This is a genomic window from Oleiphilus sp. HI0043 (assembly GCF_001634935.1).
Genome location: NZ_LWEY01001611.1, coordinates 1 through 56,235, shown reverse-complemented (window position 1 = coordinate 56,235; position 56,235 = coordinate 1). Strand labels below are relative to the sequence as shown.

At 43.9% G+C, this 56,235-nt stretch carries 51 protein-coding genes and 5 tRNA genes; 43 read left to right on the top strand and 13 right to left on the bottom strand.

Annotated features, from left to right (window positions below; genetic code table 11):
• A partial coding sequence (locus tag A3729_RS24315; protein WP_197476026.1) for an ATP-binding protein occupies positions 1-350 on the top strand: 350 nt, incomplete at its 5' end.
• 80 nt (positions 351-430) lie between these two features.
• On the opposite strand, the gene A3729_RS24310 is transcribed toward A3729_RS24315, so the two are convergent.
• Both A3729_RS24310 and A3729_RS24305 read right to left on the bottom strand, forming a co-directional pair.
• Positions 431-1,303: a 7TM-DISM domain-containing protein gene (locus A3729_RS24310; protein WP_068507463.1), complete on the bottom strand. Its 873-nt coding sequence runs from the start codon at positions 1,301-1,303 to the stop codon at positions 431-433.
• Positions 1,304-1,663: 360 nt separating this feature from the next.
• Positions 1,664-2,446, bottom strand: a complete 783-nt coding sequence (locus A3729_RS24305) for a hypothetical protein (protein ID WP_068507461.1) — start codon at positions 2,444-2,446, stop codon at positions 1,664-1,666.
• Positions 2,447-2,702: 256 nt separating this feature from the next.
• Between A3729_RS24305 and A3729_RS24300 the strand changes: the two genes are divergently transcribed.
• Positions 2,703-4,877 (top strand): malate synthase G, encoded by a 2,175-nt coding sequence (locus tag A3729_RS24300; protein ID WP_068507465.1) that lies wholly within the window; start codon positions 2,703-2,705, stop codon positions 4,875-4,877.
• A 77-nt stretch (positions 4,878-4,954) separates the two neighbouring features.
• Here the strand turns inward: A3729_RS24300 and A3729_RS24295 are convergent, their stop codons facing one another.
• The gene (locus tag A3729_RS24295; protein ID WP_068507459.1) at positions 4,955-5,923 is read right to left on the bottom strand and encodes a GNAT family N-acetyltransferase; all 969 of its coding nucleotides are present in this window, start codon (positions 5,921-5,923) and stop codon (positions 4,955-4,957) included.
• Between the two features lie 123 nt (positions 5,924-6,046).
• On the opposite strand from A3729_RS24295, the gene A3729_RS24290 reads away from it, so the two are divergent.
• Positions 6,047-7,168 (top strand): cupin domain-containing protein, encoded by a 1,122-nt coding sequence (locus A3729_RS24290; RefSeq protein WP_068507457.1) that lies wholly within the window; start codon positions 6,047-6,049, stop codon positions 7,166-7,168.
• A 112-nt stretch (positions 7,169-7,280) separates the two neighbouring features.
• On the opposite strand, the gene A3729_RS24285 is transcribed toward A3729_RS24290, so the two are convergent.
• Positions 7,281-8,075, bottom strand: a complete 795-nt coding sequence (locus A3729_RS24285; RefSeq protein WP_082880538.1) for an AraC family transcriptional regulator — start codon at positions 8,073-8,075, stop codon at positions 7,281-7,283.
• 106 nt (positions 8,076-8,181) lie between these two features.
• Here A3729_RS24285 and A3729_RS24275 point away from each other — a divergent pair, with 106 nt between their 5' ends.
• The 5 genes from A3729_RS24275 (at position 8,182) to A3729_RS24255 (ending at position 14,235) form a co-directional block, all read left to right on the top strand.
• On the top strand, positions 8,182-9,366 hold the full coding sequence (locus A3729_RS24275) for a hypothetical protein (RefSeq protein ID WP_068507451.1): 1,185 nt from the start codon (positions 8,182-8,184) through the stop codon (positions 9,364-9,366).
• A 3-nt stretch (positions 9,367-9,369) separates the two neighbouring features.
• Entirely contained in the window at positions 9,370-11,214 is a 1,845-nt protein-coding gene (locus tag A3729_RS24270; RefSeq protein ID WP_068507450.1) for a cache domain-containing protein, read from the top strand.
• 112 nt (positions 11,215-11,326) lie between these two features.
• A complete protein-coding gene (locus A3729_RS24265) occupies positions 11,327-12,079 on the top strand; it encodes an SGNH/GDSL hydrolase family protein (protein ID WP_068507449.1) in 753 nt (250 codons plus the stop codon).
• A 286-nt stretch (positions 12,080-12,365) separates the two neighbouring features.
• Complete coding sequence (locus tag A3729_RS24260) at positions 12,366-13,052, top strand: SGNH/GDSL hydrolase family protein (protein ID WP_156495221.1); 687 nt, start codon at positions 12,366-12,368, stop codon at positions 13,050-13,052.
• A 79-nt stretch (positions 13,053-13,131) separates the two neighbouring features.
• Positions 13,132-14,235, top strand: a complete 1,104-nt coding sequence (locus A3729_RS24255; protein ID WP_068507446.1) for a hypothetical protein — start codon at positions 13,132-13,134, stop codon at positions 14,233-14,235.
• A 79-nt stretch (positions 14,236-14,314) separates the two neighbouring features.
• On the opposite strand, the gene purB is transcribed toward A3729_RS24255, so the two are convergent.
• The 5 genes from purB to mnmA all read right to left on the bottom strand — a co-directional run bounded on the left by purB (position 14,315) and on the right by mnmA (position 20,244).
• Positions 14,315-15,700: an adenylosuccinate lyase gene (purB, locus tag A3729_RS24250; RefSeq protein ID WP_068507443.1), complete on the bottom strand. Its 1,386-nt coding sequence runs from the start codon at positions 15,698-15,700 to the stop codon at positions 14,315-14,317.
• A gap of 98 nt (positions 15,701-15,798) precedes the next feature.
• Complete coding sequence (locus tag A3729_RS24245; protein ID WP_068511605.1) at positions 15,799-16,530, bottom strand: START domain-containing protein; 732 nt, start codon at positions 16,528-16,530, stop codon at positions 15,799-15,801.
• 85 nt (positions 16,531-16,615) lie between these two features.
• Positions 16,616-18,238, bottom strand: a complete 1,623-nt coding sequence (locus A3729_RS24240) for a methyl-accepting chemotaxis protein (protein ID WP_068511607.1) — start codon at positions 18,236-18,238, stop codon at positions 16,616-16,618.
• Between the two features lie 173 nt (positions 18,239-18,411).
• Positions 18,412-19,041: a high frequency lysogenization protein HflD gene (hflD, locus tag A3729_RS24235; RefSeq protein ID WP_068511610.1), complete on the bottom strand. Its 630-nt coding sequence runs from the start codon at positions 19,039-19,041 to the stop codon at positions 18,412-18,414.
• 78 nt (positions 19,042-19,119) lie between these two features.
• Positions 19,120-20,244 (bottom strand): tRNA 2-thiouridine(34) synthase MnmA, encoded by a 1,125-nt coding sequence (mnmA, locus tag A3729_RS24230; protein WP_068511612.1) that lies wholly within the window; start codon positions 20,242-20,244, stop codon positions 19,120-19,122.
• 207 nt (positions 20,245-20,451) lie between these two features.
• Here mnmA and A3729_RS24225 point away from each other — a divergent pair, with 207 nt between their 5' ends.
• Both A3729_RS24225 and A3729_RS24220 read left to right on the top strand, forming a co-directional pair.
• Entirely contained in the window at positions 20,452-20,697 is a 246-nt protein-coding gene (locus tag A3729_RS24225; protein ID WP_068511616.1) for a hypothetical protein, read from the top strand.
• Positions 20,698-20,727: 30 nt separating this feature from the next.
• Entirely contained in the window at positions 20,728-21,033 is a 306-nt protein-coding gene (locus tag A3729_RS24220; protein ID WP_068511619.1) for a hypothetical protein, read from the top strand.
• A gap of 40 nt (positions 21,034-21,073) precedes the next feature.
• Here the strand turns inward: A3729_RS24220 and A3729_RS24215 are convergent, their stop codons facing one another.
• Positions 21,074-22,207 (bottom strand): 5-(carboxyamino)imidazole ribonucleotide synthase, encoded by a 1,134-nt coding sequence (locus tag A3729_RS24215; RefSeq protein WP_068634377.1) that lies wholly within the window; start codon positions 22,205-22,207, stop codon positions 21,074-21,076.
• 3 nt (positions 22,208-22,210) lie between these two features.
• Positions 22,211-22,699 (bottom strand): 5-(carboxyamino)imidazole ribonucleotide mutase, encoded by a 489-nt coding sequence (gene purE / locus A3729_RS24210; RefSeq protein ID WP_068506833.1) that lies wholly within the window; start codon positions 22,697-22,699, stop codon positions 22,211-22,213.
• Positions 22,700-22,952: 253 nt separating this feature from the next.
• On the opposite strand from purE, the gene A3729_RS24205 reads away from it, so the two are divergent.
• The 32 genes from A3729_RS24205 to A3729_RS24050 all read left to right on the top strand — a co-directional run bounded on the left by A3729_RS24205 (position 22,953) and on the right by A3729_RS24050 (position 55,000).
• Positions 22,953-23,879, top strand: coding sequence for a hypothetical protein (locus A3729_RS24205; protein WP_068506828.1), 927 nt, complete (start codon positions 22,953-22,955; stop codon positions 23,877-23,879).
• A 160-nt stretch (positions 23,880-24,039) separates the two neighbouring features.
• The gene (locus tag A3729_RS24200) at positions 24,040-25,320 is read left to right on the top strand and encodes a DUF2846 domain-containing protein (RefSeq protein ID WP_156494988.1); all 1,281 of its coding nucleotides are present in this window, start codon (positions 24,040-24,042) and stop codon (positions 25,318-25,320) included.
• 197 nt (positions 25,321-25,517) lie between these two features.
• A tRNA-Val gene (locus A3729_RS24195) sits at positions 25,518-25,593 on the top strand.
• A gap of 41 nt (positions 25,594-25,634) precedes the next feature.
• Positions 25,635-25,711, top strand: a tRNA-Asp gene (locus tag A3729_RS24190).
• A 99-nt stretch (positions 25,712-25,810) separates the two neighbouring features.
• Positions 25,811-25,886, top strand: a tRNA-Val gene (locus tag A3729_RS24185).
• 52 nt (positions 25,887-25,938) lie between these two features.
• Positions 25,939-26,015: transfer RNA gene (locus tag A3729_RS24180), tRNA-Asp, on the top strand.
• Positions 26,016-26,516: 501 nt separating this feature from the next.
• Entirely contained in the window at positions 26,517-27,818 is a 1,302-nt protein-coding gene (locus A3729_RS24175; protein WP_068506822.1) for a hypothetical protein, read from the top strand.
• The gene (locus A3729_RS24170; protein ID WP_068506820.1) at positions 27,808-28,767 is read left to right on the top strand and encodes a 1-aminocyclopropane-1-carboxylate deaminase/D-cysteine desulfhydrase; all 960 of its coding nucleotides are present in this window, start codon (positions 27,808-27,810) and stop codon (positions 28,765-28,767) included. Before A3729_RS24175 ends, A3729_RS24170 begins: the two co-directional genes overlap by 11 nt.
• Before the next feature lie 187 nt (positions 28,768-28,954).
• Positions 28,955-29,839 (top strand): NAD(+) kinase, encoded by an 885-nt coding sequence (locus A3729_RS24165; protein WP_068506818.1) that lies wholly within the window; start codon positions 28,955-28,957, stop codon positions 29,837-29,839.
• A 3-nt stretch (positions 29,840-29,842) separates the two neighbouring features.
• Positions 29,843-30,814, top strand: coding sequence for a metallophosphoesterase (locus A3729_RS24160; protein ID WP_068506816.1), 972 nt, complete (start codon positions 29,843-29,845; stop codon positions 30,812-30,814).
• Positions 30,811-31,734, top strand: coding sequence for a rhomboid family intramembrane serine protease (locus tag A3729_RS24155; protein WP_068506814.1), 924 nt, complete (start codon positions 30,811-30,813; stop codon positions 31,732-31,734). The genes A3729_RS24160 and A3729_RS24155 overlap by 4 nt, the downstream gene beginning before the upstream one ends.
• A 309-nt stretch (positions 31,735-32,043) precedes the next feature.
• Positions 32,044-32,310, top strand: a complete 267-nt coding sequence (locus A3729_RS24150; RefSeq protein ID WP_068506813.1) for a YeaC family protein — start codon at positions 32,044-32,046, stop codon at positions 32,308-32,310.
• 15 nt (positions 32,311-32,325) lie between these two features.
• Entirely contained in the window at positions 32,326-33,153 is an 828-nt protein-coding gene (locus tag A3729_RS24145; RefSeq protein ID WP_068506812.1) for a DUF2797 domain-containing protein, read from the top strand.
• Positions 33,154-33,175: 22 nt separating this feature from the next.
• Positions 33,176-35,824: an aminopeptidase N gene (gene pepN, locus A3729_RS24140; protein ID WP_068510513.1), complete on the top strand. Its 2,649-nt coding sequence runs from the start codon at positions 33,176-33,178 to the stop codon at positions 35,822-35,824.
• 405 nt (positions 35,825-36,229) lie between these two features.
• On the top strand, positions 36,230-37,612 hold the full coding sequence (locus A3729_RS24135) for a DUF1329 domain-containing protein (protein ID WP_068634380.1): 1,383 nt from the start codon (positions 36,230-36,232) through the stop codon (positions 37,610-37,612).
• Between the two features lie 186 nt (positions 37,613-37,798).
• The gene (locus A3729_RS24130) at positions 37,799-38,944 is read left to right on the top strand and encodes a YCF48-related protein (RefSeq protein ID WP_068507666.1); all 1,146 of its coding nucleotides are present in this window, start codon (positions 37,799-37,801) and stop codon (positions 38,942-38,944) included.
• Positions 38,945-39,007: 63 nt separating this feature from the next.
• Complete coding sequence (locus tag A3729_RS24125) at positions 39,008-41,407, top strand: RND family transporter (RefSeq protein ID WP_068507663.1); 2,400 nt, start codon at positions 39,008-39,010, stop codon at positions 41,405-41,407.
• Between the two features lie 230 nt (positions 41,408-41,637).
• Positions 41,638-43,569, top strand: a complete 1,932-nt coding sequence (gene thrS / locus A3729_RS24120; protein ID WP_068507661.1) for a threonine--tRNA ligase — start codon at positions 41,638-41,640, stop codon at positions 43,567-43,569.
• A 56-nt stretch (positions 43,570-43,625) separates the two neighbouring features.
• Entirely contained in the window at positions 43,626-44,162 is a 537-nt protein-coding gene (gene infC / locus A3729_RS24115; RefSeq protein WP_156499823.1) for a translation initiation factor IF-3, read from the top strand.
• Between the two features lie 46 nt (positions 44,163-44,208).
• Positions 44,209-44,400, top strand: coding sequence for a 50S ribosomal protein L35 (gene rpmI, locus A3729_RS24110; RefSeq protein ID WP_068507660.1), 192 nt, complete (start codon positions 44,209-44,211; stop codon positions 44,398-44,400).
• A 39-nt stretch (positions 44,401-44,439) separates the two neighbouring features.
• Positions 44,440-44,799: a 50S ribosomal protein L20 gene (rplT, locus tag A3729_RS24105; RefSeq protein ID WP_068507658.1), complete on the top strand. Its 360-nt coding sequence runs from the start codon at positions 44,440-44,442 to the stop codon at positions 44,797-44,799.
• A gap of 103 nt (positions 44,800-44,902) precedes the next feature.
• The gene (gene pheS / locus A3729_RS24100; RefSeq protein ID WP_068507656.1) at positions 44,903-45,901 is read left to right on the top strand and encodes a phenylalanine--tRNA ligase subunit alpha; all 999 of its coding nucleotides are present in this window, start codon (positions 44,903-44,905) and stop codon (positions 45,899-45,901) included.
• Positions 45,902-45,922: 21 nt separating this feature from the next.
• Complete coding sequence (pheT, locus tag A3729_RS24095; RefSeq protein WP_068507653.1) at positions 45,923-48,295, top strand: phenylalanine--tRNA ligase subunit beta; 2,373 nt, start codon at positions 45,923-45,925, stop codon at positions 48,293-48,295.
• Between the two features lie 3 nt (positions 48,296-48,298).
• Positions 48,299-48,604 carry an integration host factor subunit alpha gene (gene ihfA, locus A3729_RS24090; RefSeq protein ID WP_068507652.1) on the top strand — a complete coding sequence of 102 codons (306 nt, stop codon included), beginning with the start codon at positions 48,299-48,301 and terminating at the stop codon, positions 48,602-48,604.
• Positions 48,582-48,938, top strand: coding sequence for a MerR family transcriptional regulator (locus A3729_RS24085; protein WP_068507650.1), 357 nt, complete (start codon positions 48,582-48,584; stop codon positions 48,936-48,938). Before ihfA ends, A3729_RS24085 begins: the two co-directional genes overlap by 23 nt.
• Before the next feature lie 183 nt (positions 48,939-49,121).
• Positions 49,122-49,198, top strand: a tRNA-Pro gene (locus A3729_RS24080).
• A gap of 186 nt (positions 49,199-49,384) precedes the next feature.
• A complete protein-coding gene (locus tag A3729_RS24075) occupies positions 49,385-50,725 on the top strand; it encodes a bifunctional 2-polyprenyl-6-hydroxyphenol methylase/3-demethylubiquinol 3-O-methyltransferase UbiG (RefSeq protein WP_068554763.1) in 1,341 nt (446 codons plus the stop codon).
• A gap of 597 nt (positions 50,726-51,322) precedes the next feature.
• Positions 51,323-51,604, top strand: coding sequence for a hypothetical protein (locus tag A3729_RS24070; RefSeq protein WP_068507647.1), 282 nt, complete (start codon positions 51,323-51,325; stop codon positions 51,602-51,604).
• A 78-nt stretch (positions 51,605-51,682) separates the two neighbouring features.
• A complete protein-coding gene (locus A3729_RS24065) occupies positions 51,683-52,123 on the top strand; it encodes an NfeD family protein (protein WP_068506810.1) in 441 nt (146 codons plus the stop codon).
• A gap of 24 nt (positions 52,124-52,147) precedes the next feature.
• The gene (locus A3729_RS24060) at positions 52,148-53,029 is read left to right on the top strand and encodes an SPFH domain-containing protein (RefSeq protein ID WP_068507645.1); all 882 of its coding nucleotides are present in this window, start codon (positions 52,148-52,150) and stop codon (positions 53,027-53,029) included.
• 31 nt (positions 53,030-53,060) lie between these two features.
• Positions 53,061-53,393, top strand: a complete 333-nt coding sequence (locus A3729_RS24055; protein ID WP_068507643.1) for a YnfA family protein — start codon at positions 53,061-53,063, stop codon at positions 53,391-53,393.
• 152 nt (positions 53,394-53,545) lie between these two features.
• The gene (locus A3729_RS24050) at positions 53,546-55,000 is read left to right on the top strand and encodes a triacylglycerol lipase (protein ID WP_068507642.1); all 1,455 of its coding nucleotides are present in this window, start codon (positions 53,546-53,548) and stop codon (positions 54,998-55,000) included.
• A gap of 123 nt (positions 55,001-55,123) precedes the next feature.
• On the opposite strand, the gene A3729_RS24045 is transcribed toward A3729_RS24050, so the two are convergent.
• Together A3729_RS24045 and A3729_RS24040 are read right to left on the bottom strand one after the other, a co-directional pair.
• Positions 55,124-55,669 (bottom strand): nitrous oxide reductase accessory protein NosL, encoded by a 546-nt coding sequence (locus A3729_RS24045; protein WP_068634376.1) that lies wholly within the window; start codon positions 55,667-55,669, stop codon positions 55,124-55,126.
• Positions 55,670-55,723: 54 nt separating this feature from the next.
• Positions 55,724-55,909 (bottom strand): hypothetical protein, encoded by a 186-nt coding sequence (locus A3729_RS24040; protein WP_156495076.1) that lies wholly within the window; start codon positions 55,907-55,909, stop codon positions 55,724-55,726.
• A 116-nt stretch (positions 55,910-56,025) separates the two neighbouring features.
• Here A3729_RS24040 and A3729_RS24035 point away from each other — a divergent pair.
• Positions 56,026-56,235: transposase (locus tag A3729_RS24035; protein WP_156498110.1), on the top strand; the 210-nt coding region annotated here is incomplete at its 3' end.

Sequence of the window (56,235 nt, the reverse complement as noted above, 5' to 3'; positions counted from 1 at the left end):
TCTTATCGACCATTGAACTTGTGAATCAACTTGAACAAGAAAAACTCGAAGGTAAAGCGGGACGCATTGCGAACAGGTTAAGCCATACAGACTTGGTTATCTTAGATGAACTTGGTTACTTGCCCTTTAGTCAAACGGGAGGCGCATTACTATTCCACTTGCTAGGCAAACTATATGAGAAAACAAGTGTGATTATCACGACTAACTTAAGCTTTTCAGAGTGGAGCCAAGTCTTCGGTGACGCAAAGATGACAACCGCATTACTTGATCGACTAACGCATCACTGTCACATCATTGAAACAGGTAACGAAAGTTACCGCTACAAAGAATCTACTAATAAACGAATTTAAAACTGGAAATAAAAGAAAAGTTCAGGCCATAATCTGGCCTCTCAGGCGGGTCAAAATTAAGTGCAAAAGCAGGGTCAGTTTTACATGCAAATTAACAGGCGGGCTGCCGTATTGCCTTTATACCAGGAGTAGAGGCCGATGCTTAAACATATGACTTGTGAAAGCATGGTTACGATTGTGCTGATGCTAATGATGTATTCGTATTCGATAATAAAGCAGAGTAAGCTTGTGGCAAAAGCTAGCGCCGCCAAGACTTTAATTGACAGGTCAAGCTTGAGAGACAGCACTCTTAAGTTGATGTAGGCGCGACAATATAAGAAGCCGAATGCAACGCTCATATTCATGAAGAAGGGGATGCTGATTTTCTGCCAATAGAGAGAGTTTGGCCATAAGGCTTGGAAGGCAACCCCTTTAATCCCACCCAGGTACAAGAAAAAGCAGATAAAGATACCGCTTAACCAGATATACATGACGTCTCTTAGGAATACGGCATTTACTGCTGAAATAAATAGCGCAAGAATTACGATCCCATAGAGAATGCCGAGCAGTAGCTTAACTTTATCTATTTCATGAAAGAAGGTGTCATTGGGCCATATTTGAAGGGGGACAAACATCGAACTAGAGGTATCGATGCGCATATAAAAAGTTTGGCTTTCGTTGGCTGGCGTGTTGTGTAAAAAAACGATATTTCGATAATCGATGTCTCGTTGCTCAAAGGGATAAGCATCACCTGCGATTTCTTTAGTATACTCGCCCTCACTATCTGGTATGAAGTATTCAATTGAATCAAGGATCGGGTAGCGAACCTCAAGGTACCAGCGTGTGGCTTCTGGGCTTATGTTATCGACTGAAAAGCGGAGCCAATATACTGAGTCAGTAAATCCTTTTGCAAGGCCATCGTTGGGAGCATTTTGCCATTTTAGACCATTATTATACTTTGAGTCCGCGGCCATAATATCTTCAAAAATAGAATGCCGTCTTTATCTTCGATGTATTGGGTGTAAATGCCTATATTTTCGGGTATTGACTCAGCGCTGAGCTTGTATCCGGGAAGTTGTTCAGAAAAAGCATAACGCCCTACAACGATGAGGATTAGTAATAGGAATAATTTAGCTAATGGGTGGCTGAGCCTGATTTTTCTCATCTAAACGGCTTTTTTATTTTTTGAGGTCGTCCAGAGAAGTTCATTGTGGACAGAATAGGTAGAGCTCGATCAGCCGGGCTAATTATGGAGCTCTTCTAAATATTAAAAATAGTACATAATGTCAGGAAAATCCTATTTTAAGATGCAAGAGAAGAGAAAAAACTTGTTTTTAGTCGTATGAATTCTTCTTTTGCCATTGGTCTTCGTCATCGAGAAAGCTATCCCACTCTTTGTTGCCTTCTTGTTTTTTAGCTTCTTCTTGTTCTCTGAATTTTTTGTTGTGTTGATCCGCTACTTCATCAAGCGCTTTGATTTTGGCTTTGTAAAGCGCAATAGCTTTTGCGGCCTGAGGGTGTTTGGCAAACTCTTTAAATGCATCAATTGCACTGTGGTAATTATGAATTGCAACTCTGGGCTTGCCATTGGCATTTGCCGCTTCGGCTCGGCCACAGAATAAGTCTGCTTTGGATTGGCAAATCGAAAGACTGATGTGATCCAGATATTTTTTTGCACTGCCGGCATTCAGACGCTTGGCCTTATGTTGTGACTGAATAAAGCGTTGAAGTACCTCCAGGTAGCCTCTCACTTCTTTGGCTTTGGCTTCTGTTTTTACGGGGACTGCCGGAAATTTGGGGTTGTTTTCGCGTAAGTTCTTTAGATAGTCATGATCAGCAGTGAGGTAACCTTGTAGGCGCTCGGTTTTATTTAAAATGATCAGTTCATTAAGCGTTTCAACTGAGCGCTCGGCGATCATGATGCGTAGCTCGTTGTTTAAGTACTGCGGGGGCAGGTCGTGAATCAACTGTTGCATGCGGTTATGTCGCTCAGTCAGCACATTGGTTTTGCGAATGCGCTCAACACGTGCTCGCTCGCGCGCTTGAGAAATATAAATAGCACCAATGCAAAGAAATATGATAGCAACGATGGCGATTGTAATAGTGGTTGTTGACATAGCTAAGATCTTAAAAAATATACAAAAGGTTAAACTGAAATTGCTTATACCTTTGAGTATAGACCAGCGTTTGTGATTTTCTATCTGGGATTTAGGGTGAAATGGTAAATGATTGTGCAAACTTTGATCGGATAGAATTTGGGGTTTGTCACATTTTCATGTAAAATCTGCCGCCTTTATTACGCACCTGGCGAAGAAGTTTACTTTTGCTAGGGGCAATTTCCTTGTTATTTCAAGTGTTGAGGCTGATACAAAGATGACAGAGCGCGTTCAAGCTGCAGGCCTGCAGGTCGCAAAAGAGCTATTCGATTTCGTAAACGAGAAAGCAATTCCAGGTACAGGCGTCGATCAGGATGCATTTTGGGCTGGTTTCAGCGCAATCGCTAATGAGTTGGCACCACGTAACCGCGAGCTGCTTGCAAAGCGTGATGACCTTCAAGCTAAGATTGATGCGTATCATTCTGAGCGTAAAGGCCAGTCTTTGGATTTCGCAGAGTACAAAGCATTTCTTCAGGAAATTGGTTACCTGGTAGAAGAAGGCCCGGCATTTGAAGCAACGACTGAAAATGTAGAGCCAGAGATCGCTGAAATGGCTGGCCCACAGCTAGTTGTGCCAGTAATGAACGCTCGTTTCGCATTGAACGCTTCTAACGCTCGTTGGGGTTCTTTGTACGATGCGCTTTATGGCACGAAAGTTATTTCTGAAGAAGGTGGCGCTGAAAAGGGCCCAGGTTATAACAAAGTACGTGGCGACAAGGTTATCGCTTATGCTCGTGGTGTATTAGACACGGCTGCACCTTTGGCTAAGGGTTCTCACGTCGGTACAACAAACTACGCAATCGTTGACGGTAAGCTTGCCGTGACACTGGCTGACGGTTCTACTTCAGGTCTAAAAGAAGAAGACAAATTTGTTGGTTACACCGGCGACGTAGCTGCACCAACATCTATTCTTTTGAAGAACAATGGTTTGCACATCGAAATCCAAATCGATGCGACTAGCCCAGTTGGTTCAACTGACGCTGCTGGCGTTAAAGATTTGATCATGGAAGCGGCACTGACCACTATCATGGACTGTGAAGACTCTGTTGCTGCGGTTGACGCAGAAGACAAAGTGACGACTTACGGCAACTGGTTAGGCCTAATGAAAGGCGATCTGGCTGAAGACGTAAGCAAAGGCGGTAAGACATTTACACGTGTGATGAATGCTGACCGTGAATTCACGGGTGTTGACGGTAATACTTTCTCTTTGAAAGGTCGTTCAATGTTGTTCGTTCGTAACGTAGGTCACTTGATGACTAACCCTGCGATTCTTTTGGAAGACGGTTCTGAAATTCCTGAAGGCATCATGGACGGTGTTGTGACAGCGCTTATCGCTATTCACGACTTGAATGGCAATAGCCCATTCAAGAACTCTACAACAGGTTCTGTCAATATCGTTAAACCTAAGATGCACGGCCCAGAAGAAGTGGCTTTTGCTAACGAATTGTTTGCACGTGTTGAAGATGCACTTAACCTGCCTCGCTTCACGATGAAGATGGGTATTATGGATGAAGAGCGTCGTACCACTGTTAACTTGAAAGAATGTATCCGTGCAGCGAAAGACCGTGTTGTATTCATCAACACAGGCTTCCTTGACCGTACCGGTGATGAGCTACACACGTCAATGTTGGCAGGTCCTTTTGTTGCTAAGACTCAAATGAAGCAGCAAGTTTGGATTAACGCATACGAAGATTGGAACGTTGATACAGGTTTGGAAACAGGCCTACAAGGTCGTTCACAGATTGGTAAAGGCATGTGGCCGATTCCTGATGAAATGGGCATGATGATGGAGCAGAAAGTGGGCCATCCTAAAGCGGGTGCTAACACGGCTTGGGTTCCTTCTCCTACTGCTGCAGCACTTCACGCAATTCACTATCATCAGATTGATGTATTTGCGGTTCAAAACGAACTTAAGACTCGCGAGCATGCAAACGTAGATGACATCTTAAGCGTTCCACTAATGTCTGCAGATGAAGTTAAGGCGCTAACGCCTGAATTCATTCAGAACGAAATCGACAACAACTGTCAGGGTATCCTGGGTTATGTTGTACGTTGGGTTGATCAGGGTGTTGGTTGTTCTAAAGTTCCAGATATCAACAACGTTGGTTTGATGGAAGATCGTGCAACATTGCGTATTTCTTCTCAGCACGTGGCGAACTGGTTGGAGCACGGTGTTTGTACCAAAGAACAGGTTGAAGAAAGCTTGAAGCGTATGGCAGCGATTGTTGACGGCCAGAATGCGGGTGATTCTGAATACATCGCCATGGCACCGTCTTTTGACGGCATTGCTTTCCAGGCAGCTTCTGATTTGATCTTCAAGGGCAAAGAGCAGCCAAGTGGTTACACAGAGCCGCTACTTCATGCTTACCGTTTGAAGTTTAAAGCGCAATAAGTGTTTACTCAGCCCCTGCTTATGTAGGGGCACAAAAAAACCGGCTGAATGCCGGTTTTTTTGTGCGTATTGATTAGCTAAATACTTAGGCGGCGCATATTGGCAGAGGGTTTAGCGTATTGCCAATGTTGGTCAAAGCTATCTCTGAGTCTCTGTGCGATCATATGATTGCTGTAGTTAACGAAGCCCGTGTAGCTATCCAGGTCTTTCCGGTAGATGCCGGCGTCAAAATCAACCGTTGTAATCATATCGCGGGGCCTGCTGGCGCCTCTTGGAATCACTCTTAATTCGATGAAGCTGGTCAATTTCTGGGCGAGGTCAATAAGTGGATTGTGATAGCCTGCACCAGTTCGATCATCGATTAATAGTATTCTAATTTTTGCCTGCGAGTTCCTCTTCGATAGATTCAATAGACATTGACGGATGTAGCTTTCTTTAAAGATAGGGTGTGTGATTGTGTCGGAAAGTATGGATATTTGTCTCTGGGCCTGTGAAAGCATGCTTCGATGAAAGCTAACAAACTGGTCTTGGTTATTGTACTTATATAAATGATTATCCTGAGATATTAACAGTGCCTTCCGTCCATCTGTTGACAAGTGAGGCTCTTCTGCTCGGACTTTAATATAATGCCTCAGACAGGGCATTTCCATATGGTATATCCCATCACGATTAGGCTCTTTGGCTGTCACGAATCCTTGAGAGGCAAAGAAGGCCTGATATTCTTGAAAGCATTCCAGGTAGAGCTCATCATAGTTAGACTTTGCGGCAGCTTTCATCGCTCGATGCAGAAGCTGGCGACCAAAGGACTTTCTTCTGCAGGAAGGGTGAATATATAGCTTATGGATATGGGCAGAGCTAGCGTCGTTATGCTTAACGACAACGTAGCCAATAATGTTATCACTGGCGACAAGTGCCTGGATAAAACCCTTCTCTACTTGATGAGCCTTATGAATATGCAGCCAGTCGTTATCGAGCTTGCATAGGCGACGATGTACCTCTAATGGAAGTTTATCCAGGGCATAAGTTTGGATTTTAATTTGACTCATAATATTTCAAATGATGTTACTGCATTATCAATCCATTATTATATCATGCTCAGAATAGAACAGCTGGGGTATGCAGGTCTACCGACTTTACCTGCTTTTTGCTAATTAAGAATAAGGCTCGCTATGTTGCACAATTTTGATGTTCAGGATTTTTTACTCAATTACTGGCAAAAAAAACCAATGCTTATTTCCAAGGCTTTTTCGGACCCATATTGGTTGGAGCCAAGTGAATTAGCGGGTTTAGCCTGTGAGGAGGATGTCGAGTCCCGAATAATTATGCAGTCTGATCAAAAGTGGCAGGTCGAGTGTGGGCCTTTTGAAGAAAGCCGGTTTCCTACTCTACCCAAGAGGGATTGGACGCTTCTGGTTCAAGGTCTTGATCAGTGGTCACCTGAAGTGGCGGAGATTTTAAGGTCTTTTGATTTCTTACCGAGCTGGCGTCTGGATGACATAATGGCTTCGTATGCGCCGGTTGGGGGAACCGTTTCCCAGCATTATGACTTTTTTGATGTCTTTCTAATTCAAGGAGAGGGGAGCAGAAAGTGGCAAGTAGGTCAGGTTTGTAGCGCCGACAGTGAATTGGTACCAGATACCTCTGTGCGTATCCTGACTGAATTTGAGCCTAAATTGGAAGTAACCTTGGAACCGGGTGATATCCTTTACATTCCCGCCAAGCATGCGCACTTAGGAGTCTCTGTAGAAAACAGCATGACCTATTCAGTTGGTTTTCGCGCTCCGAGCATTCGAGATATTGTCGACGGTGTAGCGACAGCAGCTTTGGAGGGCTTGAAAGAGGATGAGCGTTATCAGGATAGCATCGAGGCTTTAAAAGCTGCCCGAGGTAATATCCCTGAAGCTGCTATCACTCGCTTGCGTGAAATGTTGAGCGAGGCCTTGACCAATGAGACCTTGCTTGCAAACTGGCTAGGGGAGTATGTAACGGAAAGGAAGTATCCTGAGCTTGAGCTTGTCGGCGAAAGTATTGAGGATTGGGAGTCGCTCCTTGGTGAGGGTGAGCTAATTCAGCGTAACCCTGCTTCACGCTTTGCCTATACCACCTTCAAGGAGTGTCTGCTTTATGTTGATGGTACTTCTTATAAATGTTCAGCCGCATTGGCTGAAGAACTCGCCGACAGACAAGATCTTTGTCGTCAGCGAATACTAGATTTAGTTTCAGATAAACAGGATAAAAGCGTTATTGCCAACTTATTGGAAAGCGGTGCATTAGTGCTCGGAGATTTGTAGGCAGAGGTCACTGTGCCTCGCTAGGTGCTTCGAGCTATGTTTGAGCTAGCTCATGCTTGACTTACTATCTTCGTTAATAATATCCAGATTAAAAAGGCGGAGAAGGTGACGCCTAGTTTTCAAGATTGGAACAAATTTTTGCTGAACAATGCTTTTCGAGAAACTCTATAGGTGTTTGTGAAAATTCGGCTTTGAAAAAGCGCCTAAAGCCTGATGCTGTTTGAAAGCCAAGTTGTTCAGCCGTGTAATCAATGTTTTGCCTCATTTGAAATAAGTAAACTTTAGCAAGCTCTCTTCGGGCAATGTTGGAAAGGTGAGAAAACGACTCGCCGTGCTTATTAAGCCGTTTTTGTAATCCTCGAACAGATATATTTAGCTTGGATGCCAGCTTCTGACTATTAAAAGACTCTGGGTGGTTGTGCATTATCTGGCTGATTGCACGATACTCGAAGTCTTGCAATCGTTCAGATTTTTGCCAGAGGTCTAGAGACTTATTAAGGTAGAGTTGGTGCAAGGTTGGGTTGTGGCTAGATAGATCTCTGTATAATAGTTGATCATCAAACGTAATGATCGAAAGAGGTTGGTTAAAAGTTGCTTTGCAGTCGAAGTGCTTTAAGTAGCGATGTGAATAGGTAGGCGCAGGAAAATCAAAACATATATCAAGGGGTGTTACTGTGGAACAAATTATTTCTCGTAGAGAGTTTAAGGTATATGAGAAAACCGCCTCGGCGCAAAAACGTCGTTGTTGAATCGTTAGGTTTTTTTTGTAAGGGAAGGTTAGGGCAACACTCAAGCGACCTGGAGATTTATGAATAATAGGGTAATAGCTTGCTCCATGGATAAAGTGATATCGGCTAATCAACTCGAGTCTATTTGGTATAGGCAGGTTTATACCGGTACGGGACAAGCGCCAATTAGCCTTGAGAGTGAGAGTGAGATGATAGAGCGTGTCTCAATGACCCCTGGGGCAATTGGCTATATATACAATAATAACGATACAAAGATTCAGAACAATGAAAATATTAAGATACTTACTGTTTACTAGTAGTTTGCTGCTTGGCTCTCACTCTTCAAGCTTGTTTGCTGAGGAAAACGGTGACTGGTTTACACCTTTCTCGTGGGAGGCTTTTGTTAGCCAAAGCGTTATTTATAGTAGTGATTATGATTATCTGAGCCGCTCGGATGATGAGGCCTCGCTTGATATGTGGGAGGCAGGTTTACTATTTTCTACCACGGTCAAAGGGTCTATAGGCGTTTCCGCCCAGTTATTAGGTCGAAAGGTTAGTGAGTCGAGTGGTGAAGATATTCGTCTCGATTACGGGTTTTTTAGCTACCCGATTTATCAGAGTTTTGATCGTTCTTTGGGTCTTCGTTTAGGGAGAATACGTTCTTCTTATGGTTTTTATAATGAGACTCGGGATATTCCCCATACCCGAACGGGTGTGGTGATGCCGCAAGCCGTTTATTTTGACATGACTCGTAACTCCTTTTATTCCGCTGATGGTGTGGAATTCTTTGGTTCTTATGACCTATCTGGTGAGCCTTTAGCATTTCAACTTTTCTTGAGCCAGCCTGTTGCTGATAAAGATGAGTTGGAAGAGGCCTCACAACTTTCTCCAAGCAAACTCAAAGGAGATCGTAGCCTGTTAGCCAAAATAATATATGGAGAAGAGTTTGATGGTTGGCGTGCCTCCATAACGTACTTCAAACCAGAATACGAAGTATCAGTTGAGTTTCCTGCAGGTGACGACCCTTTGCTTATGATTGTTGAACCTGACGCGTCATTTTACTCCGAAAATATCGTTACATCACTTGAATACAACCAATTCCAATGGTCTGTCACGTTTGAGTATTTGCGCCATAAATTCCAGACTAATATTCCGGCACTGGCAAGCGAGGCTGTTAATGATTTTTATGAAGAAGCTTATTACTTGCAGAGTGTTTATCGTTTTGATGAATTCTGGGAAATGTATGTTCGCTATGAACAAACAAAGCTGAGGGGCTCGTCAGACCCAAAAAGCTCATTTGACGATGCTAATTTTGGTCTGGCATTTAGACCTGATGAGAACTGGCTTCTTCGCGCTGAGATTCATTATATTGAGGGTTACTCGAGGTTGTTTAGTCGTGATAACTCGATTTCAGACGAGCCGGATCCATACTGGACAGCAGTTCTTTTTCAGCTCGCCTATAGGTGGTAGTAGATGATTGACGAGACATTACCCTCAGGATGGAAAGACAAAGGTTTTAACATTAATTGGCAAACGTTTGGAGCGATTAGCCTTGTATTCACATTAATTGTGTTGGTCTTTTCTTTGTTGATGTCTCAGTGGAAAACGCATGAGTTTGAGTCTAACCGGCTTATTGTGCATGCCCAATATGAACAGCAATTAAATCGTTTGATAGAAACTTCTGCGGATAAAGTGATACAGCTAGCGAACTCGGCAAGTTTGAATAAAATTTTAATGGAGGCAATCCGGGGAAACGATGTCGAAAGTTTTCGCAGTGAAATAGAAGAGCTTGATTGGAATTTACAAGCCGATGGGGGATTGTCAGTATTGGCTTTGTTTGATACTCAGCTTGGTATATTACACTCGACTGACTCATTGCAACACCAAGAGAGTGTTAGGGAGGTGCTCCAGAGAGAAGCGCCCTCTTGGCGTGTAGATTGTAACTCTGTTTGCCGAATTGTGACTTACACTGCCATGCTTTATCAGGGGGATGTTTTGGGTGTCATCGTTCTGGCAGAGCCATTAAGTAATGTAATGCTTAGGTTTCAGCACGTCTCAAATATTGATACGGTTTTGCTAAGCAAGAATACGGACCCATTTAGTGCAGGGGTCAAGGGGCTGCCTGTTTCTCCATTTTGGGAGCGTGATCTAATGGCTTTAACCAACCCCTTGGAAAGCAGAGTCGTGCTTGATCAGGCTTCGCGTTCGTACTCTCTTGATGAATTAAGTCGCCGAATTCAGGTTTTGGATTTGTCTCCAAATATTTATGAATTGAAGGCGATGCCTTTGCAGCAAAATCAACTAGTTGTAATATCAAATGTGTCTGAAGACTACTCCTTATTAGATCAAACGATCTCTCAAACGTTCAGTTATAGTTTCTTAGCGTTGCTTGTCGGTGAATTTCTACTATTTATACTATTACGCCAGCCTTTACGTAAGCTACATCGTGCCGATGCAGTTGAGCGCTTGGCAGTCGAAACGTCAAATGCTTTGGATGCACGCACAGAAGCTTTGGAGCGCGAGAAACTATTATCAGAGAGTGTGAATGACTCAGTTCCTGTGGGTATCGCAGTAGTTGATGGTGGCGGGCGCTTATTGTCTGTTAATCGCTATCTAAAATCTTTATTTGAATTAAGCTCAGAAAGTCTCGAAGGGAGCTCGTTGGATTCTCTCATTCAGGCTAAGGGGGGCTTAGTCTCCCGGCGGCTTGAGGATATCACTAGAGGGGTTTTGTCAGAGTTTGAACATGTTGCTTATATCACTTCTGTGTCAGGGCATCAGCACTGCCTTTCTTGGCGTTATACGCCTGTTTATGGAGAGCAGGAAGAGTCTGTCTCTATCTCGTCTCGGCAAGTTTTGGTCATCGCGACACCTTTAGCTGAACCAACTATTGTAGATGAGAGGAAATGGTTGGATGTTCATGATACTGAAACAGGTATGTTAAACCAAAAAGGTTTAGAAGCGCGCCTGACTGATTTGATTGGCAGAGACGACCAAGCGTCACATGCCCTTGCATTGTTGCGAATAGAGTCTCAGTGGCGTGATGAGGTTAAAGCGTGCTTATCAACAGAGTTGGATAGCGCATTTAGTCTTGTTAGTTTGGATCGAAATGAAGTGGCGGTATTGATGCCTTCAACCTCACAACCGGATGCGGCCGGGAACCTGAAGCACTATTGTCGGTCTATCGGTGAAATAACACAGAAGGGCATTATGCCTTTAGGTGGTTTGCATGTTTTCACTTCCGTAGCGCGAGATCCTTTAACACTTATTCAGCACGCTAGAGATGATTTGGCCAGACGAATGTGCAATGAACCCTAAGGCAAATTGCGCACTGATCTATGAGATCTGTACGTAATCCTATACCTAAAAAAATTCATGACTGCGTTATCGTTGTTTCTCCATAAAACAATCAAAAAGCTGGAGAAGCAAAATGATTAGATTAAAACAAAAAAAATTGATAGACCTGCCAGTGAAGATGGCTAAGGCTGTCAAATTTGCAGCTGCCTGTATAGTTTCTGTGAGTGTTGTCGGTTGTACAGGTAACCCTTACGAAGAAGTGGCAGATCGCAATGACGTTATTACTCTGGGCGACTCGATCTTTGATCTTAATGGTGTCATTCAAGAGACGCTCGAATCCTATGCCGGTGAGACCTTTCGAGATTACACGCAAAGCGGAGCAGAGTTGTCTGGTGGTGCCTTGGCTAAAGCCGTCGATCAACAATATGAGGATGCTAAGTCTACAGACGCAAATATCGATACCATTGTTATGGATGGCGGCGGTAACGACATTCTTATCCCCGCAATGCTATTCGACCCTTATGGGTGTCGTACTCACTGGTGGCGTTGGAATATTTCAAGAAGCTGCCGTGGCTTGATTGAGGATCAGTATATTAATGCAATAAACCTGCTCAATCAGATGGAAAGTGATGATGTTCAGAACGTGATATGGCTAGGGTATTACGAGTTACCTCGTGGCAATAAAAACCTCACAAAAGCCTTAAATTACGGTGATGACTTGCTTGGTTATGCTTGCGATGTAGCGACGAATGCAAGCTGCTCATTTGTCGATACGCGTGGCACTGTTCCAGCATCTCAAGTTGAAAGCGATAATATTCACCCAACCCCAGAAGGATCTATTAACTTGGCAAATCAGATTTGGCCTGTGCTTCAGACTGTATTGTAATTCGGGTAAATACATTCACTCGACTTAATTAGATTTACATAGTTAGTGGGGCCAGGGAAGGCCCTTTTTTGTGAATGAAATCACAAATCTATTCTCTTTTTAGCTCGTGTATTATCGAGGGTGCAAAATATGAACAATATTCACTATTTGGTACGTTTTGCGCCTCACTAAACTTAAATTAATCATTATAGGATCATGTCTCCATATCAAAAATAACAACTGGAGAAAGCATGAAAACGATGAATCTAAGAAAACTGTATCACAAAGGCGGCTCTAGAATAAGCTGGTGGGGACACTAGCGATTGCCGGTTCCTTGGTTGCTTGTACGGGAAACCCTTATGAAGAAAACGCTCAGCGTATGGACGTGGTAACGCTAGGTGATTCGATATTCGACTTGAATGGTGTAATTGAGGAGGACCTTCAAGCGAATGCCGCTACCACTTTCCGAAACTATACGCAAAGTGGCGCTGAGTTATCGGGTGGCTCATTAGCAACACCTGTAGACAAACAGTACCAAGATGCGAAAGCAACGGATGCGAATATTTCTACGATTGTCATGGATGGCGGCGGTAATGATATCTTGATACCGGCAACTTTATTCGACCCTTATGGTTGCCGTACTAAGTGGTATCGCTGGAACATTTCTAGCAGCTGCCGTGGCTTAGTTGAAGATCAGTATGTTAACGCGGTTAACTTGCTAAACCAAATGGATGCAGATGGCGTCGATAATGTTGTATGGCTCGGCTATTACGAGCTACCTAGAGGTAATGCGAATCTAACTCAAGCATTGAATTATGGAGATGACTTGCTGGGTTATGCTTGTGACGTGTCGAGTAATGCGAATTGTCATTTTGTAGATCCGCGTGGAACGGTACCTGCTTCTCAGGTGGAAAGTGATGATATTCATCCGACCGTGGAAGGATCTCATAACCTTTCAGCACAGATCTGGCCAGTACTTCAGCCTTTGCTATAAAAACAGAGTAGTAAGTTTTGGAGCGGCAGGGATCGCCGCTTTCTCGAAATGTCTAAAGATAATAATTCAGAGAGTAGATATGAGTGAGCACAATAAAGCCGTAAATTTGAAACCCTATTTGTTGGGTGGCATCGCTGTTATCAGTATCGCACTAAGCGTTTTCCTTATTCAGTTATTTGCCAGTCAAAAGCCACTTAATTCGCACTATGAGCCTGTTTCTCTTGGCCCTTCATTACCTTTATCTTCCTCGACTGAGGATTACCTTGATGTGCCTACTCCTCAGATTCCAGAGTATTTGAAAGCGGAGCCTAGTGAGATTGAGCAGCTGATTGAAGCCTTAGTAAGCTTACTGGTTCAAGAACACTCAAGTGAGAAACACTTACCGTCTTTTCACGCAAGCTTGAAAGAAATGCGTAACGACTTAATACAGTCCTACCCAGATACAGGTGCGGAAATATTTGAGCGAATTATTCGAACGGCTTTCCCCGAGTTAGTAGATGATATTCTTGCTTTATTAGCAATGCTTGATATCTATGACGAGTGGCTCTTGACTAATATATTAGATCTGAATGAAATGCCTGCGTTGCAGCAGCAAGGCATGTTGTGGCAAAAGCGCTATGAAATTTTTGGTGAGGAGTTAGCAGAAGCTATTTGGGAGAAAGAACGAAGTGCTGAAGAAGATAAACGAGAGTCGATGCTCTCTACCGTTAATATGCTTAACCAGTCACTTGATATGAGCATGCAAGACCGAGTTTATCTATTGCAAAGCGCTTATGATGAAAACTATTTTGGCTCTGTTGAAGATTTGGTGCTTGATTCGAAAGGTATGTTATCTCAAGTTGTCTTTGGTCTTAATGCTGTACAAAGTGAACTCGGTGCATTAACACGTGAAGAACGTCAGTATGAAATTAATGAAGTGAGGCGGCTCATCGGATTCGAAGAGTCCCAGATAGAATGGTTGGCCAAGCGAGACCAAGAGAGAGAGGATCGGTGGAATAATGGTTACGCATATATGGAAGAGCGTTCACTTGTCTCTGAGCAGTTTGAAGGCGAAGCCTTAGTAGAAAAGCTAAGCGCTTTGCGAGAGAAGTACTTTAAAAATGAGGCCAGTACCATCCAGAAGGAAGAAGAAATGTTAGGTTTCTTCCGTTATAACAGAGAAAGGGTTTATGGGCGAAACTGATTACTTAAGAGTCTTCAAATGGAAAGAAAAAAGGCGCGTTGAGTTTTCTCAATGCGCCTTTTTTATAATCTTTCGAAAGTTAGCTCTTAATTGCGTTTGCCTGCGCTATTGCGTTACCAATATAGGTAGCAGGCGTCAATTTCAGCAGCTCTTCTTTAGCAGGGTCTGGAATATCTAAAGTCTTCACAAAGCTTTGAATCGTTTCCTGGTTCATTACATTACCGCGAGTTAGCTCTTTAAGCTTCTCGTAAGGTTGTTCAACCTTATAGCGACGCATAACGGTTTGAATCGGCTCAGCCATGATTTCCCATGCGTTGTCGAGGTCTTGAGCTAAACGCTCCGGGTTAATTTGAAGCTTGTTTAGACCCTTTAGCGTGGACTGGTAAGCAATGATGCTGTGCGCCAGGCCGACGCCTAGGTTACGAAGAACCGTAGAATCTGTCAGGTCACGCTGCCAGCGAGAGATAGGTAGCTTTTCTGCCAAGTGGCCTAATATAGCGTTTGCCAGGCCTAAGTTGCCTTCAGAGTTTTCAAAGTCGATAGGGTTAACTTTATGAGGCATCGTGGAAGAGCCAACTTCACCAGCAATTGTTTTCTGCTTGAAGAAAGCCATTGAAATGTAAGCCCAAATGTCGCGGTCTAGGTCGATTAGAATCGTGTTGAAGCGGGCAATTGCGTCAAACAATTCTGCAATATAATCGTGGGGCTCAATCTGTGTTGTATACGGGTTGAACTGTAGTCCTAGGCTCTCGATGAATGTTTTAGCATTTTCAGCCCAGTCAACATCAGGGTAGGCAGATAGGTGAGCATTGTAGTTACCTACAGCGCCATTAATTTTGCCCAGGATTTCAACTTTCTCGATTTGAGCCAACTGGCGGCGTAAACGAGCAACAACATTTGCAAATTCTTTACCCATTGTAGAAGGCGAGGCTGTTTGACCGTGGGTACGTGAAAGCATCGGGATTTCAGCGTGCTCAAGTGCCAGTTCTTCCATTTTGTTTACAACTTCTTTCATTGACGGTAAAACACTCTTCTGCATGCCATTAGTAAGCATTAAACCGTGAGATAGGTTGTTGATGTCTTCCGAAGTACAAGCAAAGTGAACGAACTCGGAATCGGCTTCTAATTCAGGGAAGTCGCCTTTTGCTGCAGAGAACTTTTCTTTTAGGAGATATTCAACTGCTTTTACGTCGTGATTTGTAGTGCGTTCAATTTCTTTAACGCGCTCTGCGTCTTCTACAGAGAAGTTACTTACGATATCGTCTAGGAACTTGTTGGCGTCAGCAGAGAAGGCTTTTAATTCTTCAATTTGAGGGTGGGCTGCCAAGGTTTGCAACCAACGAATTTCAACCTCTACGCGGAATTTAATAAGTCCAAACTCGCTGAAGATATCCCTAAGGTCAGTGACTTTTGAGCCGTAACGGCCATCGATAGGTGAAACTGCGGTTAAAGATGAAAGTTGCATTCGTAATCTCTTTCTCTGCTGCTTAAAAAATGGGCGGCAATGATACTACAAATGTGACCTGAGTTGCACTTTTTGTCACGGATACATGAGGGTGCGGTCTATTGCTTATGTTTTGTGGCTTGCTCGGAAATTGATTTATTTTTGATCGCTAATGGTAATGGTGGCTCAATGATGTACGACATTTCTTTGGGCAGCTGATAGATATTGCTTTCGACGCGTCTACGCATTTTTTCTAGTGTGCCTAACGGTTGGTCAACAACGAAGCTGTTGGCGAGCCATGCCGGTAGGTCTCCGCTAGGATCAGCATGCGTTTCATATTCGACAAAAATATAGCCATCACCTTGTGGTGTAAAGCGCCAATAACCTGTTAGTTGTGTGACAGGTACACAGTCTTCGTGATTTTGCTTTACGGCTGTGCTGGCTTCGAAAGTCATCGTTACAGCATAGGTCTTGGGGTCTTGTTTAATATTGGCATGTAGTACATAATCTCGGTCGCTTACAGGCCAGGGGGCACTCGTTCGTTGGTAAATATAAAAGTCTTTATTTGATATTCTTCGAAGAACTTCACTCTTTGCGCAATCTTGTAGCCATAGTTCCATTGCAGATATGTCTGTATGGTGGGCCATTAAGTTATGTAGGCTTGATTTAATCGAGGTTTCACCACGAAATGCTTTGAATGAGGAACCCTCTATCTCTTGAGTATATACCTTGATTCCGTCGTCATCATGTTCCAAGTTCCAGCTATTGGCAGAGCAGGTTAGGGCAAAGCACAAGCTTAGTAGAGGGATTGAAATAAGTAAGTGTAGTGGTTTGCGTAATATGGTTTTCATTAGATGTGTCTACTTATCTCGGTGTTTATCAGGCATAAAATGAATATAACAATAAAAGAGAGCTATAAATATGCTCTCTCCAAGTCTATACCTTGTACTGCTCAAGAAGTTGCTGAGTTGAGCTGGTTAGCTTTTGTAGCTCTTCGCTATGTTGTGAAAGTGTTGTCGCACCTTCGTGGGTTTCATGAGCGACCTCTTTGATAGAGACCACATTGCTGCTGACTTCATTCGCAACGATGCCTTGTTGTTCCACCGTTGCAGCGATCATATTATTCCTATCGGTGACTTCAGCGACTTTTGAACCCGCTATCATTAGGCACTCTCCGGTGCTGTAAGCATTATCCACACAAGATTGAGTATGGATCTTTCCGGCCTCCATTACTTTAACTGCATTGGCAGCGGCAGATTGCAGAGCTTCAGTCATCGCCTGTATTTCTTCAGTGGATTCATGAGTTCGTTGTGCGAGAGACCTAACTTCATCTGCTACTACCGCGAAGCCGCGGCCTGTTTCGCCAGCTCGTGCAGCCTCGATCGCGGCGTTCAAAGCTAATAGGTTGGTCTGTTCAGAAATGTTTCTGATGACGCCAAGAATGGTGTCAATTTGTTGAACATCGGCTTCAAGTTGGCTAATGACTTGGCTGGCTTGTGTCATATCATCCGAGACGCTGCTGATTGCACCAATGGTATTGCGCATCATCTCGTTACCTTGATTTATTTGAGTATTTGCTTCGTGAGTCAGGTCTGAGGTTTCTGCAGCGTTGTTAGCAATCTCTTGAATTGTCATGGCAAGCTCTTCAATTGCCGAGGCGAGAAGCTCGGTCTCAGAGTGTTGTTGGTCAACACCTTCTGATGTTCTTGATGTAATGTCATTTATGACGGTTGCAGAAGACGACATTTCTTCAGAGCCGTGTTTGCAGTGATTGATTAAGCTACGGAAGGCGCTTTGCATGCTGATGAACGATCGGCTTAGACCTCCTAGCTCATCGCGACGCTCAGTTTGCTCAATTTCTTGTCGAAAGTCTCCGTTTGCAGCGTCTTTCATGACTGATACGATTCGCTTTAAAGGTTCGACCAAGTCTTGGGTCATCATTCGAGCGATCACAGCAACGACAATGAGCGTGGCAAGAAGCAAGAAGATAGACGATCGTGACTTTTTCCAGAATAGCTCATCGATATCGTCAATATATACACCGCTGCCGATAATGTAGTTCCAAGGTTTGAAGCCTTGAACATATGAGGTTTTTGCAACAGGTTCGTCTTTTCCAGGTTTAGCCCAATAATAATCGACATACCCGCTTTCAGAGCTGCGTACGACTTTCACAAAATCGGAAAACAGTTGCGTGCCTTTAGGGTCGGTAAATTCGCTTAAGTCTTTTCCGTTCAGTGCTGGCTTAATAGGGTGCATCACCATTTTCGCGCTATAATCATTGATCCAGAAATATCCGCTGCCATTGTCGTACCTTAGGTGTCTGATAGCGTTGACGGCTTGTTTTTTAGCTTCTGCTTCACCCAATATATCTCTTCGTTCGTAGAATGAGCTAAGCAGCGAAGACGCATTTTCAACAAGATGCTTCACTTCACTTTTTCGACTTTCGAGCAAGTTATCTCGCTCATTAATCCGGTCAAAAACTTGAATGAATAAGCTGCTAATAATGGCAATAGCTAGAAGTAGCCAAATTTTGACTTCAAATCGAAGGTTGCTAAACAAAGTGTTTTCCTTAAGAAATCAGTAATGGTTGGGTCGTGATTTTACTGCAAAATAGATTGATTCGTGAGCAGAAGTTCCTAATATAGATTCAAAGTCTCTCTCATGCAAGTTACTGGATTTAATCAATAATTGAAGTAGATCTGTAATAGTTTTCAGATATAATTATGTAGCAGCTAGCTTGCTCTGCTTTGGCTTAATAGTTTTTCGCACTCATTTGCTAACGCGCGTCGTTTAAAGATAAAGTGCCAACGATGGCCAGAGAGTTGTCGCCATAAGTTTGCAGCCCTTACGCCTGAGAGAAGCAGGCAGCGGATTTTTGCTGCGTTCAGATCGACGGTCAAGTGGCGTTCATGGCCAGATACCTGTACACGCAATGAAAAGGTGCTGATGGTTTGCATGTAAATCTCAGCGAGACTGCCAATGACATTTTCGTGAAGCAGGCCAAAATGCTCTACTTGCTGTTGTGCCCTCTCAAGTTTCCGGCTAAGTGCATCTAGCATTTCTTTATCTTTATTGAGTTTTCTCTCAAGGTGGAGGACTGCAAGAGCGTAGCGCACGGGCAGTACGTGCCCCTTAGTATTAGTTTTGGCAAGTAGGTCATGAACGACTTCAAGGCCTTTCTCAAGTTTGGCAAGGTCACCAAAGACCGATAGTGTGGTATCCGGGTTTGTGATAAACAGACTATTTAAGGCAGTTTCCAGGTGTTGAGGATTGCATTGTCCGCTCTGTGCAATGTCGTCAGCGGCTGACATTGCCTGGAATAACCCTGCTAGGGCAAGTATTTGTTGTTGAGTCTTGTTCATAGAGTTCACTGTTTAAAATTACTTTGCTGATGATTGCTGAGCATGTCTTGGAATTCAGCTTTCTAGTGTTTTAGCTGTCTATTCCGTTGTTTCAATAATCGCGCCACCGAGGCATTGATCTTCAAGATAGAAGGCAATCGATTGGCCGGGTGTGACCGCGCGCTGAGGCTGCCCAAAGAATACGCTTAAGCATCCATTGTCGTTACTTTCAATAATGCAGTCCTGATCAGCTTGGCGGTAGCGCACCTTAGCTTTGCAGTGGAAAGGGTACTCACTTGGAGCTTTGTTGATCCAGTCAGTTTCGAGAGTCTGTAGTTGGCTGCTGTATAGAAGGGGGTGCTTGCTGCCTTGAACAACGATTAATACGTTACGATCAAGGTCTTTTTGTGCAACATACCAAGGTGATTCGTCATAGCCGCTGAGCCCACCAATTCCTAAGCCTTGGCGCTGCCCAATAGTGTGGTACATAAGCCCATTGTGTCGGCCGATGATATCGCCCTTGTCAGTTTCAATATCACCCGGTTGCGCAGGGATGTATTGCTTTAGAAAGTCAGAGAACTTTCGCTCTCCGATAAAACATATGCCGGTACTATCTTTCTTGTTATGTGTGATTAAATCATGTTCTTCGGCAAGCTTTCTTACAGCTGGCTTTTCCAATTCACCAACCGGAAACAGGGTTTTCGCTAATTTGCTTTGGTTGACAGCATGTAGAAAGTAGCTTTGATCTTTGTTGTTATCGAGCCCCTTTAATAGCAAGGTTTGCCCATTATCGTCAGCGCGTCTCACGTAATGGCCTGTCGCAATGTAATCTGCCCCTAAGGTACTCGCATAATCGAGAAAGGCTTTGAATTTGATTTCCTTGTTACACAGGATGTCAGGGTTGGGAGTTCGCCCAGAGCGATACTCAACCAAAAAGTGCTCGAAGACTCTGTCCCAATATTCAGCGGCAAAGTTAGCGGTATGAAGCTTAATACCTAGCTTGTCACATACAGCTTGGGCATCATTCAGGTCTTCGATTGCGGTACAGTATTCTGTGCCGTCGTCCTCGTCCCAGTTTTTCATAAACAGGCCTTCGACAAGAAAGCCTTGCTGTTTTAGGAGTAGTGCTGAAACGGAAGAGTCAACACCGCCTGACATGCCAACGATTACGCGTGTTTGGCTTGGATCAACAGAAGAGGGTAGGGAAGAGCTATTTTGTATCATAAGGTGGATATATTAGCGGTGAGCTGCTGAAGTAAGTTTGTTAGTTTGTTTGGAAGAAAGTGCATTCTACCTTGTTGCCTTTATACTTGGTAGTGCCTCCTTTATGCTACTAGATGTTCGGTGGAGTATTTAGTTTGCTGTCTATACTTTGTATAGTAACGGTACTGGGGAATAATGAAGTGATCAGAGAGTCTTGAGGGAATATCAATGAGCAGTGTGCAAGTTGTGCCACGAATTTTGGAGTTGTTTGAGCGTGCTAGTGCAAAACAGTTTGATAATTTAGGTGCTTATATTAAAAAGACTGATAATGACCTACAAAGGTTATCTACTCTTGATGGCTTTGTTTCTGTATCCATTGAGGCTAGTTCTGAAGATCTTTCTATCTTAATGTATTTAAGTGTTTCTGGAGCTTTTCTCAGGGAAACAATGCCTAGTATTGAAGCGCAAAATTAAACAATTGTGCAGTACCAGGAAAATTGGTGTATGGAGCTAGCTAATCGCTTTTTGGGAGACTTGAAAAACCAGTTGCTGCTTCATCACTGTATTCTCAGAATGGGCTTGCCTAAATTGTGTCAGGATGAGCTGTTAGAGCTGGACGCACCTGTTGATTACGAAGTTCATGAGAGGCTTTTCTTGGTGGATAGCCACCTATTGGCACAGATTCATGACTTGCCAATTGTCTGTCGTTTATTAATAAAACAGACCAATAAAGAAATGATATTTGCGGAAGTTAGTGAGGGTTTGGAGGAAGAAGACTGGTTTGAAGAAAGCGAGCTTGAGTTTTTCTAGTGTCTCAAGCTGCTTTTGGGGTTTCTGCCTTTGAATCGGTTTAACTATGTTTGAATTCAGGGCTTCCAGGCAAAAAACTCGCAACATTCTTTACTCGCCAGGCAAGTTCTTCGTGGCTATCTGCTTGCACAGTCACGTGCCCTAGTTTGCGTCCTTCGCGTTCTTCTTTTCCGTACAAATAAAGGTTGGCGTAAGGAAGTGACAAGATACTCCCGGTATCACCTTTTTCACCAATAATATTGATCATGCAGGTGAGCTTTTGCGCTTCGGTGCAACCTAAAGGTAGGCCGCTGACAGCACGCAAATGGTTTTCAAACTGACTGCAATGTGCGCCTTCAATGCTCCAGTGCCCAGAGTTATGGACTCGAGGTGCCATTTCATTAGCGACTAAGCCGTTTTCTGTTTCAAATAATTCCAGTGTTAAAATGCCGACATGCCCTAGCTCATGCATTAACTCTTTAATATATTGATTTGCTTGAGCATTTATATCGTCCGCGACCTTAGCTGCAGGTGCGATGGAATAGCGCAGAATGCCTTCGTGGTGGTCGTTTTCTGCTAGTGGGTAGACTTTCATGCTGTCATCAGCTGAGCGTACAGCGATAATTGACAGCTCTCGAGAAAAGTTTACGAATGCTTCTGCAATAAGTGTGTTTGTGCCATTTTTACCTTCGCCAATAGCCTGCCATGCTGCTTCGCATTGTTCTGCTTGACGAATAACGAACTGGCCTTTTCCGTCATAGCCTTCTCGCGTTGTCTTGGTGACGATTGGGCAACCTAGTTTTTCGACAGCCGCTTTTAACTCTTCAAGGGAGTTGACGATATGGTAGGCAGGAGTGGGAATTCCAAGTTTGGTAAATAGTGCCTTTTCCTCAGCTCTATTTTGACAGACTTCAATAGACTTTGAGGGGGGATAAAGTGTACTTTTACTTTCGATGTATTGTGTTAGTTGCGCTGGAAGGTGCTCAAATTCATAAGTGACGACATCAACGTCATTCAGGAAGTCCGCTAAGGCCGGATTGTCGAGCTTGGCCTCGGTGTCGATAGTAATGTCTCCAAGTCCAACGCTAGGAGAACCGGACGTATCATAAAAGTGAAAGTCCAGCTCCAGAGGGTATCCCGCCAAAGCGAGCATTCGGCCTAGTTGCCCAGCGCCCAGTACACCAATTTTCTTCATTGCCTAGCCTCGTGGATCTGGTTGGCTTAATACTGTTTCTGTTTGCGTCTGGCGGAACTTATTGAGAGCAGCTTTGACTTTGTCATCATGCAATGCGATCACCTGGCCTGCAAGTAGACCTGCATTCTTTGCCCCGGCGACACCAATAGCCAGTGTACCAACAGCGATTCCGCCAGGCATTTGTGCAATAGATAGAAGGGAGTCGAGGCCGTTTAATGCTTTAGATTGAACAGGTACGCCAAACACAGGTAGATTGGTTTGTGAGGCAGCCATTCCAGGTAAGTGTGCTGCGCCACCAGCGCCACCAATTATAACTTGAATGCCGCGCTCTTCAGCTGTTTTGGCATAGTTGAATAAGAGGTCAGGGGTGCGATGTGCAGAAACGACCTTAACTTCGTAGGCTACACCTAACTCGTCTAGCATGTTGGCCGCGTGTTCCATTGTCGGCCAGTCCGACTTTGAACCCATGATTATCCCAACTACTGGCTGCATCTTGTCACCTCTCACTAACTGTCTGGCCTTGATGCCAAGGCACGTGATTACCCAGAGAATTAGTGTCTGGATAAAAAAAGACCGCATATAGTAGTGATTCATCAGGTTTCATGCAAATAGAATTGTTTTATTGGAGGACAAAGGTGCGCGCAGGCGCTAGAATCTGCTTTTGACTGGCTGGTGCATGGTAACCCGGCGGTAGTTGGAATTTAAGCGTACAGATACCTGAGATGATTAGTGCAGAGGAAATTTAATGGATAGCTTGCGGCCGGACCGAGATGATCTGGATCTTTATAATAGTCGAAAGAATAAGAATAAATCTGCTAAGGCATCGGCAGGCAAAAGAGATGATATCGGCAACAAAAAACAGCAAGTAGGAAAGGCCGGTTCAGGCTCTAGCTCTACAGTAAATGCTGTGCGTTCGTCCGAGGTGCGCGCCCCGGTTGCAGCCTCTCAATCATCTGCTTCACCTTTAGTCGTTTCTCTGTTGCTGTTAATGCTTCTGGCTTTGGGGGGCTTATCATACTTATATTGGCAGCAATCCCAAACGGTAGTCGGTTTAGAGGAGCGCTTGTCTAGTGCTGACGAATTTATAGGGCAAAGCAAGTTGTTGTTGGCTCGTTTGGAAGGGGAGGTTAGTGAAACGGGTGCTGAACTAATGCAAACCGGCACATCTGCAGAGAAGAAAATGGCTTTTCTGGAGTCGGAGGTTCGAAAGCTGTGGGGTGTGTCTTATGATAGGAATCGTAAAACTATTCAAGGTCATGAAAAGAAAATAGAAGCGCTAACGAAAAAGCTTGCCGAGAGTCAAAAATCTTTAGCTACTCATGAGGTTTCATTATCAGCATTGAAAGCGGACTCTGATAAAGGGATGTCAGTATTAGATGGTCGTATAGCTTCGTTGTCAGGGGAGTTGTCAATTACTCGAGCTGAACGAGAAGAGTTTTTGACGCAGTTTAATGAAAAATTGAGCACTTTCGATTCGAGTACTCAAGAGTTTGAAAAACGTATTGCTGCGCTACAGGCTCGTATGAGTGATAGCGCCAAAGTTCAATTAGAAAACCAGGAAAGCTTGCTGTCGATAGATGAAAGTCGCCGCCAGCTTATAAAAAGAGTCATTGATTTGGAGGCGAGCTTGGGTAAATTGTCTTCTTCTAGTGCAAATCCCGGGGTGAGATAGTCTTTACAGGTATTCGGATTCTCGATGACATGCGGTAGATCGCAAAAATTAGATTAACTAGCTGTTAAACTGTCCGCCTGATTGTGATGGGTAGCTAGTCTTGCTGCTCGAATAAATATAAAGCTGTACATCTATAGGAAACGATACATTGGACGGTATTGTGAGTTTCAAAACTTGCCAACGAAGCGCTTACTCTGTGAGCTTGGGTCGCGTTGCTGAGGTTAAGCAATCATTAAAGAGCGTTGTGGGCAAACCATCCCGCTCCTTTCTTTATTATGCGCTTTCTATTGTGCTTGCCTGCGCGATTTTTCCGCTGGCTTTGAGTTCTGGTCAGGTGAAGGCGGATACTACTGCGCCCTATTCGAAGCCTTTCCATAAGCAGGGTAGAGGTTGGTATCCATCTATTTATTGGTCGACAGGTCGAAACCTGGGTTCTTACTATTTTCCCAATACTGATGGCGAAATGTTCAAGGAACTCGATGATACTGAGTGGGATAAAGAAGCCAATGCACTAGTTTACTTCTATCGGCCGAACAGTCAGTGGGCCTCTGAAGAGCTGGAAGCACCTAGTTATTATATTAATGACGAAATTATCTTTAACCTTCGTGCCGGTAGTTACACTTATGTTGAGCTGCCAGCAGGAAGTTATGACTTTACTGTGCGCAAGAGCTTGATGCCGTTATTTGGTTTCGAAGCTTTCGATGATAAAGTGATGATGGCTTTTGATCTTAACTTACAGGCTGATATTGGTATGAATCTGGACGCTGGGTCGATTACCTATATTCGACATTCTGAGGTGTCGCTCCCTGAAATTAGGCACTCTTTAATAGAGCCGGAAGATGAAATGGCAACAGCCGATGTGCAGTTGGTTGAAAGGGAAATGGCGATGAAGGAAATGCCCAAGACTCGCTATTTGACGCATTCGTTTTGGCACCCGACTGACGCTGATAAGGCTCAGGAGGTACTTGATGGCACAATGCAAGAATACGGTTGGTTTACCGTGATTTGGCCGTGGTCGAATAACTTTATGTGGGGCTTCCCGATTTTCTATCTGCCTAGTGATTTGTATCGGGAGTTACGACGAGATAAGCCTTTAACCTTGGAGCAGGAGTTGTACCTGCTTGCGGATGATGTTGATGAATATCTAGCCGCTATTGATGATAAGCGAAAAATAAGGCGAAACTGGTTGGCTCCTTGGCGTGAGCCGAAAATTCAATTGACCTTGAATGAAGAGTTGGAGTTAGATCGTCTCGAAAGAGCAGCGAGAGCAGGTAATATAGCGCCGGCTCCAGTGCCTCGAGAGGAGGAAACGGTCGATGATGGTGAACCGTGGTATGCTTACTTTCAGCTCGAATCTAAAGAAGAGCCTGAGCCTGAACAAAAAGAAATGAGTGAGCAGCGGCGCGAGAATGTGGACCTGATTCGTCAGTCTTTGAATTAGGGCTGGTTGCAAAGTCGCTAAAAATGGGTGGAGTATCTAATTTAATCGGTTGAAAATTAAACTGTTTGTTTGATTTTTCCTCACGTTTTTTCTAGATATGAGACTTGTGAAAATTAATTGCATATTTATGCAAAAAAAAGCTGATTTCTAATTGACAGCTTCTAAGAAATCATTAAGATACGCATCTCAATTGAGTTGGGTGGTTAGCTCAGCTGGGAGAGCATCGCCCTTACAAGGCGAGGGTCACAGGTTCGATCCCTGTACCACCCACCAAATCTTTTTTAGATTTGAAATTGAAATGTAAAGTTTGTTGCGGACCGGTAGTTCAGCTGGTTAGAATACCGGCCTGTCACGCCGGGGGTCGCGGGTTCGAATCCCGTCCGGTCCGCCATTTACACTTCAACTCGATTGCTACCTTGAAAGAGGTGGTTTCTAACAAAGGAGCATCTTAGGTGCTGCGTGACAATGTTAGAATTAGGTCTACCCAAATGGGTGGTTAGCTCAGCTGGGAGAGCATCGCCCTTACAAGGCGAGGGTCACAGGTTCGATCCCTGTACCACCCACCACTACTAGCACTGTTCTTGTGTGAAGGTAGTGAATGTAAGATTTAAAGTATGCGGACCGGTAGTTCAGCTGGTTAGAATACCGGCCTGTCACGCCGGGGGTCGCGGGTTCGAATCCCGTCCGGTCCGCCATTTAAATTTACAGTCCTTAACTCTTACTCATTTCTCAATAAGAAAACCTCAAATTATATACTTCTTGAGATGTCTGACTTATTTCTGTCATATTTCTTCTATACGCTTGCTTTTGAAACAATCAAAAGGAGATAGAAATGAACGAATATGAAGAAGAAGTATTGGATTCCGGATGGCTGGAATATGACGATGAAGAGTTTGAGGACGATGCTGTTGAGATGTAACAGCATTGCCTTCTATATTCCCCTCCAGCTAATTATCCCCGCTTTTATTAATACCACCCACGATAAAACTGCTTGAACTAGACGAATCTACGTCAATCGCTATTCATACCTTAATACCTTCAGTTCATATAGTTTTTTATATCTGTGAAATAGGTCCGGGCAGCGTTACATATCCTTTCTTTTTTAAACGTGTGCTTCCTTGGTTATCAACTAAACTGATTTGTAGTTTTAGATTTATTGGGTGCGCAATTTCTATGCGCATCTTAACGAGGTAGTTATGGGGTTTAGAAAGTCAGATTCATATGAGGCTGTCTTCTTTGTTGAAAATCAGCAAGTAACGAAACATTTGATGTTCTCGGAGTTCGAGGCAATGTTAGACGGCTTGGGTGCTTTACCAGATTACGCTGATCAAGAAGCTAAAGCAGTTTATGCGGTGATTGGCAAGGATGGTACGATCCAGGCGCTGGTATTCTTCATTTTATATTTCGACGAAGATGGCAAGGCTGACGCAAGTTGGAATGTACCAATTGAACGCTTGGCTGAAGTGAGTGGTAGTGGGCCTGATTTAGGTGGCGGGCCAATACGTTTGGCTTGCCGGGGGCAGTGTTCAATTAATTGGCATTTGAACGACCTATGGGATCCTGATATGACGCCCGGGTCGAATGACTTCTTGCGACTCAAGAAAGCGGTCGAGTTGAATAAACTACGCTTTCAATTTGAGAAAGCCGAGCCGGATATCCCAGTTCTTTCACCGAGTGATCCGGTGTTGGATGACTTGGGCTTGGAAACAGAGGTTGAAAAGCGAACCAAGTTGGCTCGTTTGCTTAAGGAGCAGAGGCTAAGAATTCGTACTCTGGAGTCTAGTCGTGAGCAAAATGTTGATTTTGGAGATCGTGAACAGAAAATTATTCTGCATGCTTATAAGAATGAAATTCAAGAGCTTAAGCAAACGAATGAACAGCTTAAGCTGATAAACGAAAAACTAAAGCTCAAGCTAGGTAAGCGAAATGATCAGTTCTTAAAGCTTCAGGATCAGGTCAGTGATCAGTCAGATCTAGTTTCGAAACTGGAGACTCGCTTAAAAGGTGCGTCTGCGGGTGACAAGGAGCGCTTGGAGCGTCAGAAAATGGAGGCTGAACTGGTTCTCCTGAAGGAGCAGTTAGATCGCAAAGATTTAGATCTTGCTTATCGAGAGGAACGTGAGGAGCAGCTGCGATCTGAGCTTGAGGAATTGAGTGAGTCTCGTGGCGCTAGCAGCACCAATGAAGGTATGTTTGACCGCCTGAAAGCGTTGGATGTGGTCTACGTTGCCTACCACCCGGGTGCTGGGCATATCACCATGACGGCGAGTGAAATTCGTGATTATGTTGATAACCCAAACGCTTTCGTAGCGGCAAAATGTTATGTCACGGAGGAGCAGTACCTAGCTTGGTTAGAACACTTTGATCAGCCAATTTGCCAGCATGCCGAAGGCGTAGGTCAAGTTTGCGGAAAGAGTGTAAGCAAGGTTAGCGCACCGGGTGATTTTCAGGAAGGAGTGAGTGACATGTGTGAGAGTCATAAAGGTTATGCTGGCTAATAATAAAACTACTGCTGAGTTGGGTGTGCAATTTGATGTACTACCCGAAGTTCACTCCTTTCCTCTGGAGATTGCGAAAGATCAGCTAGTGACCCTGGACTGTCTGCGTCTCGATAAAGTACATCCTTTTATATCGGGGAACAAATGGTACAAGCTAAAGCATCATTTACTAGCGGCTGTCGCGGCGGGCAAATCACAAATTGTAAGTTTTGGTGGTGCCCACTCAAATCATTTGCATGCCTTGGCTTATGCCGCAAATCAATTGAATCTGGACTCTGTCGGTATTGTTCGAGGTGAACCACACGGCGATTTGACATCTACTCTGCAGGATTGCGAAAAGTGGGGGATGAAGATTCAATGGCTTGATCGTGAAACGTATCGTCACACTGCTTCTAACACTACACCTGATATGTATAAAGAGGCAATGCCCGAAGCCTGGGTTGTTCCTGAAGGTGGTGCAGGTAGACAAGGCACGCTAGGAATCGAAAGTTTATTTAATACCTTGCATCATGCGGGGCAACTTAACTATGACTTGATAGCTTGTGCTGTGGGCTCAGGCGCAACCTTGGCAGGGATTGCTCAGGCAAATATTGGTCGAGCCCAGTGTGTTGGATTTTCTGCACTAAAAAATGCTCACGACCTGGAGCATCGCGTAGAGCGGCAGTTATCAGGTGCCAGTAGGGTTAACCCTTGGAGAATATGTCATCACTATCATTTCGGTGGCTTTGCCAAAATCAATAGTCGTCTGACGGAATTTATTTCTGATGTTTATGATGAGCATGGTTTGGTTCTAGACCCTGTTTATACAGGAAAGATGATGTATGGGCTGGCGGAGTATATTCATCAAGGAAGAATCCAGGCGGGAGCGCGAGTATTAGCTGTTCATACTGGCGGGCTACAGGGCTGGCGTGGATTTGGTGAATCCTATCAGCGTTTCCTGTCTTCATAGACAATCTCATGTTCAAATCTCTGAATTGTCGTGAGAACGGTATTCAGGCTGTAAGTCTGGAGTCTGTTAATTTATTATGTGCTTAGTGTCGGCCGGTGTAGTATTGGCTAATGTAGAGTGCTTCTTGAAGCGATCGTCCTCTCTCATATATATCACGCTATTACATAGTATAAGGGTTAGTTAAGGTATGGATCATTTTCGTAATATCGGTTTGATTGGTCGTATGGGCAGTGCCCAGGTCATAGAAACGATGCGTCGTTTAAGAAAATTTCTGGTTAATGAAGGTTATTATCTAATCATTGAAGAAAATATCGGTGCTTTAATTCCCGGGCATGGTTTGCAGGTTTCCAGTGTCAAAATGATGGGGGAAATGTGTGATCTGGTGATCGTAGTGGGTGGTGATGGAAGTTTGTTGGGGGCTGCTCGAGAGTTAGCTAAATCAAATGTTCCTTTGTTAGGAGTAAACCGTGGCCGATTAGGTTTTTTGACTGATGTGTCACCAACTGAGTTGGAATCGAAAGTAAAAGAAGTGCTTTCAGGGCAGTATATTCAGGAAAGACGCTTCCTGCTAGATGTTCATGTTAAGCGAAATGGCGAGCCGGTTGGCTTTGGTACCGCATTGAATGACATCGTTCTTCACCCGGGTAAGTCAACTCGTATGATCGGTTTTGACTTGTTTATTGAGGGTCAGTTTGTCTACAGTCAGCGTTCAGATGGTTTGATTGTTTCGACACCAACTGGGTCAACAGCTTACTCTTTGTCGGCCGGTGGGCCTCTTTTGCACCCTAAACTCGATGCAATCTCATTAGTTCCAATGTTTCCTCATACGCTCAGTAGCCGTCCAATCGTTGTTGACGGTAAAAGTGAGATTAAAATTGTGATTGGTGAAGGTAATGAGATTTACCCGCAGGTCAGCTGTGATGGTCAGCATCACATCCCTGTTGCGCCTGGCGATGCAGTATACATAAGTAAAAAACCACATAAAGTGCGTTTGATTCACCCTACCTCTCATAACTTCTATGAAACCTGTAGAGAGAAATTAGGCTGGGCCAATAACCTGATAAGTAGTTAATAGATGGCATTTGTTAAGAAAAAAGTTAAGCAAGGCTATGACCTGATTGGTGATATTCATGGTTGTGGTAACTCCCTTGAACGTCTGTTGAAAAAGATGGGTTATGAGAACAAGCAAGGTTGCTACCGTCATCCGCAACGCAAAGTGATTTTTGTGGGTGATATTGTTGATAGAGGCCCTCGAATTCGAGAAGCTCTGCATATTGTAAAAGACATGGTCGACCAATCGCAGGCCGAAATTGTCCTGGGCAATCACGAATACAATGCAATGTGTTACTGCACAGAGGGTCGTCAAGGTAGTGGCATGCAGTATTTGCGCGAGCACAACGCTCGTCATCACAGACTTATTCGAGAGACCTTGGAGCAGTTTGATGCTCATCGCTCCGAATGGCACAAGTTTCTATCGTGGTTTCATGAAATCCCTCTTTTTATTGAAAAAGAAGACTTCCGAGTGGTTCATGCTTGTTGGGATAGTTTAGCGATTGAACGTTTAAAATCTTATTCCCCAGACCATTGCATTAGTATGGACTTTTTGCACGAGTCTGCGGTCTCTGGTTCTTTCGCTAGCCGAATTATTGACAAGTTAACTCGCGGTACCGCATTGGAGCTGCCAAACGGTGAAACCATTCTAGGCAAAGATGGCTTGGCGAGAAGCATGTTTCGCACAAAGTTCTGGAGTGATGATCCCCAGATATACAATGATGTTGTCTTTCAACCCGACCCACTGCCGCCAGAAATGGCTGAGCGTCCTTTGTCGGCGATAGAGAAGCAGCAATTACTGACCTACCCAACAACAGAGGCGCCCGTATTTGTGGGTCATTACTGGATGTCTGGTGAGCCAGAGCCTATTCAATGCAATATTGCTTGCCTGGATTATAGCGCGGTGAAATATGGCCAGCTGGTGGCTTACCGAATGGATGGCGAGAGAGTCTTGAGTAAAGACAAGTTTGTGTCGGTGGACGTTACCCGGACATGAGTCGCATACCACCCATTCCACTAGACTTGGATCTTTCGGACTTTAGTCAATGGCTCCATTTTCAGGGCGTGGCCCATCGAGTCATTGAAAATCAGGGTGAACAAGCTTTGATTCTAGATGATGAAGGCTATGAGGAGCAGGTCTTGAGTGCGCTTGAACGCTACATGACAGAACCTCAGTATCGTAGTGGCCTAGCTGAGCAGCTTGATAAAATGCAGGACCAGCATCGGCGTCGTGAAGTGTTTCGTAAGCCGAGGGACCTGGTGGCATACACGAGGGCTAAACCAAGCCAAGCTCCTGTGATTTTTACACTTATCTTTGTTAGTGTGGCTTTTGCTTTTCTAACCGACTTTGGTAAAGGCGGTGCGCTGCTTAGATCTTTTTTGATCGTTGATCCCTTTAATTCCGGTTTGGATATGAACTCAGTCAGTGGGCGCTGGAATGCAATGCTTGATGTGCTTATCAGCGGCCAGGTCTGGCGCTTGGTTACGCCGGATTTTATCCATTTCAACGTCATGCACATCACCTTCAACCTGTTAATGTTGTGGGTGCTTGGTGGCCAGCTGGAAATGCAAAAAGGTTCCGTTTCGTTTATTGCCTTGACGATGTTTGTTTCCATTATTTCAAATATTGCTCAGCTTCTCGAAACTGGGTACTTCTTCGGTGGTTTGTCGGGAGTGGTATATGGTTTGGTAGGTTATTGCTGGTTATGGAAGATGTTTGATAAAAACATCTTTTTCCCTAATGTATTGTTAAAGTTTAGCTTGGTCTGGCTACTGCTTGGTTATACGCCTGTCACTGAGTGGTTGGGTTGGGGGAGAATGGCTAATGCCGCACACCTGTATGGCCTATTGTCGGGTCTGGTTTGGGCGGCAATTACCCTGTATGTGAATGAGCGTGTTATAGAAAAGAAAGTATAAAAAAACTCCGTTATCCACCGGGCCAAATGTTTTGGCCCGAGGTTAACGGAGTTCACATATGTATGTGTAGAGATGAGAGAGACCAAGTTGATTTCCGGTGAAAGGTAATCGCTCTAAAGTAGAGTGATTGCGCTTCGCTGGGAGCTCAACTTATGCAAATGATAATTGTTATCATTTGCATTGTCAACCACTGAGCTTGATCTTTTTTGTTTATTCTTGAGTAGCGTTACAGGGATTGATATTCTCGCTAGCTTGTTACAAATTCTTGAGTGCATGCTATGGCACTCAAAGTTCTTCTAGGATTAACTTATGAAGTTTGAAGATGCTGCTGAATCCATTCCTAAAGAAATTTACGAAAAGTTCAAACAAGCGATAGAGTTGGGAAAGTGGCCCGATGGCCGGACCCTCTCTCGTGAGCAAAAAGAAATATGCCTTCAGGCGGTCATGCTTTATGAAGTAAAACATGGACTCGATGAAAGCAATCGAACCGGCTATGTTGATACAACGAAAAAGACCTCCCCATGCGGGCCAAAAGACGATAGTGATGATGAGTCGACTATCCGTATATTGCACTAACAAAGAAGACGATTAATGAATCAAGTTGCATCAGGTCATTTAAGTAAAATGACAGTGAGTCAGGGGAACCCGGTAAGTTACACCTTGAACTTTGGTGATACAAAATGCAATCCTGCAGATTATCTTGGCAAGAAATTACGCTTTCGTTCTAACGGCGAGATTCGCTGTTTTCATTGTCAGAAGCGTACCAACAAGAGCTTTAACCAAGGTTACTGTTATCGATGCTTTACCAAGTTGGCCCAGTGTGACCGCTGTATTATGAGCCCTGAGCTTTGTCATTATGCACAAGGTACCTGCCGTGAGCCGGAATGGGGTGAAACACACTGTATGCAGGAGCATATAGTTTATTTGGCGAATTCAACTGGTTTGAAAGTCGGGATTACCCGTCATAACCAGGTGCCTACCCGCTGGATAGATCAGGGTGCCATTGCTGCATTGCCTATATTCTCAGTTAAGTCCCGACGACTTTCCGGTTTGCTTGAAGTTATGCTGAAAGAGTGGGTGGCGGACAAAACTAATTGGCGGAAAATGCTGAAGCATGAGGTCGTTGATATAGATCTTTTGGTTGAACGTGACCGTCTAATGGAACTGGCTCAGGATAAGTTGGCCGAGCTTGATGAGCAATTCCCCGGTGAGATTACTGCTTTGACTGAGCAGGATGTATGGGAATTTGAATACCCACACTTATCTTGGCCAGAAAAGGCTAAAACCTTTAATTTTGATAAACAAGATGAGGTGGAGGGGACCTTAATTGCCATTAAAGGGCAATATATGATTCTCGATACCGGTTGCTTAAATATTCGAAAATTTACGTCCTACGACGTCTCGCTAGACGTCGAGTAAGACATATACTTGGAAAGCATGCATGAGTGAATCAGCAAAGACGATATACCTCAAAGACTATCTTGAGCCTGCGTTTAAGATTACGTCACTTGATTTAACCTTTCAGTTATTTGAAAACGGAGCGTTGGTAAAAGCCAGGCAGCTTATCGAGCGAGTCGCTGGCCGTGAAGGCGAGGCGCTGTCACTAAATGGTGAAGACCTTGAGCTGAAAAGTATAAAGTTAGATGACCGTGAGCTGGAAGAGAGTGAATACCTTCTAGATGACGAATCTCTAACGGTAGAATCTGTACCCGCGAAATTTGAGTTGCAGTGTGAAACCTGGATTAAGCCGCAAGATAACAAGCGGTTGGAAGGCTTGTACAAGTCTTCGTCAATGTTTTGTACCCAGTGTGAAGCCGAGGGTTTCAGACGAATTACCTATTACATGGATCGTCCTGACGTACTAACGGTATTTACGACGCGCATCGAAGCTGATAAAGCGCTTTACCCGAACCTGCTTTCCAATGGTAATGCTATTGAGTCGGGAAACTTGGAAGATAATCGTCATTTTGTTACTTGGCACGACCCTCATCCAAAGCCTTGTTACTTGTTTGCTTTGGTGGCAGGTGATTTACATTGCCATGAAGACTCCTTCAAAACCATGTCTGGACGTCAGGTGGCCCTGAAGATCTTTGTTGATCATAAGAATGCAGATAAGTGCGATTACGCACTAGATTGTTTAAAAAGGTCGATGCGCTGGGATGAAGAAGTCTACGGGCGAGAGTACGACCTGGATATATTTATGATTGTCGCGGTGGACGATTTTAATATGGGCGCCATGGAGAATAAAGGTCTGAATATCTTCAATTCATCCTGTGTTTTGGCAAAGCCCGATGCAACAACAGATGCGGGTTATCAGCGCATTGAGGCGATTGTTGCACATGAGTATTTTCACAACTGGTCTGGCAATAGAGTTACTTGCAGAGATTGGTTCCAGCTAAGCCTGAAAGAAGGGTTTACCGTATTTAGGGATTCAGCATTTTCTGCCGATATGAATTCCTCCGTGGTTAAACGTATCGAGGATGTAAATGTTCTGCGAACCGCACAGTTTGCTGAAGATGCAGGCCCGATGTCACACCCGGTTCGTCCGGCTTCCTATATGGAAATTTCAAACTTCTATACCCTGACGGTTTATGAAAAAGGGGCAGAGGTTGTTCGCATGCTGCATACTCTCTTAGGGCCGAAGCAGTTCCGGGCAGGGAGTGATTTATATTTTGACAGGCATGATGGGCAAGCGGTCACAACTGAAGACTTCGTTTCGGCAATGGCTGACGTTTCCGGGATGGATCTGGAACAGTTTAAGCTCTGGTACGATCAGGGCGGGACGCCAGAGCTGCAAGTGAGTTCTAGCTATAATGCCAATAGCAAACAATATACCTTGAGCTTGAGTCAGTCTTGCCCTGCAACACCTGGGCAAGATTTAAAAGAGCCGTTTCATATCCCTGTATCTATTGCATTGTTGGACTCAGAAGGGCAGGAGCTTCCCTTATCAATTGCGGATGGCGCTAAAGAATGTGTTTTTGAGCTAATCGAAGCACGAGAATCAATTGTTTTTGAGGGTATCGAAGCAGAACCGGTTCCATCATTACTAAGAGGCTTTTCGGCTCCGGTCAAGTTGTCCTATCAGTATACTGATGAGCAATTGGTATTTTTGTTTCAGCATGACTCCGATGGTTTTAACCGCTGGGAGGCAGGGCAGGCATTGGCATTGCGCATCCTGCAGGGCTTAATCAAATCTTATCAGCAAGGGCTGGAGCTGGTGTTACCCCAGAGTTTTGTCGAGGCGTATCGAGGTTTGCTCACAGATAGCTCTTTAGACAAAGCAATGGTTTGCAAGATGCTGATGCTACCCGCTGAGAGCTATCTTGTGCAGCTGGCGGAGCAAGCAGATGTTGATGCCATTCATGCTGCAAGAGAATTTGTTCGACAGGCCTTGGCTAATCAGCTAGGTGACGAGCTATATGCAGTTTATCGTGACAATATTGTTGAGTCGGAATTACCTGCTTTGGATTATGGCTCTATGTCACAACGGGCATTAAAAAATGCGGCTTTATCTTTAATGTCAGCAATAGGTGGTTCATCTGCAAGTCAAATGGCAGATGTTATTAACCTGGCTAAAAAGCAGTTTGCAAATGCTGATAATATGACTGATAGCTTTTCTGCTTTGAGCGCTTTGGTAAATTCAGGAGATGCCTCAGAGGCTGAGCAAGCACTAGAAGCCTTTCATGCTCAGTGGAAGGACGATGCTCAGGTTATCGAGTTATGGTTCTCTGTTCAGTCTTCAAGTGCTGCGTTTATGACATTAGAGCGCCTAAAAGCATTAATGGAAACGCCAGATTTTGATATAACCAACCCTAACAAGGTTCGCTCGGTTGTGGGTGCCTATTGTGGTCAGAACCTGGTTCGTTTCCATGACCTGTCGGGAGAAGGTTACGAGTTTCTCGCCGATATTATTATCAAACTAGATGATATGAATCCTCAAATTGCAGCAAGGCTTATGACTCCCCTGACGCGATGGAAGCAGTTTGATGATAATCGACAGAAGTTAATGTGCGAGCAGATTGAAAGGATTCAATCGAAAGAGGCGCTCTCAAAAGATGTTAGAGAAGTTGTCGAGAAAAGTCTTGTATAAGCCGGTTTAAGCTCTTTTGAAATAAGTCCAAAAATAATTGCCCGCAAGCTGAGCTGACAGGGTTCAGCTTGCTAGGGCCACATTGAGCATAGTTTCGCCCTTCGTACCGTCCTGCATGAGAGGTGATGCACTCATTAGTCTGTTTTTTGCTCAAAACCTTCCTTAGATATATTTCATAACAAAACTAAAATAGACAGATCGAAAAAATCTGCTAAAAATTAATAGCATGGCTAATCTTTTTGAAGGAAATTGAAAAGTATTATCGGAAGGTTTTGCCAGTATCAGCGATAACAGGTTTAGGCCAAAAAATGTTAATCCAGATGCGGGCGACCACTCTCGTTAATAATGAGTGTGGCGATTTTAGAGTGTAGTAATACAACAATGGGTGTGTTTCAAGGTAATCATATGAAAAACAAGTCTATTTTGCTTTGTAGTGTGCTAGCGCTGGTTTTGGGTGCGCTCAATGCAAATGCGAAAGTTTCAACGAAAGAAGTTAATAAGTTAGGGAATTCTTTAACGCCGTTCGGTTCGATAAAATCCGGGAATAAAAATAAAACTATTCCTGCATGGACTGGGGGGATTACCGAAGCCCCAATGGGGTATGAGGGGACAGGGCAGCATCATATCGACCCTTTTGCCTCTGATGATATCAAATTCACCATTGATGACAGTAACTACAAAGGTTTTAAAAACTATCTGACCCCAGGTCAGTATGCTTTGTTTGAAGCATACCCAAGTAGCTTCAAGATCAATGTATATCCAACCCATCGTTCGCACTCGATGCCGGATTGGGTCCTAGAAAATACCAAGAAAAATGCCAAAACATCGTCTTTATCCAAAGGCGGGGTGGGGATTCAGAACGCATACGGTGGTATTCCTTTTCCAATATTACATGGAAAGAATGAAGATAAAGCCCTTCAGACAATGTGGAATCATTTGACTAGATGGAGAGGTATTTTTGCAATCTTGCGTTCGACTGAAGTGCCAGTTCAGAGAGATGGTTCTTTTTCTCCGATTACCAAGCAGGCGGAAGTGTTTTTTAACTTCCATAACCCTAAAGGCAGCTTTAAAAAGCTTAACAATATTTTGTTTTACTTTTTGACTTTCAATAAAGCGCCCGCCCGTTTGGCAGGTGGTGCGTTGCTAGTTCACGAAACTATGGATCAGGTTAAAGACAAACGAGGTGCGTGGGACTATAACTCAGGCCAGCGTCGAGTGAGACGTGCTCCAAACTTGGCTTATGATTCCCCCATTGCTTCGTCTGACAACACGCGTACTGCAGATGATACAGATATGTACAATGGAGCCCCTGATCGATATAACTGGGACTACAAAGGTGTTAAGGAGTTTTTCATTCCTTATAACAATTATAAGGTCGGTCAGAAAGGTGTTCAATACGATGACTTGGTTATGCCGGGTCACTTAAATCCTGAATATGTTCGCTGGGAACTGCATCGTGTACATGTTGTCGAAGCTACTTTGAAGAAAGGGGCTCGTCATATCTATAAAAAACGTGTGTTCTATGTTGATGAAGACAGCTGGGGAATTGCTATGGTGGATCAGTACGATAACCGTGGTGAACTTTGGCGAGTCAGTAATGCGCTCTTAAAGAACTATTATGAGTTGCCAGGCGTTTGGTCCAGTGGTGATGTATATCACGATCTACAAGCACGTCGTTATAGTGTGAATGGTCTATACTCAGAAGAAAAACAGGCACCTGTATTTGAAAATAAGGTACCAAACAAGCGTTACTTTAAGCCTTCGTCATTAAGACGTAGAGGCCGATAACAAAATATAGACATAGAGCAAGGGAGCTCTTCAGCTTGCTTAAAAAGAAACTCAAAATAGGCATGTGTTGTTTTAATATTCACTGAATATGGGCCGCTATTGTATAGGCGGCTTTCGTGGTTAATGTTGAAATGTCTAATATTGAGGGTGTCTGATGGGATATATTCAAATGTACAAGGTTGATAAATGAACAGTCTACTGTCTAGGTTAAAAGTTGGTGTTCTGGCTAGCTCATTGAGCGTTGTAAGTCTAATAACTCCTGCTCATGCGGTCGAAGATGTACTTAAAACGCCCGCGGTTAAAACTTCTATGGCAACGAATAGCCTCTTGTTGGATGTTGACAAGGCGGGCAGCCGACTTGTTGCAGTCGGAGGTCGTGGGCATATTGTCTATTCTGATGATGAAGGAAAAAGCTGGGCTCAGGCTTCTGTACCAGTATCGGTATTGTTAACGGCAGTAAGTTTTGTCGATCAAACGCACGGTTGGGCTGTAGGGCACTCGGGTGTCATTTTGCACACTAGCGATGGTGGAGAAACTTGGGTCAAGCAATTTGACGGTGACTCGGCAAACCAAATGATTATTACTCAGTCCGAAGAGCGTCTGAAGCAGTTTGAACGACAAATGGAAACAGCTTCTGAAGATGAGCTGGAAGACTTGGAATACGAGTTGGAAGAAGCTAGCTACGCTTTAGACGATGCGAAGTTCGATGCTCAAGTTGGTGCGAGTAAACCCTTGCTGGATGTGTTGTTCAGTTCTTCAAAAGAAGGTTTTGTAGTGGGTGCTTACGGTTTTCTGTTTAAGACCTCCGATGGCGGACGTACCTGGCAGAACTATGGTAGCCGAATTGAAAACCCTGACCGCTTTCACTTAAATGCAGTGAACGAAGTTAAGGGTGGTGCCCTATTTATTGTTGGTGAGGGTGGCGTGCTATACCGCTCAACCGATAAGGGTGAAACCTGGGAAACTCTCGATAGTCCATATAGCGGGTCATTTTTCGGCGTCGCCGGAACACAGGATGAAGGCGTTGTACTGGCTTTTGGTTTGCGAGGCAATATGTATCGCTCCGAAGATAATGGCGATACATGGGAGCAAGTAGAAACGAAGACCGAAGGGACTCTAATGTCTGCTTCTCATGACGGAAGCAAGAAAGTGTCAGTCGTGGGAAATTCCGGCGTGGTTATTCTAAGTCGTGATGGGGGACGAACTTTTGTTGAAACAATTCGCGAAAATCGATTAGGAAATGCATCTTCAGTCTATATCGACGCAGAGCGCTTGGTATTGGTAGGGGAAAATGGTGTTAACTTGACCACTCCAAGCGGTTTGAACTTGTAAGTGCCTTTGGCAACATAACTAATTATATAAGATATAACGACTAGAGATTAAGAGGATTGATGGATGTCAAACTCAGATAAGGGCGCTTCAGGCAAGCAGATTAAAGCTGTCGGTTCAGGTAGTGTCATTGAACGGCTAATATTTTCAAACAGACCTGTGATTCTTGCAATATTTGCATTGATTACGGCTTTCTTGGGTTTCAATGCGGCACAAATTAAACCGGATGCTTCATTCGAGCGTTTAATTCCGCTTGAGCACCCGTTTATCGTCAATATGATGGAGAATAGGGAGGATCTGGAAAATCTAGGTAACTCAATACGCGTTGCGGTGGCAGTTAAAGATGGTGACGTCTTTGACAAAGCGTATATGGAGACCTTGAGTGAAATAACAGATGAGTTGTTTTACCTTCCAGGCGTAGATCGCTCAGGAATGAAGTCTCTATGGACTCCCAATGTCCGTTGGGTGGAAGTTACTGAAGAAGGTTTTCAGGGCGGACCGATTATTCCTGATGGATATGATGGGTCTGATGAGTCACTAGAAGTTCTACGACAAAATGTGCTCAAGTCTGGGCAGGTTGGCCGATTAGTTTCGGATGACTTCAAATCGACAATTATATATGTCCCCTTATTTGAAATTAATCCAGAAACAAATGAACCTCTTGATTACAAAGACTTTTCTTTAAAGTTAGAAGACAAAGTTCGTAACCAGTACACAGCAAAAAATCCAAATATTAATGTGCATATTATCGGCTTTGCAAAAAAAGTTGGTGATTTGATCGAAGGGATTAGTGCGGTTGCGGTCTTTGCATTAATTACAATCGGACTAACTTTAACATTTTTGTTTGTCTACTCTCGCTGTATGGTCGGTACATTGGTACCTATTGTTACCTCTATTATTGCGGTGGTTTGGCAGCTAGGTATATTGAACTTACTTGGCTATGGTTTAGATCCTTATTCTGTACTGGTGCCATTCCTGGTATTTGCGATTGGTATTAGTCACGGTGTGCAGATAGTTAACCGGGTTGCGGTTGAGCAGGCTCATGGTTATAACCCGCTAATGGCTTGTCGTTTGACTTTTAGACAGCTTGTAAGGCCGGGTATTCTGGCTTTGCTTTCAGATGCGATTGGCTTTTTGACATTATTGTTCATTGAAATTGACGTGATTAAAGATCTCGCTGTTGCCGCAGGTGTAGGTGTGGCGGTTATTATTGTTACCAACCTTGTTCTCCATCCAGTGATCGTTTCGTACTCTGGTTTGAGTAAAGGTGGCCTGAAGCATGCTAAGCATGTTGAACTTCATGGTGACAAAAAGTGGCGCGCACTTTCATTTATGGCTCACCCAAGTGTGGCACCGATTTCAGTGCTTATTGCAATACTGGGTTGTGGTATAGGTCTCTACTACCAGAAAGATCTTAAAATAGGTGACTTGGATAAAGGTGCGCCAGAGCTGCGACCTGACTCTCGCTACAATTTAGATAACGACTATATTATCAGCAACTATAGTACCAGCGCCGATATTATGGTTGTGATGATTAAAACGCCAAAAGAAATGTGTTCGACCTATGAGTTAATGGATGTCATGGATCGTATGCAATGGCGTTTGGAAAATACACCAGGCGTTGAATCTACCGCTTCTTTGGTCTCAGTGTCCAAATTGGTGACTAAAGCGCTCAATGAGGGAAGCTTGAAGTGGTTTGAAATATCCCGAAATGAGTCAATTATTAACTCTTCTATACAGCGAGCACCTTCAGGCCTGGTTAATTCAGACTGTAGTATGACGCCAATGATCATCTTCTTGGAGGATCATGAGGCCGATACGCTTGATACTGTGATCGACACGATGGAAGACTTGATCGATCAGTACCCAAGTGAAAACTACCAGTTCTTACTTGCGGCAGGTAATGCAGGTGTTGAAGCGGCGACTAACGAGGTTATTTCCAAGGCTAAGAATGTCATGTTAGCCTCTGTTTACTCGGTCGTTAGTATTTTGTGTCTGATTACGTTCAGGTCTTTAGCTGCTGTTATTTGTATCGTTACACCTTTGGCACTTACCTCGGTTCTGTGTGAAGCGCTTATGGCTCAATTGGGTATTGGTATTAAAGTTGCGACACTTCCTGTTATTGCCTTGGGTGTGGGGATTGGTGTCGATTATGGTATCTATATCTATAGTCAGTTAGAGACTAAACTGAAACAAGGTGTGGTCTTACAAGAGGCTTACTTTCAGACGCTTAGAACGACAGGTAAAGCGGTCTGCTTTACGGGTATGACCCTTGGTTTGGGTGTATTTACTTGGATATTCTCGCCAATTAAATTCCAGGCAGATATGGGGATCCTGCTGTTCTTTATGTTCTTGTGGAACATGGTTGGCAGCTTGTGGTTGCTACCCGCGATGGCACGCTTCCTTGTTCGCCCTGATAAGATTGCTGCAAAAGAAAGAGCTAAGCTGGCAAAAGCTGCTGCTTAATCTTAAGGAGTCTAAAAACCCCGATACTCAATGAGTGTCGGGGTTTTTTCTTTTTTGGAGCCACTTAGGAATAAGGTCGCAGTTTTAGTATTGATGTGCATCGATCAACGTAAACTTGGAGATATCGGTACAAATTTACTTGTTTTTTGTTTAGAATCGCGCGCTTGTAATTTTTTAATTTTTAACTCATGTGACCTTTAGTAAGGGCCACCACTGATTTTGAGGTAGATATGCCAGTTATTACGCTTCCTGATGGTAGTCAACGTTCGTTTGAAAATGCTGTATCCGTATTGGATGTTGCTGCAGATATAGGTCCAGGTCTTGCCAAGGCAACCATCGCTGGTCGCGTAAATGATGTATTGGTCGATGCTTGTGAGTTGATTCAAGAAGATTCCACACTAAGTATTATCACTGCAAAAGATGAAGATGGCCTTGAAATATTGCGTCACTCATGCGCTCACCTTGTTGGTCACGCAATTAAGCAGCTTTGGCCTGATGTCAAAATGGCGATTGGCCCAACGATTGAAAATGGCTTCTACTATGATGTTGATTTAGAGCATCGTCTCACTGAAGAAGATATGGCAGCCCTCGAGAAGCGTATGCTTGAGCTTGCTAAGAAGAGCTATGACGTTGTTAAGAAGACCGTAAGCTGGCAAGAAGCACGAGATGCTTTCGAAGCGCGTGGTGAAACTTATAAAATGGAAATTCTTGACGAAAATATCGCCAAGACCGATACGCCAGCTTTGTATCACCATGAAGAATATATAGATATGTGCCGCGGCCCTCACGTGCCGAACATGAAATTCTGCCATCATTTTAAACTAATGCGTATTTCTGGCGCGTACTGGCGTGGCGATTCTGACAACAAAATGTTGCAGCGTATCTACGGTACAGCTTGGGCAGATAAGAAGCAGCTAAAGCAATATTTGAATCGCTTACAAGAAGCCGAAAAGCGAGACCATCGTAAAATAGGTAAGAAGTTAGACTTATTCCACATGCAGGATGAGGCGCCAGGTATGGTCTTCTGGCATGACAAGGGGTGGAGTATCTACCAGACTATCGAAAACTACATGCGTACCAAGCAGCGCAAGTATGGTTATAAAGAAATTAAGACGCCTCAAGTGGTTGAGCGTACGCTATGGGAGAAGTCGGGCCACTGGGATAAATTTAGTGAGCAGATGTTTACTACTCACTCAGAGAACGCAGACTTTGCAATCAAGCCGATGAACTGCCCATGCCACGTTCAGGTATTTAATCAAGGCTTGAAGAGTTATAAGGAGTTGCCCTTACGTCTTGCCGAGTTTGGTTCTTGCCATAGAAATGAAGCATCTGGCGCTTTGCACGGTATTATGCGAGTGCGTGGTTTTGTTCAGGATGATGCGCATATTTTCTGTGCTGAAGAGCAGATTCAGGAAGAAGTATCTTCCTTTATCGATATGTTGCACGAAGTTTATCAAGATTTTGGCTTTAGCGAGATTCTTTACAAGCTATCTACGCGACCAGAGAAACGCGTTGGTTCAGATGAGGTTTGGGATAAGTCCGAAGCAGCCTTAGCAGAATCTCTGGACGCTAAAGGCTTGAAGTGGGATTTATTGCCTGGTGAGGGAGCGTTTTACGGCCCTAAGATTGAATTCTCTTTGAAGGATTGTTTAGGCCGAGTATGGCAGTGTGGAACGATTCAAGTAGACTTTTCGATGCCGGGTCGACTAGACGCCCAATATGTAAGTGATCATCAGGAACGTAAAACTCCGGTCATGTTACACCGTGCTGTGTTAGGTTCTTTTGAGCGATTTATCGGTATTTTGATCGAACAGTACGAAGGTGCATTTCCATTCTGGTTGGCGCCTGAACAAGTCGCAATACTGAATATTACCGATAAACAGAGCGAATATTGCAAAAAAATACATAAAAATATCGAAGAAGCGGGATATAGAGCACATCTGGACTTGAGAAACGAGAAGATCGGCTTTAAAATTCGCGAGCACACAATTAACAAGATTCCTTATTTACTTGTTGTGGGTGATAAGGAAGTTGAAAATAATACAGTGGCTATTCGTACTCGTAAGGGAGAGGATCTTGGCGTGATGCCTTTAGAAGATGTTCTCGCGGTCTTCAAAGAAGATTTTGTACAGAAAGGTCGTATCGCAAATTCTGGTGAGTAAGCAGTATAAAATGTGCACCTCATCTATGTTTGCATTTTTAATGTGGAGAAATAGACATTAAGCGTAATAACCAAAGTGGCAAGTCAAAAAAAGCGTTGATCAACGAGAATATCGAAGCAACGGAAGTTCGTCTTATAGCAGAAGATGGTGAGCAGTTAGGTATTGTTCCGATAGAAGACGCGCTGGCTCGTGCCACACAAGTAAGTTTAGATTTGGTTCAAATTGCCAACAGTGATCCGATTGTGTGTAAAATCATGGATTACGGTAAAAAAGTATTTGAAGAGAAGAAGCAGAAAGCTGCCCAGAAGAAAAAGCAGAAGCAGACTCAAGTTAAAGAAATTAAGTTACGACCAGGGACGGAAGAGGGGGATTATCAGGTAAAACTACGCAACCTGATACGTTTCCTTGAAGGTGGGGACAAGGCCAAGGTGACGATTCGTTACCGCGGTCGTGAAATGGCACATCAGGAAATCGGCATGAAGCTACTTGAACGAGTCGAAACAGACTTGGAAGAGTACGGAACTGTTGAGCAGCGACCTAAAATGGAAGGTCGGCAAATGATGATGGTGTTGGCCCCGAAAAAGAGAAAATAGCGCGGTTGCTATTTTTGTTAATTTTTCCAATGCGGAGTGAGATATTATGCCTAAAATGAAAGCAAAAAGCGGTGCTACAAAACGCTTTAAGAAAACAGCTAACGGATTCAAGCACAAGCAATCCTTTACTAGCCATATTTTGACTAAAAAATCACCAAAGCGTAAGCGTCAGCTACGTGGATGCAAGCAGGTTGCAGACTCTGATCAGTCTTCAATCAAGCGTATGCTTCGTATTTAATTTTTAGCCATTAAAATATAGTTTAGTAAGGAGTCAAATATGCCTCGCGTAAAACGTGGTGTCCAGGCGAACCGTCGCCACAAGAAAGTATTAAAGCAAGCTAAAGGTTATTACGGAGCTCGTAGCCGTATCTATCGCGTAGCTAAGCAAGCCGTAATTAAAGCAGGTCAATATGCATACCGTGACCGTCGTCAGCGTAAGCGTCAGTTCCGTCGTCTATGGATCGCGCGTATCAATGCTGGTGCACGTTTAAACGGTTTGTCATACAGCCGATTAATCGCTGGCTTGAAAAAAGCTAACGTTGAGATCGACCGTAAAGTATTAGCTGACTTAGCAATGAACGACGCAGCAGTATTTACTGTTGTTGTTGAAAAGGCTAAAGCTGCACTAGCAAACTAAGACTTAGTTCAACACTCGTTGAAACATAAGTAATAGCTGGATAGGGGGCGAGACAACTCACCCCCTATTTTTATTTTGAGTACTGTTTTTTCGGAGAGCAGTAATGGAAAACCTTGAACAACTTGTTCAACGCGCCATTAGCGCTGTAGATGCAGCGGAAAAAATTCAAGAATTGGACCAGGTCAGAGTTGATTACCTAGGCAAGAAGGGTGAAATCACCCAGCTACTCAAAACATTGGGTAAGTTAGATGCGTCTGAAAGACCAGCGGCCGGAGCAAAGATAAACGAAGCCAAAGAAGGTGTCTTGGAAAAACTGTTAGCCAAGAAAGAGTCCCTTGAAACAGCTGAGCTTGAGAACAAGCTCCGTTCAGAAGCTGTGGATGTCACCTTGCCAGGCCGCGCAAGCGATACCGGTGGTTTGCACCCGGTAACCAAAACAATGCGCCGAATTGAGCAGTTTTTTGCCAGAGCCGGTTACTCAGTAGAAGTAGGCCCGGAAATCGAAGATGATTACCATAACTTCGAAGCTTTGAATATCCCGGGGCATCACCCGGCACGTGCTATGCACGACACCTTTTACTTTGATGCAAATACCTTATTAAGAACTCACACTTCACCTGTGCAAGTACGCACGATGGAGAAGGGAGAGCCACCATTTCGTATGATCTGTCCGGGCCGTGTATACCGTTGCGACTCCGACCAAACGCATACGCCGATGTTCCATCAGGTTGAAGGCCTGCTGGTGGAAGAGAATGTTAGTTTTGCTGACCTAAAGAGTACCATTGAAGATTTCCTTCAGGTGTTTTTTGAGCGAGACCTGGCTGTTCGTTTCCGTCCTTCTTACTTCCCATTTACCGAACCTTCAGCAGAAGTGGATATCGAGTGGGGTAAAGACGCTGACGGCAATACCAAGTGGCTAGAAGTGATGGGCTGTGGCATGGTCCACCCGAAAGTATTTGAGTCCAGTGGTATTGATTCCGAAAAATACTCAGGCTTTGCCTTTGGTTTAGGTGTAGAACGCTTGGCTATGTTGCGCTATGGCGTAAACGACCTAAGAATGTTCTTTGAAAACGACCTTCGTTTCCTCAAGCAATTTAACTAAGTTAGTCAGGATAGTAGAGCAATGAAATTTAGTGAACAGTGGCTCAGAGAGTGGGTAAACCCTTCTATTGGTACAGATGATCTACTCCATCAAATCACCATGGCTGGCTTAGAAGTAGATGGCATGGACCCGGTAGCGGGTGAATTTACCGGCGTCGTTGTAGGCGAAGTGCTCAGCAAAGAACAGCACCCTGATGCTGACAAGTTAAGCGTTTGTCAGGTGAGTGACGGAAAAGAGACCGTCCAGGTAGTGTGTGGTGCTGCGAACGTGAGAGAAGGTTTAAAAGTACCCTTCGCGAAAATTGGTGCTGTGTTGCCAGGTAACTTTAAGATTAAGAAAGCTAAGCTGCGTGGCGTTGAGTCATTCGGTATGTTGAGTGCCGAGTCAGAGCTTGGTTTGGCTGAATCTTCAGATGGTTTGATGGAATTGCCTGTTGATGCACCCGTAGGTGCTTGTATTCGCGAATACCTAGGTTTAGATGATAACTGTATCGATGTTGATTTAACGCCAAACAGAAGTGACTGTTTGTCTATTGCGGGTCTTGCTCGCGAAGTCGGTGTCTTGAATAAAGAGAATGTCACTAAGCCACAGATTGAGTCAGTGGTTTCAGAGAGTGAACTTACCTTCAAGGTAAACTTACAAGACACAGAGGGCTGCCCTAAATACTTGGGACGCGTCATTGAAGGTGTCGACCTAACTAAGCCTTCACCATTATGGCTGCAAGAAAAGTTACGTCGCTGCGGTTTACGTAGTATTGATCCTGCCGTTGACGTAACCAACTATATTTTGCTTGAGCTCGGTCAGCCAATGCATGCATTTGATTTAGATAAGCTGAATGGCTCAATCAATGTACGTCAAGCTGAAAATGCTGAAAAACTAACCTTGTTGGATGGTCAGGAAGTTGAACTTCGTGATGACACCTTGGTTATTGCAGATGAAAACACTCCACTTGCAATCGCAGGTATCATGGGTGGCGAAGCCTCAGGTGTTAGCGCTACAACTCAGAACATCTTTTTGGAATGTGCCTTCTTTGCACCCTTGGCGATTGCGGGTAAAGCACGCTCTTATGGCTTGCATACAGACTCTTCACACCGTTTTGAACGAGGTGTTGATTATGCGCTGCAGCACGAGGCAATGGAACGTGCAACGCGCTTATTAATCGATATTGTCGGCGGCAAAGCTGGCCCAATCGTTGAAGAAAGTGATGCAGAGACGCTTCCTAAGTCTTCGACTGTGACCTTGCGTGAAACTAAAGTTGAGTCGCTCTTAGGCTTGAAGGTAGAGACAGCTGAAATAGAAGAGATTCTAACGCGCCTTGGGCTTGAAGTTGTTGATCGAGCAGAGGGGCAGTGGACCTTTGCTGTGCCAAGCTATCGTTTCGATATTGCCATTGAACCAGACCTGATTGAAGAAATTGGTCGGGTCTACGGCTATAACAAACTACCTAAAACGACTGCATTAGGCTCAATGAAGCTGCGGGCCGTCGACGAAGATATCTTCCCGCAGGACTACCTGGCTGATCGTTTGGTGAGTTTAGGTTATCAGGAGGCAATCACTTACAGCTTTGTTGACGAAGAAACACAAAAGCTCGTGACGCCTGAAGAGCAGGGTATCGCTTTGGCAAACCCAATCTCAGCTGATTTGGCTGTGATGAGAACGTCTTTATGGCCTGGCTTGCTAAAAGCACTAAGCTACAACCAGAAGCGCCAGCAGCCCCGAGTTAAGTTTTTTGAGACAGGTCTAAAGTTTGTTCAAGAAGGCGAAGAGATTGTTCAAACTAGAATGATCTCGGGCGTTGTCTCAGGCACTGTTCAAAACGAAAACTGGTGTAATGAAAGCAGAGCAATCGACTTCTTTGATGTGAAGGCCGATCTTGAGAATTTATTGTTCTCAATTGACCCGACAGTCGCTTTCGAGAAGGGTGAACATGCTGCTTTACACCCTGGGCAGACTGCACAGATTGTAAAAAATGGTAAAAAAATCGGCTATTTAGGGGCTATTCACCCTAAATTACAAAAATCCTTGGATTTAAATGGCTCAGTTTATTTGTTTGAACTATGCTTAATTGAAACCGTTCAAGGACAAGTGCCGAGTTTTGATGGCGTGTCAAAATACCCAGAAGTTAGACGGGATTTGGCAATATTGATCGATCACGAGATACCGTTCCGAGACGTTGAGCAGATTGTTAGAGATAATGCCGGTGAAGACCTGGTTAATCTCAATGTGTTTGATGTTTATTCAGGTGATAATCTTGCTGAAAACGGAAAGAGTCTAGGCCTCGGTCTGGTATGGCAGCGAAGTGATCGCACTCTTAATGATGAAGAAATCAACGAGTCCTTTGAGCGTATTGTGTCAGCACTCAGTGCTAAGTTTGGAGCTAAATTAAGGAGCTAGCGCATGGCGGCTTTAACAAAAGCTGATATGGCCGAAAGCCTATACGACGAAGTTGGACTAAATAAGCGCGAAGCCAAAGAAATGGTGGAAGCGTTCTTTGATGAAATTGTTGGAGCCCTAGGTCACAATGAACAGGTGAAGCTATCTGGCTTCGGTAATTTTGACCTACGCGATAAGAAACAAAGGCCTGGACGTAACCCTAAAACTGGTGAAGAAATTCCTATTTCTGCCAGACGCGTTGTTACTTTCAGACCCGGACAAAAATTAAAGGCAAAAGTAGAAGAATATGCTGGAACCCAGTCACAATAATGAATTACCCCCGATTCCGGGTAAGCGCTATTTCACTATTGGAGAAGTAAGCGACTTATGTGGAGTCAAAGCTCATGTTCTACGTTATTGGGAGCAAGAGTTTGATGAACTGTCACCGGTAAAGCGTCGTGGAAATCGTCGTTATTATCAGCGCCAGGACGTCATGACTATTCGTCAAATTCGTAGTTTATTGTACGATCAAGGCTATACCATCGGTGGTGCCAAGCAAAAACTGCACAATGAAGGTGATGAGGGCCCTGCAGGGCAAAACTCTGAATTGATCAAGCAAATGATCACTGAGCTTGAAGAAGTTTTAGACGTACTAAACAGCTAAGCTTTCAAGTAATAAGGTAATCTTAAAAAACGCCGATACTATCGGCGTTTTTTATTTATTTCTAAAGCGTCATAAGGTATTATACCCGCGACTTAAGTCGACAGGCCTAAAACCCGTCGATTACCCCCATGTAAGCTGATACCTAGTATCAACCTGGTGAACAAATTCTTGTTTCACACCGTTCGGGATGTAGCGCAGCCTGGTAGCGCACATGTCTGGGGGACATGTGGTCGTGGGTTCGAATCCCGCCATCCCGACCAATTTTTCTTTTTTAATTCCTGTTTTTTAGCATCTGTCGCAGCTTTTACCATTATAGGGTGAAAATGTACATCATAGAGTCTAGACTCCCTTGTTTAATGCATAATCTGAAAATTCTACTTAGTTAACAGACATATAGGTCTGCATTCCCCTAAGATTATGTTTGATAATTTTTTGTTTTAATAATATTGATCGTTATTCAAAAAAATGAGGGCATTATGAAAGAAGGGACATATCTTGAAGAAGTCAGGCAGCAATACGAGAATTATCCCTACCCTGCAAGAGATCCTGCTAATGAGAAAACAGATCTTTATGTCTCCAAACCCTGCTCCTTAGATTGTCTTAATTATTACGCTTTTGAGGGTAAGCGTGATTTTACTCAGTCGTTTCGAGTCCTAGTTGCCGGTGGCGGGACCGGTGATGATGTTATTTATTTAGCCGAACAACTTAGGGAAACTGAAGTAGAAGTGGTCTATTTGGATATGTCTCAAGCATCAATGGACATCGCCAAGGAACGAGCTAAAGTCAGGAAATTAAAAAATATTACCTGGATTCATGATTCCTTGTTAAATCTGAACAAACAAGAATACGGTGAGTTTGATTTTATTTCCTGTACTGGCGTTTTGCATCACTTGAAAAACCCAGATGAAGGTTTAAAAGCGCTTACTAAGGTACTTCATCCTGATGGTGCGATGTATCTTATGGTTTACGCAACAATTGGACGAACAGGAATCTATCAGATGCAGGAATTAATGCGTCAGATAAATACCGACACGCCCAACATTCAAGACTGTATTGATAACACAAAAAAAACTCTAAACGGGCTACCACAAGGCAATTGGTTTTCCTCAAATAAAGTTTCTTGTAAGAAAGATTTAAGTACAGATATTGGCATATACGATCTACTAATACACTCTCAAGACCGGGCCTATACCGTAAACGAAATGTACGACTATGTTGAAAATGCAGGATTGAAGTTAAATAAACTATATAATCCTGACCACCCTCTTGGTGACATGATTTTTTATCCCGAAACCTATATTCGTGACCCAGAGCTGTTGAACACAATCAAACAACTTCCGCTTAGAAAACAGCAATCTATCTGCGAGTTGTTGTTTGGTCAAATCATGAAACAATGCTGTTTTGTTTCGTTTAAGGAAACTTCTACTCCTAGCATAAAGAATACAGATCTGGTTCCTGCCATCAGCACCATTTACGGCCAAAATGAACGTAAGCAAAATTTGCTTAAGGCGTTTTCTGCACCAGGAAATCAAATACAACTGAACCAAATGTTTACCTTAAAAAGAAACCCACACAGCAAAGCATTGTTTGAACATATAGATGGAAAACGAAGCTTAAAAGAGGTTGTCGAGCAAACCATCAAGACAACGAAAAGCCATGCAACGTTTGAAACCGTCTTTGCAGAACTATGTTCCTTTGTTGAGGTCCTAATAAAACTAGATATGATGTATTTGAGAGAAAAGAGCGCAAGTAGTGCAGCTAATATAAACAATATGATGGGAGTGTGATCAGAAAATGTGTTCGGTTTCTTTAAATGTAAGCGTCCAATCGAGCACAACTAACTGCAAGGTCTAGGCTAGCACTAAGATTTAAAAGGAACTAGCGTATGACTAAACCGAGCGCTAAATATAGCTGGCCAGAGTCGTTGGCTTTTTAGCAAGTGAGTGGCTAAACGATAGCAGACTTCTGTTCCGTGCATAAAATTAGTCCCTTGATGATGGGCTGCAGGGATTCCAAAGTAACAGCTAATCCCACTCTAAACGCAAAACACTGGGTGTTGAGCAATGATTGTTTCGAGTTAAAAGAGGTAGCTCAAAACAGAGCTATTTCTCTCATTCTAATGTCCCACCGATGGTCACTGTGTCTGGGCGTAGGCTTTGATTGACTCTGATCCGTACCAGGTAATTCCGGGCTCTCTCCAAACTTCTCAGTCGATTTACATTTCTTATCACTGTATTTACCGATATCCCGCTTCAAAGCACTGTGTAGTGTTGAGCCTTGGAGTGATAGACTATGGGGTAGATGTCTATAGCGTGGTGGTGGCTACGGATTGGATCTCTTTCTAAGCTAAAATAGAAGAACTAAATATTAAGACCGGAATACTGATGAAGAATAAAGCTCAAAAACAACTCTCGTTTGAACCTCAATACCATCGAAAGTTGGCACAAGGAAAGTACACGCCTATATCAAAGAGGCTAATTAAGGGTAGCAACTCAATTTCGAGTGAAGACGTTGCTGAAGAGCGAGATTGCATACTTGCTGAAGGTTTCACGGTTTGTGAAAGCAGAGCAGAACTGTCTGCGGCGAAAATTGATAATTCAGATAAAGGTGATGTGGCAGCCGTTATAGCCAATACCAACCCCTTATTCAAGTTACATAATAAGTAAGCGCTTGCTGAAAAAAAATTAAACGAGAGCTTTGCCTCGTAGTAGTTGTCGCAGTCGAATGAGAAATAGGAATTATTGATGGATTTATTGTATTGGCATTGGATTGTTTTTGGGATTTTTCTTGTTCTTTTAGAGCTCGTTATCCCTTCATTCACCGCGCTTTGGTTTGGTATTGGCGGGGTATTGGTTGGCATGTTACTTCTTGTCGAGCCGGATCTAAGTACTACCTTTCAGATAAGCGCCTGGGCTATTTTATCTGCCTTACTCACCAGCATGTGGTTCAAAATACTCAAACCCTCGCGGGATAAGGTAGTTTTACCAGCGCTTGATGAAATTCAGGGTGAACTAGGCGTGACGCTGACGCCTCCTTCCGGGGAAAGGCCGGGGCGCGTTCGCTTTTCTACTCCCATTAAGGGCTATGATGAGTGGGACTTTGAGTCTGATGATCAACTAGATGTAGGAGATGCGGTTAAAGTAACCGGTGTCACTGAACATCGACTAGTGATGAAAAAACAATAAATTATCTTTTAGGAGCAAGGGATTATGGAAGCAGGATTATACATAGCAATAGCGATATTTATTTTATTACTGGTGACGGTTGCACAAGGTGTAAGGCTCGTACCTCAGGGCTATCAGTGGGTTGTACAGCGCTTTGGAAAGTACCAAAAAACACTGAAGCCTGGATTGAATATTATCGTTCCTTATTTTGACCAGGTGGCCTATAAGCTTACAACTAAGCAAATCGTATTGGATATTCCTAGCCAAGAGGTTATTACAAAAGACAATGCTATTATTATTGCCAGTGCCGTAGGTTATATCTCCATTACTGACCCGCAGAAAGCAGTGTACGGTGTTGATAACTACACGATAGGGATACAAACCAAAGTCCAAACAACGCTTCGTTCAATTATCGGTGAAATGAATCTGGATGCGGCATTGAGCTCTCGAGAGCAAATAAAAACCAGCCTCACTAGCACGATTGCGAATGAAATTGCGGAATGGGGTATAGCGCTTCGTTCAGTTGAAATTCAGGACATTAACCCTTCTAAGACGATGCAAGAAGCAATGGAAGAGCAAGCCTCTGCAGAGCGGGCAAGGCGTGCAACGGTGACCAGAGCTGAAGGTTCTAAAGAAGCCCAGATATTAGAAGCCACGGGCCAGAAGCAAGCGCAAATACTGGAAGCACAGGGCCGAAAAGAAGCAGCAGAACAAGATGCTAAAGCTGAATTGCTATTGGCAGAAGCGAGGCAGCAGTCAATCTCAATGGTCTCTGCCCCTTTGACCGATAAAGACATGGCAGTGACCTACCTTCTTGGTGAGAAGTATGTTTCAGCGATAGAAAGCCTGGCGACATCTGAGAACAGCAAGTCGGTAATCTTACCTGCCGATTTACCAAAAGCTATCGCGGGTATGATAGGGAAGTAATACACTAGGGTAGCAAGATAAAGCCTAATTTATGTTTGAGCTAAAAACCATCGCGCTATTCATCGTTACTGCGCTTGCAGAAATTGTTGGTTGCTACCTTCCTTATTTGTACTTAAAGCAGGATAAAAGCCCTTTGTTGCTTATTCCTGCTGCTCTAAGTCTAGGCTTGTTTGCGTGGTTGTTGTCTTTGCACCCTGCTGCTGCGGGCCGCGTTTATGCTGCTTATGGCGGTGTTTATATCCTGGTAGCAATATGTTGGCTATGGGTTGTCGAAGGTATTAAACCCACGTGCTGGGATATTACCGGCGTAGGCGTTGCGCTATTGGGCATGGCAATTATCATGTTCAGCCCTCGTGAGCTATAGCCTGATAGGTAGCTGATGCTTTAAGTGTCATCCACCATGAACTGGCCAGTCTTGCATCGTCCGATAAGCCAGAAGGGGTATCGGTCTTGGCGCGAGTTTTTATTTTTCCATTCCCGAAGAATGGTTTTTCCCACCTAAACGAGTGAATACGCATGGATAAGCTAACGAGTGATAACAAATTAATGGCTTCGGTAGACCTAAAAAACTGGGCGAACCTAAGTCGCTCTGTGTTAAATGGCATCGTTGGTGATTATCTGGAAAAAGAGCACAACCCATTAGCCATCGATATGGCTTTTTACCAGCAAAACATACCTCTATTGCTAGATGACACGCTTGCTCAACAGGTGCTTCAAGGTTCCGGGAGCGTCAAAGCAGAAAAAGCCTTATCTAACAAAATTATCGTCCTCATCCACGGGCTGACCAATCTAGAAACAATATGGGACTTAAAACCAGACTCACTCGGTGGGGAAAGTGAAGGGGAGAGCTCGAGTAATGGTCGTTCAAGTGATGATGACGAAGCGCTAAGTGAAAAAGATAACTATGGTCGACGCTTACAAGAAGAGTTTGGCTTTACGCCTTTTTACTTGCGTTACAACACAGGCTTATCGATTAAAGATAATGGGCAAAAATTAACTCGGCTACTTTCAGAGCTCATTGAGGCATACCCCATACCTGTAGAAGAGATCGTGCTAATGGGCTTTAGTATGGGAGGCTTGTTAATACGAAGTGCCCAGAAACTCGCGCAAGATGCCGAAGCAGATTGGCTAAGTTTGTTGTCAAACTGTTATTACATTGGCACGCCTCATGAAGGCTCGCCCTTGGAGAAGTTTGGTCACCTAACCAGTTCTATTGTTCGCTATATCCCGCGTGATTACATTAGTCACTGGGCAGACTGGATAGACGTTCGAAGCCAGGGTATACAAGATCTGAAGGACGGCTTACTCCATCTGAATAAAGAAAAACGTGGCGCGGATAGTGATGACCCCTACGAGCAGAGTGTGCGCTGTGGAAGTTTTACCGCGCATGCTCAGCATCACTTCATTAGCGGCTCGCTATCGGCGAACAAGAATAGTCTACTCAACAAGTATTTTGGCGATAGCCTGGTGAGACATACAAGTGCTAACCCCATATCTGCACCAGAAGACAGTAAGCAGGCCCATTTCAATGGTATTCCACATGTACCTCTGGCTCACTCAGAAAAGGTTTACCAGCAAATAAACCAGTGGTTCCGTGAGCATCCAGATCATATTGACTTGAAGTTCTACGAGGTGAGGGAAGCGACTAAGAAGCAGCAAATGGTGCAGAGAGTCGCGCAAGGCTTGTCGAATCAAGAAATCATATCAGGTAGCTTGGATTTGTTAGCGCTTGCCTATGATCATACGGTAGACGCCGTTGAGAAGGTTCACGGCGCGATAGCAGATGAACCATACAGCGTACTTAGGAAAGTCCCTTTGATTAAAGATGTAACCTTGCCGATAGAAGATAGCCATAAAGATATACTCAATACCATATACTTCTCGCTCAAGGCTGGAGGGAAGCTTGCACACAAAGGGGCGAAAGTTTTAGGTGGCAAGCACAGTAAGGAAAACGAATCTGAGGATAAGTGAGCCCTAATCAACTTACCTCGGTAGAGTCAGACTGCTTTAGCAGCGAATTTGATGTCCGATTGACTTGCTTATATAAAATGTCATCACTTGAGTGTTTAGCACCACGCTCTTCATGAAAGTGGCCTATTGCATATGCCCATGTTTGAGCTTGTCGGTCTGATGCATTGAGTGAGCATGCATAGCTTGATTTAGCACTTCGAGCGAAATATCAGAAAATGCCAGAACTTTGCCCCCCTGTGATTTGGCAAACGCTTCTGCACTGTTCTTGTTTTTAAATGAAGCCAGGGCCGGTCCCATTGCTCCGGGGAGCTTATGACCAATTACATACCAGGCTTGTTTGGCATCGATTAGCTCGGCTTCGCGAGTATTACCCCAAGGACTGCTCGTCATATCATGGACAAATGCTTTAGCTGTGTTATGGATATTTTCAGGTTGAAGCATATAGGCGAACAAGTCATTCACTGAGCAAAACTTACGTACCGACGATTTATTCTTCTCAAACATCTCACCTTTAGGGCCGGCAAACTGGTTGATAAGCATTCCACACAGGTGGCATTCGTCCTGGTCTTCAATATGTACGGCGCTGATTTCTGGCTTAGCTTTAGGATCGTTTTCACTACACGAAACAATCCCGAAAATTAATACGCCTTGAATCAGCAAAACCAGCACCGGAACTAAAGGCGACTGTTTAGCGTTTTGGTGGGGGGCTTATGATTCATCACCTTATACCTCTCGTTTCTTCAATAAGTAGGCGGCGAATGCAAGTGGTGCTGCGATCCATAAAACCAGGGAAGATAGCAGTCCTGCCATGCTCATCTCTGTGCCTTCAGCCAGTTGTAGCACGCCACCATATTCTGCGGCATTAACCACCTGATAATTAACCAGGCGGAAGATATACGTTGGGTTCAAGAGTAAAACTTGACTGAGCAAGTCACTTTGAATATCGCCTTTACCCCCCTGTGTCAGGATAGTTGTCGCCTCTGTTAATTTTTAATAATTGAATAGGAGGCGGTAAGAGAATATGAGTGAAGCATTATTCAAAAGAGTTTAAAGAAGCCATTGTTAAGAAGTGGCTTGAAAGTGGGTTATCATTAAGAACGTTTTCAGCCCAGGAAAACATAAACCTATCCACCTTGTATTCCTGGCGAGATAAATTTCAATTACCAGGTTCAAGTGTGACAAAAAGTAGTAGTCCAGATAACTGGTCTCCAGAAGCAAAGTTTTCAATTGTTCTG

Excerpts from the sequence above, each read along its gene's own strand:
- A3729_RS24065 (WP_068506810.1), top strand. The coding sequence starts at position 51,683 with ATGGATTTATTGTATTGGCATTGGATTGTTTTTGGGATTTTTCTTGTT.
- A3729_RS24135 (WP_068634380.1), top strand. The coding sequence starts at position 36,230 with ATGAAAAACAAGTCTATTTTGCTTTGTAGTGTGCTAGCGCTGGTTTTG.
- A3729_RS24145 (WP_068506812.1), top strand. The coding sequence starts at position 32,326 with ATGAATCAAGTTGCATCAGGTCATTTAAGTAAAATGACAGTGAGTCAG.
- A3729_RS24165 (WP_068506818.1), top strand. The coding sequence starts at position 28,955 with ATGGATCATTTTCGTAATATCGGTTTGATTGGTCGTATGGGCAGTGCC.
- A3729_RS24060 (WP_068507645.1), top strand. The coding sequence starts at position 52,148 with ATGGAAGCAGGATTATACATAGCAATAGCGATATTTATTTTATTACTG.
- A3729_RS24290 (WP_068507457.1), top strand. The coding sequence starts at position 6,047 with ATGTTGCACAATTTTGATGTTCAGGATTTTTTACTCAATTACTGGCAA.
- A3729_RS24245 (WP_068511605.1), bottom strand. The coding sequence starts at position 16,530 with ATGAAAACCATATTACGCAAACCACTACACTTACTTATTTCAATCCCT.
- A3729_RS24170 (WP_068506820.1), top strand. The coding sequence starts at position 27,808 with ATGCTGGCTAATAATAAAACTACTGCTGAGTTGGGTGTGCAATTTGAT.
- thrS (WP_068507661.1), top strand. The coding sequence starts at position 41,638 with ATGCCAGTTATTACGCTTCCTGATGGTAGTCAACGTTCGTTTGAAAAT.
- A3729_RS24300 (WP_068507465.1), top strand. The coding sequence starts at position 2,703 with ATGACAGAGCGCGTTCAAGCTGCAGGCCTGCAGGTCGCAAAAGAGCTA.
- A3729_RS24220 (WP_068511619.1), top strand. The coding sequence starts at position 20,728 with ATGGAGCTAGCTAATCGCTTTTTGGGAGACTTGAAAAACCAGTTGCTG.
- A3729_RS24305 (WP_068507461.1), bottom strand. The coding sequence starts at position 2,446 with ATGTCAACAACCACTATTACAATCGCCATCGTTGCTATCATATTTCTT.
- ihfA (WP_068507652.1), top strand. The coding sequence starts at position 48,299 with ATGGCGGCTTTAACAAAAGCTGATATGGCCGAAAGCCTATACGACGAA.
- purE (WP_068506833.1), bottom strand. The coding sequence starts at position 22,699 with ATGCAGCCAGTAGTTGGGATAATCATGGGTTCAAAGTCGGACTGGCCG.
- A3729_RS24265 (WP_068507449.1), top strand. The coding sequence starts at position 11,327 with ATGATTAGATTAAAACAAAAAAAATTGATAGACCTGCCAGTGAAGATG.
- A3729_RS24055 (WP_068507643.1), top strand. The coding sequence starts at position 53,061 with ATGTTTGAGCTAAAAACCATCGCGCTATTCATCGTTACTGCGCTTGCA.
- pepN (WP_068510513.1), top strand. The coding sequence starts at position 33,176 with ATGAGTGAATCAGCAAAGACGATATACCTCAAAGACTATCTTGAGCCT.
- pheT (WP_068507653.1), top strand. The coding sequence starts at position 45,923 with ATGAAATTTAGTGAACAGTGGCTCAGAGAGTGGGTAAACCCTTCTATT.
- hflD (WP_068511610.1), bottom strand. The coding sequence starts at position 19,041 with ATGAACAAGACTCAACAACAAATACTTGCCCTAGCAGGGTTATTCCAG.
- A3729_RS24070 (WP_068507647.1), top strand. The coding sequence starts at position 51,323 with ATGAAGAATAAAGCTCAAAAACAACTCTCGTTTGAACCTCAATACCAT.
- A3729_RS24270 (WP_068507450.1), top strand. The coding sequence starts at position 9,370 with ATGATTGACGAGACATTACCCTCAGGATGGAAAGACAAAGGTTTTAAC.
- A3729_RS24295 (WP_068507459.1), bottom strand. The coding sequence starts at position 5,923 with ATGAGTCAAATTAAAATCCAAACTTATGCCCTGGATAAACTTCCATTA.
- A3729_RS24310 (WP_068507463.1), bottom strand. The coding sequence starts at position 1,303 with ATGGCCGCGGACTCAAAGTATAATAATGGTCTAAAATGGCAAAATGCT.
- A3729_RS24050 (WP_068507642.1), top strand. The coding sequence starts at position 53,546 with ATGGATAAGCTAACGAGTGATAACAAATTAATGGCTTCGGTAGACCTA.
- A3729_RS24125 (WP_068507663.1), top strand. The coding sequence starts at position 39,008 with ATGTCAAACTCAGATAAGGGCGCTTCAGGCAAGCAGATTAAAGCTGTC.
- A3729_RS24215 (WP_068634377.1), bottom strand. The coding sequence starts at position 22,207 with ATGAAGAAAATTGGTGTACTGGGCGCTGGGCAACTAGGCCGAATGCTC.
- rplT (WP_068507658.1), top strand. The coding sequence starts at position 44,440 with ATGCCTCGCGTAAAACGTGGTGTCCAGGCGAACCGTCGCCACAAGAAA.
- A3729_RS24255 (WP_068507446.1), top strand. The coding sequence starts at position 13,132 with ATGAGTGAGCACAATAAAGCCGTAAATTTGAAACCCTATTTGTTGGGT.
- A3729_RS24150 (WP_068506813.1), top strand. The coding sequence starts at position 32,044 with ATGAAGTTTGAAGATGCTGCTGAATCCATTCCTAAAGAAATTTACGAA.
- A3729_RS24205 (WP_068506828.1), top strand. The coding sequence starts at position 22,953 with ATGGATAGCTTGCGGCCGGACCGAGATGATCTGGATCTTTATAATAGT.
- mnmA (WP_068511612.1), bottom strand. The coding sequence starts at position 20,244 with ATGATACAAAATAGCTCTTCCCTACCCTCTTCTGTTGATCCAAGCCAA.
- A3729_RS24275 (WP_068507451.1), top strand. The coding sequence starts at position 8,182 with ATGAAAATATTAAGATACTTACTGTTTACTAGTAGTTTGCTGCTTGGC.
- purB (WP_068507443.1), bottom strand. The coding sequence starts at position 15,700 with ATGCAACTTTCATCTTTAACCGCAGTTTCACCTATCGATGGCCGTTAC.
- A3729_RS24130 (WP_068507666.1), top strand. The coding sequence starts at position 37,799 with ATGAACAGTCTACTGTCTAGGTTAAAAGTTGGTGTTCTGGCTAGCTCA.
- A3729_RS24155 (WP_068506814.1), top strand. The coding sequence starts at position 30,811 with ATGAGTCGCATACCACCCATTCCACTAGACTTGGATCTTTCGGACTTT.
- pheS (WP_068507656.1), top strand. The coding sequence starts at position 44,903 with ATGGAAAACCTTGAACAACTTGTTCAACGCGCCATTAGCGCTGTAGAT.
- A3729_RS24175 (WP_068506822.1), top strand. The coding sequence starts at position 26,517 with ATGGGGTTTAGAAAGTCAGATTCATATGAGGCTGTCTTCTTTGTTGAA.
- A3729_RS24085 (WP_068507650.1), top strand. The coding sequence starts at position 48,582 with ATGCTGGAACCCAGTCACAATAATGAATTACCCCCGATTCCGGGTAAG.
- A3729_RS24160 (WP_068506816.1), top strand. The coding sequence starts at position 29,843 with ATGGCATTTGTTAAGAAAAAAGTTAAGCAAGGCTATGACCTGATTGGT.
- rpmI (WP_068507660.1), top strand. The coding sequence starts at position 44,209 with ATGCCTAAAATGAAAGCAAAAAGCGGTGCTACAAAACGCTTTAAGAAA.
- A3729_RS24225 (WP_068511616.1), top strand. The coding sequence starts at position 20,452 with ATGAGCAGTGTGCAAGTTGTGCCACGAATTTTGGAGTTGTTTGAGCGT.